We start from the raw sequence: 57671 nt of genomic DNA, 5'->3' as shown, positions 1-57671 counted from the left end.
GCCATGCGGGCGTAATATTTAAGATAAGACGGCTCCAATAAACTTCTGACATCCGTCCCTGCAAGGGTCGAACCGAGGTCGATGTCATCGTATATGGGAATGTCAGCCATAGCTTGATCATCATAACCTCGCGAGGCATTCCATAAGAGGAAGCCTGCCGTGAGCAGCGCGATCATCGCTATAGAAACTGCATACTTGCGTAGCAAACGTAACATGGCGAATGGCCCCCTATGTCATGCGGGATAGATACCTGAATCCTCATCCTGGGTTCAAGGTTCCATGCGGGCCGCAGCAGCTGCCGGCCATTCATGCGTGTTACAGCGCGTCTCATGAATGTCGACAGCCGGGCGCAACCGCATGAGGGAATGAACAGCAAACCGAAGAGACTGTCCTGCACAGCTGTAAGAAGAACTCAAGCATTTTAGGACACTCTCTTCGGAGAGATACGGTCGATCTAACGATCAGGAGTCTGCCGAATGATCAGTTGATCGTCAGTGTGCTCTAATGCTCAACTTATTGACTCAATTCATTGCGCAGTTTCTCGATCTCCGGTCCGAGTACCGTCATGATATCTTCTTCAATCTGCTGCAAAGCTGCCCGCGGTTCCGTATAGTTGTCAAAGGCGGTCAGGATGCCGGGCAGCCAGATGTCCGAATAGGCGATGCTGTCGAGGCGAGTCAGTCGTTTCGGGCGAATCGTATCCGCCAGCGTGGAATAGAACTCGATGTCGCGCTGACCGCCCAGGAAGCTGTTCGTGCTGTTGATGTACCAATCTTTCTCCCAGATATGCTTGTATCCGGACTGGATGGAATAACGCTCTGAGGAGAAGATCTTCCACGCTTCTTCGGACAAGTTCATCCACTCGATGAAGGCATAGGCCGCTTCCTTGTTCTTGCTCTGCGCCGGGATCACGAAGCTGGAACCGCCCATTCCGCCGTTGATGCCGAGCGGCATGCGCGTCACGCGCCACTTGCCTGCTTGCTCCGGCAGCCAGGTCGACAGTTCGCGCGCCCCGAAAGATCCGAGGACGATGATCGGCAGTTTGCCCTGTTCGAGATATTGCTGTCCCTCTTCAGAATAGATCGTAAGTTCAGCGGATAGTCCGAGCTGCTGTCCGCGCAAGGAAGTCTCCATCAGGCTGACCAGCTCGTCGTTGTTGCGCTGCCACTCCAGATTCGAATTGAAGTAGCCGTATTGGTTCGCTGCCCACTGCACCGGCAGGTCACGCCATTCAAGCAGGAAGCGTCCGTCGGCTTTCAGCGCTTCACCGAGCCGGATCCAGTTGTCACGATCTTGGATGTACTCGCCGAACTCCGCGGGTTCCGATGGGAAGCCCAGCTGTTCGATGATGTCATGGCGGTAATAGGTCACACCGGGCGTGATATCCCACGGCATGCCGTACAGATGCTTGCCGTCCACGGAATGCCAGCGCTCGAAGTTATAGTCCGGGATCAGTTCCTTGAGTCGTCCGGCATTATACGGTTCTTCCAGCAGGTCCACCAGCATGCCGCCATAGTTGTAGCGGCCGAATTGCCCTTCCTCCACCAGTGCGATATCCGGAGCACCCGTGCCTGCTGCCAGCGCATTCTGCAGCGTATCATGCATCTCACCAAATTCGATCTCGACGATGTTCACCTTGATGTTCGGATACACCTTGTTGAACTCCGGCAGCAGGTCATTGAAGACCGGGTTGCCGATCAAGAAGCTCCACATCGTGATCTCGCCGGAAGTATTCGTATCAATGGCAAATTCAAAGAGCGCTTCTTCCGCGGCATGCTGTCCGGAATCATTCTGCTGCGATTGTTCATTTTGCGGTTTTGTTTGATTCGATGAATCACCGCCGTTGTCAGCTTCGCCTCCTCCGCCCCCTGTGCAAGCAGCCAGCAAGGAAACGCTGAGGATCATCACCAGTAATACTCGCCAGATTTTCATCATGTTTATTACCCTCCCCTATGGTCTAAACAAAGGTTAATATTTAGGTTAAAATAACCTCATGTAAACGCTATCATACTTCTGTAAAAACACCCCCTGAAACCTATAACCAGCCGGTATTATTTTTTCTTTCCTGATATGCCCCTTCGATCTAACGTTTTTGGCAGGTTATATGATGTTAATATATTTATTAACTTATCACTATTTCTATTAATATATATAATATATACATCAATTCTATTCGTCAAGAAAAAAATCAACCTATTTTACCAGATCAAGAAGTTGGAGTAAGCAGAAGTAAAGAATCATTGTCATAAAAGGGGAAAGGATATGAGCAAGCGGCACAAAAAAAGCCTCGCACCCGGTTTAGCGGGCGGAGGCATCCGTTCGCAGCTGCTAACACTGGTTCGGACCTTCATCGCGGGCATGCAGGAAAGCTTGCAGCGCTTCATCGGCATCATCTTCTGAACGCTGCATCGACTGAGATCTTTCCGCGGGAGCTTGCTCGGCGCTCTGTTTCAGATCCCGCTTCTTAAGTTCATGCTCTTCTTGATTATTCATGGGAGTCATCATGTACACCATCCTAATCGCTTAGTCGGTTCCATCCATTATCATTACCGCATTAAGCAGTTCTATGCGAGAGGCTGGAAGAAGTTTCTATCGATCTCCGGATCAAGCCCAAAACCCCAAAACCGCACCCTCGATCAAGAGCTTGATCCTAAAAATCGCACAAAAATCCGAAATCATCAGTATTCTCGAAACGCCCTTTGCTTTGTGCAAGGTCTTATGTATAATGTGAGTATACTAAAGGGTGATATATATCACGGATTCATGACGATCCAGGCTAAGGAATTGGAGGTTATGGATGATGACACCGGTGTTCTGGCTTGTGATGTCGGTCATCGTGCTGCTCGTCGGCTCGATCCTAACGGGCGGCTTTAATGATGATCTGACCAAGGGGCTGTAAACTCGGAACACAGCTTCAGCGGAACAAACGAAGAACCTGTCCCTTCATCATCGGCATGATGAATCGGACAGGTTCTTTGATTTATAGGGCTATAGGGCGAGCTCCTAGATCAATTTAGCTAGTTCGTCAACGCAGCCCTTGCATATGTACCGCTCACGATACTCCGCAACTTGTTCTGTAGAACCGCAAAGCACGCAGTGCGGTCTGTAACGTTCTAGAATGATATGTTCACCTTGAACTAAGATTTCTACTGGATCCCCTTCATTCATATTGAAACGTTTCCTAAGCGATTTCGGCAATACAAGTCTTCCAAGCTGGTCCACTTTACGGACGACTCCGATCGGTCTCATGTTAGTTACCCTCCTGAAGCGTTGATTTTTGGTTGGTCTGTCTGATCAAGCGAACATGTTTCTTCCTGGCACCACAGGGATATACATATCGCTGCTAGATCTAACACGAACGACCTATTTTTTTGCAACCGATAGTATACTTTCGCTTTTTGTTCCGAAATTCCTTCTTTTTTCCCTGGTTTTTTTATTCAGTTCCATGATAATTTTTCATTTCAAACCGGGAAATGACGTTTGCCGTAAGGCCTCATACAGGATAATCGCCGCCGAGTTGGCAAGGTTGAGCGAGCGCACATCACTCGTCATCGGAAGCCGCATACATCGATCCCGATGTGCTGCGATGAGGGAGTCGGGCAATCCCTTGGTTTCCTTGCCAAATACGAAAAAATCCCCTTCTTGAAAGCGAAAATCCGTATACCGTTTCTCCGCCTTGGTCGTGGCAAAATAAAAGTTGGCGCCGGGATGCCGGTCCACGACTTCTTGAAAAGAATCATAATAGGTAATCTTCACGGCAAACCAATAATCAAGGCCTGCCCGCTTCAGCGTCCGATCATCGGTGCGGAAGCCGAGAGGCCGAACAAGATGCAGATGCGTCCCGGTAGCCGCACATGTGCGCGCGATATTCCCGGTGTTAGCTGGGATCTCCGGTTCGACTAACACGATGTGAAAAGGCATGATCCTCTACTCGTCCCCTTCTAACTTTAACAATCCGTTTACGCAATCTTAATATTCGTCTGATCCTGCATCGATATAATTAGTTCAAATCATGTGTCTTATAAAGCTCAAAAGGAGCAGTCCATCATGAATAAGAAAATCCTCATCGTGGACGATGAACCTTCCATCACCACATTGCTTGAGTCCAACCTTCGCCTGGCCGGATACGAGGTGCACAGCGTGCAAGACGGTGAAGCGGTATTCCGCGCGACCCAGGACTTTCGCCCCGATCTCATCATCCTTGATCTCATGCTGCCTAAGAAAAATGGTCTCGATGTGTGTCGCAAACTGCGAGCAGACGGCAATATGGTCCCGATCATCATGCTCACTGCTCTGCAAGACACAGCAGATGTCGTGACCGGGCTCGACAGCGGTGCTGACGATTATATGAGCAAACCCTTCAGTCCGCAGGAGTTGATCTCCCGCATTCAAGCCTTATTCCGCAGATTGCAGTTGCTGCCCGGCGTCGAAGAAGAGGAGCCGATCATCATCGGTGCTCTGGAGATCCGGCCGAGTGAGCGGGAAGCACGGCTCGCAGGCGAGCGCATCGATCTTACGCCGAAAGAATATGAACTGCTTCACTTCCTCTGCCGCCACAAGGGCAAAGCCTTAAGCCGCCGCCAGCTTCTCCACGGCATCTGGGACTATCACTTCGTCAGCGACACGCGGATCGTCGATGTGCACATCAGCCACCTTCGCGATAAGATCGAGCGCGGTCATGTCCCCCAATACATCGTCACCGTGCGAGGCGTCGGCTACAAGCTGGTCGAGCCGGCAGGAGAGCGCCATAATCCCGGTCAATAAAGAAGCACCACTGAAACAAGACCGTCAGGCAATTGCCTGGACGGTCTTGAGCTTAATCAGCCGATTATCCGTGGCGCTTCTGGAAGTCGAGCATGAATTGCTGCAGTGCTTGGCAGCTTTCGTAGGGAACAGCATTGTAAGTCGATGCCCGCAGACCGCCTACACTGCGATGTCCCTTCAAACCGACGAATCCTGCAGCTTGCGATTCTTCAACGAAGCGCTTCTCCAATTCCTCATTCGCCATGCGGAACGTGATGTTCATCGGCGAACGGTATTCCGGCTTAGCAACGCCGCGGTAGAACCCGCCGCTGCCATCGATCACATCATAGATCAACTTCGCCTTCTCTTCGTTGCGCTTCTCCATAGCAGCCAGACCGCCGTTCTCCTTGATCCATTGAAGCACGAGATTCATCATGTATATGGAGTACACCGGCGGCGTATTGTAGAGCGAGTTGTTGTCGGCATGGGTGCTGTAGCGCAGCATCGTCGGCAGATGCTCGGCCGGCTGGATCAGATCCTCACGGATGATAACCACCGTCACGCCGGAAGGCCCGAGATTCTTCTGTGCACCGGCATAGATCAGTCCGAAGCGGCTGACATCCAACGGCCGGGACAGGATATCGCTGGACATATCCGCGATAAGCGGTACATCGCCCGTGTCCGGGAAGGACTTATACTGAATTCCACCGATCGTCTCATTCGAGGTGATGTGCAGATAAGCCGTTTGTTCGGATAGTTCTAGAGAGCTTAGGTCGGGGATCGTCGTGTATTGATCATCCTTGGAACTGGCAACCACCTGCACTTCACCGAGCAGTTTCGCTTCTGCCAACGCCTTCTTCGCCCAGCTGCCCGTGTCCACATAGGCAGCAGTTGTGCCTGGACGCAAGAGATTCATCGGCACCATCGCGAACTGCATACTGGCTCCGCCTTGCAAGAACAGCACTTTATAGCCTTCCGGGATCTCCAGCAGTTCTCTAAACAGCTGCTGCGTTTCCTCGTTTACACGCTCGTACTCGCGGCTGCGGTGAGAGATCTCCATGATGGACATCCCGATTCCATTGTAATCCACCAATTCTTCCTGTGCGCGCTGCAGCACTTCCAAGGGGAGGGCCGCAGGACCTGCATTGAAATTGTAAGCTCTCGTCATATGGTCTCTACACCTTTCTCCATAACTAATATGGTAATCATACCAAGTTTCCAGTATGCGTTCAATAGCAAATGCCGCTTCCAAAGATACAGAAACGGGACTGATTCCGAGGAATAAGTCCCGTCTAATACATTCACCCGTTCATTGTCTATTAAATCTATATATCACATCGCTTAATATTTTTATATTGCTTGCTCTGCTGCTCAGCAATCGTAATAAAGCGCATATTCATAGGGATGAATCCGCGTCTGAACCGCTCTTGCCTCTTCCCGTTTGATCGCGATATAGTGCTCAAGGAAGGACTTGGAGAAGACGCCGCCGGCAAGCATGAATTCATGGTCCGCTTCCAACTGGTCCAGCGCCTCTTCCAAGGATGCAGGGATGCAGCAGATCTCCGCCTTTTCCTCTGGTGTCAGCTCATAGATGTTCTTATCTACAGGACCATAGCCGAGGGCCCGCGGGTCGATCTTGCGCTTGATCCCATCCAGGCCGGCCATCAGCATAGCTGCAAAAGCGAGATAAGGATTCGCTGCAGCATCCGGTGTGCGAAACTCGATTCGCGCTCCCTTCGGCGATACAGCCGCCAGCGGAATGCGCACGGCTGCAGAACGATTGCCCTTCGAGAAGACGAGGTTCACCGGCGCCTCATAGCCGGGTACCAGACGTTTGAAGGAGTTAGTGCTCGGATTGGTCAAGGCGGTCAGCGCCGGTGCATGGTACAAGATGCCCCCGATATAATACATCGCCAGTTCGCTCATATTGCCGTAACCGCCTTTCTGATAGAAGAGCGGCTGATCGCCGTTGAAGATCGATTGGTGGGTATGCATGCCGCTGCCGTTTTCACCATGGATCGGCTTCGGCATGAAGGTGGCTGTCTTGCCCCGGCGGCGGGCGGTATTGTGAACGATGTATTTGTACTTCATCAGATTATCCGCACTCTTCACCAAGGTGTCGTAACGGAAGTTGATCTCGCATTGACCAGCCGTTGCGACTTCATGATGATGCCGCTCGACCCTTAAGCCTGCGGCGATGAGCAGACGGCTGATCTCCGAGCGAAGATCATGCAGGCTGTCAACGGGCTGGACGGGGACATAACCGCCATTATGTTTTACTTTGAAGCCAAGGTTGCCGCCTTCCTCCTGACGGCCTGTATTCCAATGGCCTTCGATGGAATCAACGCGGGCCATATAAGAGTTTTGCGTATATTCATACCGTACATCGTCGAAGACGAAGAACTCCATCTCCGGCCCGAAGTAAGCCGCAGTGCCGATCCCGGTTGCCTGCAGATACTGCTCCGCCTTCTTAGCGATCGATCGGGGATCGCGGTCGAAAACCTCACCATCCGGTGTCAGAATATCACAGAGGATGATCAGCGTGGGATGTTCAGTAAAGGGATCGATGTATGCCGTCTCCGGATCGGGAAGCATCACCATGTCGGATTCTTCAATACTGCAAAAACCCGGCAGCGATGAACCGTCAAAGGCAATTCCTTGCGCGAAGGTTTCCTCATCGACCTCGTCAGCAGGGACGGTGATATGATGCGATCTGCCAAGCAGATCAGTGAAACGAAAATCGATCCACGCAATTGCTTCTCGGTCTATTAATTCCATCACATGTTGTACGGACATAAGCTGGTTTCCTCCCTAGAATCTGAACATTCCCTCTCTGCTGTCTCGCGAATGTTCCAAGTCTCGAATAAAATCATAGACGTAATTATAAAACCGCCCTCGGGAGGACGTCAATAGTTATGTCAGGTATTTTTGAGTTCGATGTCAGATAACTTAACATGAATTGTGATTGGATATGCACAGATTGTGATTAGATGTGCGTTATGTTTTAACGTGGATTGGACTTTAACGCGCGTTGCACTTGGACATGAATTGGGCTTTAACGTGAATTGGACTTCAGTATATGGCATGCTTGAACATGAACTGGACTTTCATGTGAATTGGGCTTAGGCAGGAATTGTACACTTTAATATGGATTGTACTTAAGCATGAGTTGTTTTTTGCTATTTGGGGGGATGACAGCCAGTTGAGCAACATCAAAACACAAAAAAGCTGTCCACCTAGTCAGCAAATACTGACCCGAAGGGGGACAGCCCTCGCACAATTTTTACGTTGATCCGTTCTCATATGCGCGCTCCCAAGACGACAGTATTTGTTGAATCTGGGTGCGCAAAGGTTGGAGCCGCTCATGAGACGACAGTATCTGTCGACTCACACGCCGAATCGTAACATCCGAACGGTAAAACGAACATTTCTGCCGTCTCACGAATCTTCCTACCGTCTCACCGTCTCTCACGCACCTTCCTGCTATCTCACTGCTGTCACACGCACCCCGAATCCGCTCAACTGCATGTTCGTCTAGCATGCTGATCTGCATGTTCGTCTAGCATACTCATACGCATACGAAAGGGGCTGCCCAGTACGCCAGTAACAATGACGGATGGACAGCCCTGTTGATCAAGCTTTAGGACAAGACAAAGGATGCATTCTTCTTCGTATCGAACTTCTTGCCGACGATCGGTGCCAGCTTCTCGAAGTCCTGCAGCAATCTTGCGAATTGATCCGGGAACAGGGATTGCACCCCGTCGCCGGTCATCGAGTTGTCCGGATCGGTATGCATCTCGATGATCAGCCCGTGGGCCCCTGCTGCTACGGAGGCCTTGCTCATCGTCTCGACAAGTTCACGGCGTCCCGTACCATGGCTCGGGTCCACGATCACCGGCAGATGGCTGAGCTGCTGCAAGACCGGCACCGCCGTCAGGTCCAAGGTGTTGCGCGTATATGTCTCGAAGGTGCGGATGCCGCGTTCGCAGAGCATCACATTCGGGTTGCCGCCGGCCAGGATGTATTCGGCCGCGTTCAACAGCTCATCGTAAGTTGCGCTGAAACCGCGCTTGAGCAGCACCGGCTTCTGCGTCGTACCCACCTTGCGGAGCAGATCGAAGTTCTGCATGTTCCGCGTCCCGATCTGTAAGATGTCCGCATATTCCGCGACGATATCGACGTATTCAGGCGTCATCACTTCCGTGATCGTCAGCAGTCCATGCTTCCTGCCTGCCTCGGCCATCATCTCCAGGCCTTCCACGCCGATGCCTTGGAAGCTGTATGGACCCGTACGCGGCTTGAAGGCACCGCCGCGCAGCACTTGCCCGCCGGCAGCCTTCACGAGGCGCGCGATTTCGTCGATCTGTTCCTTATTCTCCACGGCGCATGGACCGCCCATGACGATGAGTTCGTCCCCGCCGATCTTAATCCCCTTCACCTCGATGATCGTGTCATCGGGATGGAAGTCACGACTGGCCAGCTTATAGGACTTCGAGATGCGGACGACATCTTCGATTCCCTTCATCTGTCTCAGCTGCTCCGCCAGCGCGGGCTCAAACTGGCCGATGATGCCGATCACCGTGCGGTCCGTCCCCCTTGATACATGGGCTTGCAGACCATATTGCTCGATGTGATGAACAATCTCTTGAATCCGTTCTTCAGACACATTGTTCGATGTAATTGCGATCATCATGAATCTCTCCATTCTTCAACGCTTGTTCGCTTCAACGCTTATACGCTTCTAAGTGTTAAAGTAACTATAACGCATATTAATTCCTTCGTCAACTGTCTTCTGTACAAAAAATCGCGGAGCCATGCAGGCTCCGCGATTGGCTGCGATTCATCCCCGCGAGCCGGCATGCAGCCGGGTTAATTCGCAGACTTCGTCTTCAGCTTAGGAAGCAGACGATTCATATCCACCGTGCGTTTGATCGGCCATGTAGAAGGATCTTCTGGATCATACTGTTCCAGATAATCGATCACTTCCTTCGTCAGCGGCGTCGGCGTCGAAGCGCCGGAGGTCACACCGACGACCTCTGCCCCCTCCAGCCATTCGCGCTTGATCTCCGTGACATCAGCAACGCGATAGGCAGGCACGCCGGCAATCTCCCGGGCCACCTGCGCCAAGCGATTGGAGTTGTTGCTCCGCGGATCGCCAACGACGATCACGAGATCCGTCTCCTTCGCCTGCTCGGCCACCGCTTCTTGGCGCACCTGCGTGGCAAGGCAGATCTCATTGTGCACTTCGGCTTGCGGATACCTCTCGAGCAAGCGGTTGACGATATGCTTGATATCCCACTGGCTCATCGTCGTCTGGTTGGTGATGACGATCTTCTCCGCGTTGATATTCAGATCTTCGATCTCTTCTTCCCGCTCGATCAGGTGTACATGATCCGGCGCGATGCCCACTGCCCCTTCAGGCTCCGGGTGTCCTTTCTTGCCGATGTAGATGATCTCATACCCATCGGCAACCTTGTCGCGGATCAGATCATGGGTCCTCGTCACATCGGGACACGTCGCATCGACGACGGTAAGCCCCTTCTCCCGTGCCAACCTGCGCACCTCAGGGGATACGCCGTGGGCGGTGAAGATGACCGTGCCCTTGTCTACTTTCTTTAAGATCTCCAGCCGATTCTCCCCGTCGAGGGTGATGATGCCTTCCTTCTCGAAGGCTTCTGTCACATGCCGATTATGCACAATCATCCCCAGGATATATATCGGGCGCGGCAGATCGAAATTCCTCGCCGTCTGCATCGCCAGCATCATCGCGTCAACCACCCCGTAGCAGTAGCCGCGCGGAGTTATCTTAACAACTTTCATAGTCAGCTGCCTCCCTTCTTCTCTAGTTTACTCTTCTTCGGCGAGATTGTCTCGTCCTTTCCATATAGGAAGCCATATGATGAAGGTAGATCCCTGATCTTTGCGCGTATAGACCTCTACGGACCCTTCATGTTCATCGAGAATCCACTTCGCAATCGACAGTCCCAGTCCCGTTCCGCCCACCTTGCCGCGGGAAGGATCAGCCCGATAGAAACGCTCGAAGATCATTGGCACCTCTTCTTTATCCATGCCGATCCCGGTATCGCTGATGCGGATGCCCGCCTGTTCGTCGGTTTTTTGTACCTGCAGGACAACTTCACCCTTCTCGGTGTATTTGAAGGCATTTTCGATGAAGATAAAGAGCAGTTGCTGCAGATAATCCCGATTGCCGCATACGAATACATCATGGAACGGAGACAGATCCTCCGCCCGCCAGGCGACATCTGGACTGCGCGGCAGGAATTGCGCTCGCCGCACGACTTCTTCCACGATCGGCAGCAATGGCAGCGGCACGCGTTCGATCACCTTGCCCGCATCCGCCCTCGCCAGCGACAGCAGATCGTTCACCAGCCGGCTCATGCGTTCCGTCTCCGCAGAGATATCTTCGAAGGCTTCCCGGGAGAGCGTCATCACTTCCTCAGAGATCGGCTGCTCACCGTCCTCTTCGCGCTGCCACATCTTCTCGACGAGTTCGACATTGCCGCGAATCGTCGTCAGCGGCGTGCGCAGTTCATGGGAAGCATCGGAGACGAAGCGGCGCTGTCTGCGGTAGGCCTCTTCCATGCTCTGATAGACATGCTGAATCCGCTCCAGCATGCCGTTGATCGTCTGAATCAATCTCCCGATCTCATCCTGCGGCCCCTTGTAAGGGATGCGCTTGCTGAGGTCCTCGCCGCTCTCGATCTGATTCGCCGCATTGATCACCGCGTCGATCGGCCGCAGCGCCTTCCGTGACAGGAACCAGCCGAAGGAGGAAGAGGCGATGATGATCGCGATCGAGGAAAGGATCAGCACAAATCGCAGTTCTTCCAAGAGGCTGATCATATGTCCGGAGTAAGTCGCTCCCTGCAGCACACCGATCAGCTGATTGCTGTTGTTGTAGATCCCCCGGTTATAGACGATAAATGGAAGCCCGTTGATCTCGGCATTTGTATAGACATAAGGGGACTCGGTAAGCAGATGCTGCAGGATATTCTCCGTGATCACGGGGATCATGACGCCGTCCTCCACGGCATTGGTCGACATGCTGATCCTGCGGTTCGAGATGTTGATCAACTGCAAATAGATATTCTCCGTGAAGAACATATCCTGCGCATCCAGCCGCACATCGATATTCCAACCGCGCAGCGACAGTCTCACCGTATATTCCAAGCGATCATAGACCTTCTCCGTCTGTTCTTGCAAGCTGCTCCGATATTGATGTTGGATCGAGTTGTACATAAGGAAATACAACGTTCCGGAGAATACCGTCATGATCACAGCCAGAACGCCGCCGTACCACAGAGCGAGCTTTAGTCGAATCGGCATCAGTCATCCCCTCTGAGCACATAACCTGCACCGCGCACGGTATGGATCAGTCTTTTCGCTCCGTGTTCTTCTAATTTCTGACGGAGCATCGCGATATAGACTTCCAGCACATTGGATTCCCCGCTGTAATCGTAACCCCATATGCGCTCCATGATGATATCCTTGGCGAGTACCTTGCGCGGATTCATCATGAACAGATGCAGCAGATCGAACTCCCGCGTCGTCAAGTCGATCCTCTGCCCATTCCGGTAGACTTCCCGGGCATCCACATCCATGCGCAGATCATCAAAGGTCAGTTCATGTGATTCATCCGCCTCTTCATAGCGGCGCAGCAAAGCGCGCACCCGTGCCAGCAACTCTTCCAGAGCAAAGGGTTTGACCAGGTAATCATCGGCTCCGATATCCAGTCCCTTCACCCGATCCTTCACCTCATCCTTGGCAGTCAACATGAGGATGGGGACTTTGCAGCCCCCTTCGCGCAATCTGCGGCATACTTCCCAGCCGTCCAGATAGGGCATCATGACATCTAAGATGATCAGATGCGGCTCCCTCTCCATCAGCAGGCGCAGCGCATCCTGTCCATTGTTGGCAATCGTCACCTCGTACCCTTCGAATGTCAGGCTCCGCCGCAGCATCGAGGTGATCTTCTCATCGTCATCGACCACTAAGATATGCTGTCTCATCTTCTTCCCTCCAGTCCGGATCCCCAGTACAGTTCAACAATTGATTCTTCTGACCAGATTCCAAGGCCGGCTCAGCATTTGTTCCATCTGACCAGATCCCAAGCCCGGCTCAGCATTTGTTCCATCTAACCAGAACCCAGTCCAGTTCAGCCATTCATTCGTCTTGTTCGCCGTTTACGTCCTATTATGATCTGTTATGATCATTGTACCTAATCCGTTCTTACACTTAAAGCTCTGCTCTTCTCAGCCCTTCCCTGCACCTGTTCCGCAGATTAGGCAAGTTCAAGTTCCCATGAGAAGCAACCCGCCAAAAAAACACAAGAAGCAGGCGCCTTCCGGCCTGCCTGCTCCTCATCTGAGTCATGGATTGTTCCGGTCACCGATGATCACGCCGAGCTGAATCTCCTTGCCGTCGCGGATCACGGTGATCGTCGTCCTGGCTCCGACGCCGAGCTCAAGGATGTATTCCTTCACCTGCTCGTAGTTCGTTACCTTCTTATCGTCGATCTTGATGATCACGTCCCAGGTCCGGATACCTGCCCGCTCCGCAGGGCTGCCCACTTCCACCTGGGTTACCAAGGCGCCCTCGGTGCTCTCCAGCTTAAGATCCTCAAGCCAGCTCTCCTCGATGTTGGAGATGCCGACGCCGATATACGGTTTCGGGATCGATTGATTGTTCTTGAGCAGATCGATCACGGGCACGAAAGTGCTGGACGGAATCGCAAAGCCGATCCCCTGCGCATCCGTGCTGACCGCCGTGTTGATTCCGACGACTTCACCCTTCAGGTTCAGCAGCGGACCGCCGGAGTTGCCGGAGTTGATCGAGGCATCCGTCTGCAGCAGATCTTCATAGTAACGGACCTGATTGCCTTCAGGGATGCGGATCTGACGGCCTTTGGCGCTGAGCACGCCGACGCTTACCGTATGATCATAGCCCAGCGGGTTGCCGATCGCTGTCACCCATTCCCCGACCCTCAGCTCTGTCGAGTCGCCGATTGGCAGCGTTGGAAAATCCTTCGTTCCTTTGATCTTCAGAACAGCCAGGTCGAGATCAAAGTCCGAACCGAGCAGCTGCGCCTCGAACGGCTCTGTATACCCTTGAACGGTCACATAGATCTTATCCGCACCGCTGACCACGTGTTCATTGGTCAGGATGTAGCCGTCCTTATCGAAGATGAATCCTGTGCCCAAACCGGAGTTGATCATATTATCGCTGTTGTCGGGCTGGATCTGGATGCGGTCTCGGAAGAAATATTCGAAGAAGTCCATATTGCTGCGAATCCGATAGCTGCGGTTCGCATTGACATAGGTCTCGATCAAGACCACCGCCGGACTGGCCTGTTCCACGATATCCGGTATCGACCCCGGCAGTGCCGCCGACGCCGTCGAGTCCGTACGATCCATCGAAACGGTCTGCCCGGTAGGCACATTGTCGCCGCTTGAGCCGTTTGGACCCGATGCGTTGACCTCGCTGCCGGTGAACCAATTATTCACATCCGATGCATAGACCAGTCCCGTCATGATCAAGGCACATGCAACAAAAGCTGCTAAGAAGCCCGTCCACCAGCCCCGGCGGCGCGGCGGCTGTACCTGCCATACTTGATCACGCGGAGCATGGGAAGCGGTGATGCCGCCTGCTGTGACGCGCGGCCCATAGTCATGGGCTGCCGGGGAGATCGCCTCTATAGACTTAGGTTCTGCATATGTGCTGTTCTCTTGACTGCTCACTTGCTCATTGCTTCTCGTTTCCGCCGGCCGATAAGGCCCATAGGCATAGTAATAGGACTGCGGCTGTTCGTGAACCTTCGCTTCCTGTGTGTGCTGGACTTGGTCCTCTGTTCTATCATGATCCTTCTCTTCAGAAGTGCGGAAGAAGTCATCATAGTCTCGATTGCGGCTGCCGTCCATCAAAGATCCCTCCTTAAGATCGGTTCTAGTTATCATCTTAGTCCTTATCATGAATGATTAACCTTAAACCTACCTTAAAACGAGTTAAAAGAGGGCTAAAAAGTGGTATCGCATCCTGTCACCATTCAACTCTAGTCAATCTCTCTACATAGAACGGCGAAAAATAGTAAGATGCCAGAGCTGATGCAGTTGAGACGCTTCAGGCCCAGGCCCATCAGATGCGCTCGATCCGGAAATCGCCGATGAACAGATTCACGGTGAGCTGAATCTTCTTGGGTGCATAATGATAATCCGGGGATTCCTCGCGGTAATTTTTGAGCATGCCGCCTTCCCGCCTGCCGAATACGTTGAACTCCCCGAGGAAAGCGGTCATCACAACACTGGCTTCGACTTCGGGATCTTTGGGCAGCATGACCTTCACATCGCCGATCATCGAGCTCACGGTGATCTTCGTGATGCCGTCGGGAATCTGTGCCCGCGTGAGGTCGATGACGGTATCGCCGATGAAATGATGAACATTCAGCGGCTTCAGCTGCCAGTTTGCTGAACCGATATGGATGTCGCCGAGGAAACTGAAATGGCTCTCCGGCGCTTCCTGTTTGCTGAAGCTGCCTGTGGTTTCCCCGCCCGTATACCCAGCGCCGGCATACCCCGCATCTGCGCCGCGCTCCTCATCCCCCGTCCGCCAATTCTCCTCGGGGATAAAGCTGTGCGGAGCTGCTCCATCACGGCTGCTTTCCTTAGATTCATGCGGTCCGTCGCACTCGCTCAGATCGAAATCGAGAGCATCTTCCGGTTCCGTCTGATCAGACTTCCTGCGGCTCGGCCGCAGAATGATAATCAGACCGATTAAGATCAGCAGGAACGGGATGACATATTGGAAGAAATCAACCACCGACATCTCGATATAATCGATGTTGCGCCCTAAGAAATAGACACCGAGCACCGTCATGATGAGCGGATAGAGATAGCCAAAACCGATGCCCTGTCCCCAGCGATGCTGGAAGATAAGTCCCCTCAGTCCGAAGTAGATGAGGACTAGCGGCCAGTATGTAGCGATGATCTCCCCCAAGTCGAAGATGACAATCCCCTGTTGATTCAAGATAAAGAGCACACCGAGGCCGATTAAGACGAAGCCCCAGAAGATCCGGTTATACACATGAATCCCTCCGACAAGCTGCTAACAGCTGAATATGTACGTTATGCTACTAGTGTATCGGAAGATTGCCGGGATGAACAGAGGAAGGGATGAATTTTGCAGAACCATTCGTAGATACACAAAAGAAGAGGGGCATCGATGCTCCCTCTTCTTGTAGGCCCATCATGCTGACGGCCGCAGGTATTCGGAATCGCGGCCCCATGCATGGCTTTCGGACTGAATTACTTATTGTTCTGCTGCTTCTGACGCGCAGCCGCTTTTGCGTTGGCACCATTTGCTGTTGCATTCGCAGTACCTGCTGTTTCTTCTGCGAACTCAGCGTTGAATTGTTGGTTCGCTTGTTGTTCAGACTGCATATTATTATTTTTGTTGTTCTTAGCCATGTTCGTCTTTCACCTCCCGTCTCGGTTACTCGCATAGTATGAGCGGGAGCGGCTTCTTTTATGCCCTCCGGACCCGCAGCATGCTGTTTCATCACAGAGCTGACGGCGGATCTGATGTTCCGAGCATCGCCTCCAGCCGACGCAGCTTTTCTTCATCCAGATGCCCGTCGCCTTCTTCGATGACGGTCACCTGAACCACCCTTTTACCCCATAATCGATAGATCTCTTCTTTGGTGGGGAAGTACAGATCGATGATATTGCCTTTCACCGCACTGCCGATATCAGCAACCACGCCGTATCCGTAATCCGGGATATAGAGTACAGTGCCGATCGGAAAGAGATTCAGATCCGCTGCGATCGTCGACAGCGTTCCTCTCCTAGCTTTAACTCCTGAGTACGTAATTCCGTATTCAGGATGACCGGGTGATTTGCCCGTCGATTCAACGCCGGCATAATATCCGGTGGCGATCACCTCATATACTGCAGGGGATTGAACAGTGAATGGCTGTTCTTCAGGAGATCTCCCTTCATCAGCAGCCCCCTGTTCCTCTTCGATCTCAGGATTCATCCCCAACTGAAGCTCGGCATCCATCTTACGCTCCATCATATCTTCATGATCTGGATCTAATGAGGATTTTGTCGACGCTTCCAATTGATTCTCAATATTCGTCATGCGGGCCGCCTTCGACCCAACCTCCTCCAGGTTTACGCTGAGCTGTACAGGGTCCTTTCCGGCAAGCAGCAAGAACAGCAGCAAACCTGAGCTTAACCAGGACAATCTTAGGCATGCCCGGAACATTGGTCTTAACATGGGTTTGGATCCCTCCTAAACTCATGCTAAGGGTATCCTATCTTGCCGCTCTTTATTCTGTTCGAAGTGTCTGTTCGACCCGCTCGGACCGCTTTTCCAACTCGTACTATGCCCCTTTACACCGTTCACGCAATAAAACGTCACCACAATAGACAATAATTCCTTGCATGCCACTTATCAGCCCGTTATAATAAAAAATGGAGCCGACAACAGTCGACTCCACTCGGCACAATGGATCGTCTACACAGGCGGCCGGCTTGGTGCTATAGACCGCGCTCCCTTCACCGACGCGGTCTATTTCTTTTGGTTTAACGCTACGGTTATCGCGACAGCCAACGTCAGCAACGCCACGACCAGCGAACCAAAATCGACCATCAAAGCCAAAGCTTCATGAACGCCCATGTTCAGGCCCCCCTTCAAATAATCAGGTAGGCCGAACCGCCGCATGTATGGTCATGTGCCTGTATCAAGATTATACCATGTGCTAAGTTATGGAAAAAGTGTAATATTCCATTTTTATCTCCTATGATCTAGAAAAATAGCCCTGCAGGCATTCTTCGTCTCCTGCAGGGCGTTTCATCTTCCATTTATCGCGTTATTCGATCACTTTGTTATCGATATCCGAGCGAATCTGTGCGATCACTTCATCCAGCGGCTTCGCGCCGAGGTCGCCTTGCCCGCGCTTGCGAACAGATGCCGTGCCGGCCTGACGCTCCTGTTCGCCGACGACCAGCATATACGGGATGCGCTGCATCTGCGCTTCGCGAATCTTATAGCCCAGCTTCTCGTTGCGCAGGTCGGTTTCCGCGCGGATCCCCGCTGCGGCCAGACGATCATGCACCTGCTTCGCATAATCATCGAACTGATTCGAGACCGGGATCACCTTCGCTTGCACCGGCGACAGCCATACCGGCAGAGCTCCTGCGAAGTTCTCCAGCAGGAACGCCGTCATGCGCTCCATCGTGCTGATGATGCCGCGGTGGATGACGACAGGACGATGCTTCTGTCCGTCCTCCCCGACATACTCCAGCCCAAACCGCTCCGGCAGCAGGAAATCAAGCTGCGCCGTGGACAGCGTCTCTTCTTTGCCCAGGGCGGTCTTAATCTGCACGTCCAGCTTCGGTCCGTAGAAGGCCGCCTCTCCCTCTGCTTCGAAGTATGGCAGCCCCATCTCTTCCACCACTTCACGCAGGATGCGCTGCGACATCTCCCACATCTCATCATCCGGATAATATTTCTCCGTATCCTGCGGATCGCGGTAAGACAGGCGGAAACGATAATCCTTGATGCCGAAGTCCTCATAGACCTTCTGGATCAATTCCACAACGCGGGCGAACTCCTCTTTGATCTGATCCGGACGGCAGAAGATATGCGCATCGTTGAGCGTCATCGCCCGCACGCGATGCAGCCCCGTGAGCGCACCGGACATCTCGTAGCGGTGCATCGTTCCCAACTCGGCGATCCGCACCGGCAAGTCGCGGTAGCTGTGCATACGGCTCTTGTAGATCATCATATGGTGCGGGCAGTTCATCGGTCGCAGCACAAGCTCTTCATTGTCCATCTGCATCGTCGGGAACATGTCCTCTTGATAATGATCCCAGTGGCCGGAGATCTTGTACAGCTCCACATTGGCCAGAACCGGGGTATACACGTGCTGATAACCTAAGCGCTCTTCCAGATCGACGATATACCGCTCCAGCGTGCGGCGCAGCTTCGCTCCATTCGGAAGCCAAAGCGGCAGGCCCTGTCCCACCTCTTGCGAGAAGGTGAAGATCTCATGTTCGCGCCCCAGCTTGCGGTGATCGCGCTTCTTCGCTTCCTCCAGCATATGCAGATGCTCATCCAGCTGGGCTTTCTTCGGGAACGCCGTGCCGTAGATACGCTGCAACATCTTGTTCTTCGAATCGCCCCTCCAGTAAGCGCCGGCGACACTAAGCAGTTTGAAGGCCTTGATCTTCCCTGTCGAAGGCACATGGGGTCCGCGGCAGAGATCGAAGAATTCCCCCTGCTCATAGATCGTGATCACCGCATCTTCCGGCAGATCATGGATCAGCTCCAGCTTCAGGTGATCGCCGATATCCTCATAGACACGAATCGCTTCCTCGCGGCTGACGACCTGCCGGCGGATCGGCAGGTTCTCCTGAACGATGCGTTCCATCTCCTTCTCGATGCGCGCCAGATCATCGGGAGTGAGCGAATGATCCATGTCGATGTCATAGTAGAAGCCATCCTCGATGACCGGACCGATGCCCAGTTTGACATTCTTGTCGTGGTACAAGCGTTTGATCGCCTGCGCCATCAGATGCGCGGTGCTGTGCCGCATGATCTCCAAGCCTTCTTGCGTATCATACGTGACGATCTCGATCGCGGCATCGTCTTCCAGCGGCGTATAGAGATCAACTAACTCACCGTTGATCTTGCCTGCCAGCGCATTTTTCTTCAGGCCGGGGCTGATGGAGGCTGTGATCTCCTCGATCGTAACCCCCTTCTCATACTCCCTTACGGCTCCATCGGGAAATGTGATTTTCACCATGTTCCTTCTCCACCTTTATCCTCATGATCATATTATAATAACAAAAAAACGCCAGTCCCAAGGGACGAGCGTTCTCGTGGTTCCACCCTATTTCTAGACACGGTACGGCCCTGCGCCCGCACACCATGTCTACTCTATCATCCATTAACGCGGATGAATCGGTGAACGTTTCTCCTGATCGCAGCCGATCAGCGTCCCCGTTCACAGCTGGGAAGTGGTAAACGTGCCGTGCTAACCGGAGGAAATCTCAGCCGGCGTTTCCTCTCTCTGTTCGGTGCATTCGATCACGTTCATGTCTTCCGTCATCGCTTTATGCGTATGAGCCCTATCGAAATAATCTGTTCATATTATAGATCCGACTCGTCCCGCGGTCAAGGGCGCTTATCCCGGACCAGAGAATTATCGATAAGAATGGTCCTGCCTCTTATAGTCGCCGAGCAAGGGCCGGCACTGCGGACAAGACGTGCATACAGCCGCCCGGTCTTCGAAGATCTGCTGGATCGTGCGGATCACTTGCATATCCGGATTGCGGGTATGGATGTAGACATGCTGCGGGGATACGGTGATCAGTGTGCTGACGATCATATCTTCATAATTGATCTCCTTATCGATCATTTCCACAACGAATTGATCCAGCTGTTTCGTCTCGATCGGTTCCATCTTCTCATTCAAGAGGTCGAATTCATGGGCACCCTTGTGGATCAGATGCGCAGCAGGTATCTTCGCCTCCTGGATATATACGAAATACTTAAGCAAAGAAATAAATTCCTCGTATTGTTTGTCCGCGGTGTATTCATCAATCGCATATTCGACGATTCCCCGCAGATGCTCCGTGTAGCGAAGCAGCCGAAAGCGCACCAGACCTTCCACATTCAACAAATGATTCGCATCCAAATACTCGGCTACTTCTTCAGCGATCTGCTGCTTCCTTCTCTCCAGATCCGCGCTTTGATCCGCTTCCTGCAGCGGATCCGAATTGTGCCAGCAGTACGCCTCGATCTCTGCCAGTTCTTCCGGCTCATCATATCCGTATTCATCCGCAATTAAACTGCGGATCACATCGTGTTCATGGAATTCGGTCACGTACTGGGCGACGGCCTGCGCCACCGCCTTCACGAGCTGTTCGCGGTCCGCCGCTCCAACCCTGATCTCCTGCAGCTGACCGACGGACTTCATGTCCATATCCACAGCAATTTGCTTATGTAACCATCGCTTAAGCTGATCTTGCAGCAGATGTTCGAAGCGGTCTGCAGCCGGCGGCTCCCCGCTGACCTGCACTCGTATATGCTCCATACCCGCCTTCACTTCCCTTCCATATTGATCACTAAGCAATAACATCATCAGACTTGACTTTGATCCAAGGTTTAAACTCGCTTCTAAAATTATATGGCGGGTACAAGGGAGATATACGACGAAACATATGGAAAGGAAGGGATAAGGCTGTGCGATAAGGCGGGCGGCAATACGGCGCCGATCACGTTTTCTCTTCGTAGCTGTTAAGATGCACGAGCCATTCGTCCGCATCATCGCGGATTACCGGCTCGTTATCCCGGAAGGAGCCGTCGATATAGCGGTTTTGGACGATGTTGATCGAACCTTCATTGGCAGCTGCTCTGCCAGCCCCTTTGGAGGCTTTGTTCTTCTTAGCACTCAAGATGACCCCTCCGTTTCATCGCACATGTTTGTCATAGGATGGGGCATCAAGCGTGAAGATTATACGCAGAATATACGCCTTAAAGCTTAAGAAAGCCGCGCAGGACATCATCAGCTTGCTCATGCCTTCCAGATACAGCACCACGACGCCGCAGGTGTCACCGCGCTTGCGCGCCAGATCCAGCAGCGACATAGCGGGATTGCGCAATTGAAAAGCAGGAGGGAAGTACTTTAACAGACGATTCGGTTTAAAAATCTGGACTGCTTGATGCCAAGCATGTCTTGCTTGTCTCATTCCTCGTCCTTTACCGACGCCGAACATGTCACCCCTCCTGCACTGTATGTAATTCATGATATCTTCAGAACCGTACCTGCAACGGAAATCTTAAAATAATCCTTCTGATCGTTTCACATACGGATCGCACATCTGCGCAATACGTGCACTATGTAATCTCCGCATATGCCCGGTCAAAGGCCTGCGCCAAATCCGCGATCAGATCATCGGGATGTTCGATGCCGACCGAGTAACGCAGCAAACGGTCATCGACACCAAGTTTCCTGCGAATCTCTTCAGGAATATCCGCATGGGTCTGGACCGCCGGGTAGGTGAGCAAGGATTCCACACCGCCCAGGCTCTCTGCAAAGGCGATTAGATCCAGATGGCGAAGGAAGGGCTCCACCAGCCGCGCATCCTTCACCCGGAAGGAGAAGATGCCGGTGTTGCCGGAAGACTGAGCGTTATGCACGTCATAGCCGGGATGATCAGGCAGTGCGGGATAGTACACTTCTTCCACCAGCGGGTGTTCCGCCAGCCAAGCGCAGATCGCTTTCGCATTGCTCTGATGCCTCTCCATCCTGAGGGCGAGGGTTTTCATCCCGCGCATGAGCAGCCATGAATCCTGCGGACCGAGTACGGCGCCGATCGCATTGTGCAGCATCGCCATCTCCTCGGACAACTCCTTGCCCTTAGTGACGATGAGTCCGGCCAGCACATCATTGTGACCAGCCAGATACTTGGTTGCACTGTGAACCACGATATCCGCTCCAAGTTCGATGGGACGCTGGAAGTAAGGAGTAAGCAGCGTGTTATCCACGATCGTCAGCAGCCCTTTATCCCGAGCCCATGCGCTGACCTTACGGATATCCGTAATCATCATCAGCGGATTCGTTGGCGTCTCGATGAGCACCGCCTTTGTATTCGACTGATACGCCTCTTCCAGCTGCTGAAGGTCATTGGTGTCCACATACGAGGTCGTAATGCCGAATTTCGCCATGATGCGTTCCAGCAGACGGTATGTTCCACCGTACAGATCAACGGAGACGATCAGATGATCTCCCTGTTGGAACAGCGAGAAGACCGTCTGCAGCGCCGCCATGCCCGAGCTGCAAGCGAAGCCCGCATCACCGGATTCCAACTCAGCGACGGCCTCTTCCAACACCGCTCTGGTCGGGCTCTTCGTACGCGCATAGTCGAAGCCGGTGCTTTGTCCCAGCCGGGGATGGCGGAAGGCAGTGGATTGATATATCGGATAGCTCACAGCTCCCGTTTCCGGATCGGACTTTGAACCGATCTGCGCAAGACGTGTGTCGATCTTCATTCTCCTGACTCCTCTCCCAACGTCCACTCATAGGGCGTTTCTTGATATACGTAATAGTTCAGCCAGTTAGAAAACAACAGATTCGCATGGGCACGCCAGATCGATCTGGGCGGAAGTTCGGGATTGTTGTCCGGGAAATAATTCACCGGCATATCGATATCCATCCCCTTCTTCAGATCACGCTCATACTCCAAGCGCAGCGTCTCCGGATCGTACTCCGAATGACCCGTCACGAAGATCTGCCTGCCGTCCTTGCTGGCGACGATGTACACGCCGGCCTCTTCCGATTCGGAGAGAATCTCCAGTTCCGGCACGCGCTCGATGTCCTCCCGCCGTACTTCCGTATGACGCGATTGCGGCACATAGAAGATATCATCGAAACCGCGCAGGAGTTTCACGTTCAGTTTGCTCACCGTATGGGCATAGACGCCGAAGATCTTCTTGTCGAGCTTATATTTGGGTATGTTATAGTGATAGTATAATCCTGCTTGCGCGGCCCAACATATATGGAAAGTCGACGTCACATGGTCGACGCTCCAGGCCATGATCTGTTTCAGTTCTTCCCAGTAGTCCACTTCATCGAACTCCAGATGTTCTACTGGAGCCCCGGTGATGATCATCCCGTCGAACCTGCGGTTCTTGATATCATCGAAGGTCTTGTAGAATGTCTCCAGATGTTCAACGGGTGTATTCTTCGAACGATGCGTCTTCGGGTGCAGCAGCACGCACTCAACCTGCAGTGGAGTATTCCCGATCAGCCTCATCAGCTGGGTTTCGGTTGTGATCTTCGTGGGCATGAGGTTCAGGATGACGATGTTGAGCGGACGGATATCCTGATGATAGGCTCTCGTCTCATCCATCACGAAGATATTCTCACTTTGCAGGATTTCTTTGGCGGGCAGTTGATCAGGAATCTTGATAGGCATGATACTCCACTCCTTTAACGATGGTGTTGACTTAATGGTAAACATACAGCACATCCAGCGAACCGCTGCAACGGCGCCAAACCGCTGTATGCGATGCAGCGCACTGGCAGTGCGGCGCTGATGCATAACAACGATGCAGTAAAGAGCTGCGATGTAAACGATGGCTTGAAACCAGCACGTCCATGATGCCGCCGGGACTTTGCGCTGACTGATGCACCGCATGGTGCTCACGTGATTCTGCAGAGCACGCCTGCGCATAACACTGACGATGCACCGCATGATGCTCGCGTGATTCTGCAGCGCGTTGCACTAACGGAACTGGAGTTCGTTATTATATGTAGAACCACCCAATCCCAAATTGTAACGGAACAGTGATCCGTTATTTCGCAGAAAATCAAGCGAAACTGCGATTGCCCGAAGGAATAGCGCACCAACGTTCCGTTAGACTGCGGAAATCGGGCATAATGGGCCAAATAACGTACTGTAGTTCCGTTAATCTCACAAACCTCTTCACATGAAGCGTCACATTAAGCGGCTGAAGTGCTGAAAGTGCTGGAAGCGCCGGTTTCTATAACTTCTTCTATCGCTCGTCAGGATCTGATCCATCAGCATCTAGGATCTTCTCCATCAGCACTGCTGAACGTATGCGTTCAGAGTATATATGAAAAACGCCTTTCTGCGTGAGAAAGGCGTCTGTATCATACATCCTCTCTCATCTCTCAGAAGCCGCAGCTCCTGCAAGAATTAGCACCGTGCATACTGCCGGTTGCCGGGTTTCATCGGGCTCGTCCCTCCACCTGCTCTTGATAAGAGTTTCTAAAACGATATTCAGTTATTTCAAGACGAAGATCATCTCGCGTGTTGCGTGACCGAAATCATCATTGGTGATTAATACTTTAACTGATATACGGGCCCTAGTCAAGCATTAGTCAAGCATGGTTTATGGGCTTGTAAAAAGTTATGCCGAGGGTTTATACTTAACCCACGTCAGCTGTTGTTGTTAGCATAGTATATGCTTAAGTATATGCATAGCTGCAACAGGTGATGACTTTTCACTGGAACAGGAGGTGGCGTTCTTGGACGGGGATCGACCCAAACCCCAATCACGCCTCATAAGCAGCATCCATCGCGTCGGGCCAGGTTCGGTACCCGCAAGACGCCTGTAGACCGTCTGCACAACGTACCGAACGATGCAGCCCGACAGTATCAACATGTGGAAAGGAGTGCATCATCATGAAGGTACGTTTGGTGCAACAAGGCGTCTTCACCTTGCTCGAGGAAGATTTCTCCCTCTTGCAGCAAGCGCCGGAAGACGGATTCTACTGGATCGACGCCTCCGTCGATGAGCTGACATCCTTGCAGCCATGGTTCAATCTTCATGAATTAGCCATCGAGGACTGCTTGCATGATGAAGAGCAGCGTCCCAAACTGGAAGTATACAGCGATCATTATTTCATCGTGATCAACAGCATCCGGTTCGACGACGAGGAGATCTTCCTGCGGCCGCTCAATATCTTCTTAGGCAAACACTGGATCATCACGGCCACGAAGCAGAAGATCAACGAGATCAGGTTGTTCAAACCGAAGCTCCTCGTCGAACAGGTCAACACTCCCGATCGGCTCTTATACCATCTCATCGATACGGTCATCAACAATTACTTCCCGGTAGCAGACCGCATCGAACTGATGATCGAGCAATTGGAAGAGGACATCCTCATCCGCACCCAGAAATCCCACCTGAATGAGATCATCGGACTGCGCGGCGAGATCCTCTGGCTGAAGAAAGCTCTTGGTCCGCAGAAGGAACTGATCGCCACCTTGAAGAACCGCCGCGATCTCGATCTGATCAATTCTGAACTGCAGCAATACTTCGGTGATATCTACGAGAATGCTGTGAAGATCGCTGAGTCCTTCGAGACCTTCAGAGACCTCATGAGCAACCTGCGGGAGGCTTATCAATCCAGTCTGTCCAACCGAGCGAACGAGATCATGCGTGTGTTCACGGCGATGACGGTGATCATGATGCCGCTCACCGTGATCACCGGCATCTACGGGATGAACTTCACCCATATGCCCGAATTGGATTGGAAGTACGGCTACTATGTCGTACTCGCTGTCATGGTTCTGATCGGCACGGGAATCTTCTTCTTCTTCCGTAAGAAAGACTGGCTCTAATCCTCCATATGAAAGTGCACAGAATAGGATATATCCTGCTTATCTTACTGAGCACACAATGAGATATACCGGCTTATAGCATAGAGCGGCATCGCATGCTGCGGGCACTCTGCCTGCACTGCGATGCCGTTCTTCATCATTATGATACGGCTGCGGAAGCTTCTTGCACGCGGCGGTAATAGATTCTTAACAACCGCAGCCACGCGTACAGTCTGCTTAGATCCGCTCCTTCCGGCAAGTTCTCTCCGTACACCTCAGTCAAGATCGGCTTCAGGTAACGGTCGCCTATTGTCCCGAAGGCATAGAGCGCCCGCTCCCGCAGCTCATCGGGCATATTCCCCATCTCCCTTTCGATGAGTCCTTCTATCTCATAGCCCTCTGCATCCAAGATCTCGATCCACTGAATCGCCTCGCGTATCGGCAGCTCCAGTTCCGAACAGATCTGATCCAGCGCCGCGCCCTTCGCGATTCGCTCCAGCAGCACTTTCTTCAAGCGATGCTCATCCCGCTCTTTGCGCAGCTGCAGCTGCTTCTGCTGATAGTACCACAGTGTAAACTGCTTGCGATCCAGCTTCTCAGGCACCCAGTTGAGCGGGAATTCCGTCTCCCGATCGTACTTGTTCGTGATCTGAAGCACCGCCTCTGCATAATGCTCCATCCGATATGCTCCGAATCCGGGCACCTGCTTGAGCTCGTCCTTCGTCTTGGGAATATAAGCGCTGATCAGACCGAGCAAACGGTTAGAAGCGATGAAGTACGCCGCCTTATTCTCCTTCATCGCTGTATTCCGGCGCCAGTCGCGCAGTTCTTCATACAGCTCATCATTGCGGTTCAAGTCGCTGTAACACAGGATCATCTGCTGGATCTCCTCTCTGCCCTTCGGCATCGTGAATTGATCAGTGATCCCGTCGAGCACGGGCAGGAATCCCTCACCGAGCTTCTCGGAGATGCGATAGCGAAACACCCGCATCATCTCCTCCCAGCCGGTTCCGTCGTACCAATCCTCCTGAATAACCTTGCCCGCAGCATCCTGTTCACTCCAAGTCACTTGCCACTTGCCATGCTGTTCACAGATCGTAATCTGACCGTTCAACACCTGTTCGCCGGTAACCTTCTCCATACTGTTCATGAATACCAGATTCAATCGATGCACCTCCTAATGAATATAAAAAAACACCTCTCCTACATCTGTAAGAGAGGTGCTTCCTCCGCGCGAAGTACCTACATTATACTATAATCTTACATATAGAGCAACATCTAGAATCGGGATTTCCAGCCGACGCCCCGGTTTTCATGGTGAGGGATCATGGTGCCGGGCTTGCATCGCGCGATATTTCGCCGGTGTGATGCCGTACTCCCTTTTGAATACACGCACGAAATAGTTCAGCTCCATCCCCACCATCTCCGCGATCTCACCGACGGTTCGCTCGAATTCCTGTTCCAGCAGCTGGGCTCCTTTGAGCAGGCGGAGACGCAGCAGATATTGGCTCGGATTCATGCCGTACATCTCTTTGAACCTTCTCTGAAAATGCTGCTGCGAATAGCCGATGGTATAGGCGATATTCGCCACGCTGATCTCTTCCATGTAGTGCTGCTCCATATAATGCACTGCTGCACGGAGCAGCTTCTCCGCTTCCGCATTGCTGCGATACAGCTGCTTGGGCTCCTCATGGTATGTCATCGCAGCGATGCAAGTTAGGAGCTCGTAGATCCTCACTGATGCGATTCGATCGGGCTCTCCCTCCACATGTTCGGGAATATGCCACAGTTCACGCAGCTCATTTTCCAGCCGCTCCAGATCATGTTCATTTACTGCTATCGGCTGTAAGATCGGCAGACGCAGCGCATGGAGCACGGATTCCGCATCCCGTCCCTCGAAAATCGCCGTCGAGTGCGGCATCATCGCCCCGATCTATACAGTAACGGGTTGGAATGCCGCTGCAGGAGCGAAGATCCCGGTGGATGAAGTAGTGCCTGTCTTCGGCGGATACTGCGATGCCCCGTGGAATCCGCACTTGGAGCCGCTTCCGCCTTCCCCGCATACGGAGAGATCCTGGCGCCGATGATTCGCGTGGAAGCCGAGCATACGGTGAAGCGTGACGATACGACTTCTCTGCGCTATGTGATGCGGACAGATGGGAAGAGCGGGTTTGTCTTCATCAACCATTACCAGCGGCGTGCAATCCTTGCCGATCTTCACGGCGTCGTCATCGACACAGGCACCGTCACCTTCCCAGCCATCGATGTCTGCGGGGACATCAGTTTCTTCATGCCCTTCCATATGGATCTGTCGGGGCAGCAGCTTAAGTACGCCACAGCACAGCCCTTGTGCAAACAGGACGATGTTTATCTCTTCGTACAGATTCCCGGTATTCCGGCGGAATACGGCTTGGCTGACGGCCGCGTCTTCCGGCCGAAGGCCGGTCTCGACTCCATGCTGAGGATTGACGATATCACCATCGTCACCCTTACCTGGGAACAAGCCCTGTATCTGCGCAGACTGGACGGCAAGCTGTACTTGAGCGAAGGATGCGATCTGTACACGGCTGACGGCACCCTCCGCTCTGTACAGGACGGCGAATACCGATATTGGTTGTGGAATGGCGAGCGCTTCATGGAAGGAACGATTCAGCAGCCTTACACCGCGCCCAGCGTCTCCTTCGAACCTGTAGATCAGCCGCCTTTCCAGCCCAGATATATCGACCATCTCCATCTGGGCGGGAAGCGCAAGATCACCTGGCAGAAGATCAACGTGCAAGGATCGCAAGGATTCATCGAGATCGATGATCTCGGCGATGCTGCACAGATCTACGCTGACGGAGAGTTAGCCGCCGACAGCTTCTATTACGGCGATGTCTGGAGAGTGCCCGCGCAGCTGCTCGATGGGAAGGAATGCTATCTGGCGGTTTCGGAATTGCGCGATGATTTCTATAGAGAGTTCTAAACAACAAACTGCTGTCTCCGCAGAGATTTCTAAGCCGCTCATCCAGCTTATCAGCCAACCAGCTCCCTTGCAGCAATACTAGGGGCTGGTTTCTCTTATTTCTCTTGTTTCTCTTATTGTATAGTTGTATAGTTGTGCAGAACTTGAAAGTGTGTATAATACGAGTAACAAGGGAGATGATATGATGAGCCATGTTGAGTTTGATTTCCTATCGGACAGCACCGAGCAAACCTCTACAAGATACATCACCTTCATCGGTCCGAGCATGCATCGCTTCGATCTGGCGATCACAACGACGAATCGCTTCTACGGCAAGAAGCTCGTCACCGACATGCAGACCGGTGTTACCGCGATTATCGGCCCCGATGATCTCGAAGAAGAAGGCTATCTCGAATATACTTTCAAGCTCGACGAAGAAGCCGGGGAGGAGCTGCGCGCGTTCCTGCAGCAAGTCGTCGGACCGCTGAACATCACGGACCATTGATGCAGGATACAAGCAAGGGGATAGGGATGGACTTTGTTACTCACTGGTTCCATTCCCTATCCCCTGTTTCTTTCCTGTCGTCCTTATTCACGCTCCCTAGCCTGCGACGAGGCTGCGGATGATCGTGCGGAACTCAAACTCCTCCAATACAGACAGGAGCTTCTCCCGGTTCCACTCATAACGGCACCGCTCCGGCGGGCAATCGATCTGAAGATCCGTCCGGATCCTCGCTAGATCTCGGGACAAGTAGATCTGCTCCTTATAGGTTTCCAGCCGCTCGCGCAGCTTGCCCTTGATCTCATCGATACGGGCATAGATCCCGTCCACATCCCCATATTCGGCGATCAACCGCTGAGCGGTCTTCGGCCCGACATTCGGGCATCCCGGGATGTTATCCGACGCATCCCCCATCAGCGCCTTCATCTCAACGATCTGATGCGGGTGCTCCACGCCGGCGATCACCGGCAGATTCTCGAGATGAACGACATCGTAGTTGCCGAACCCTTTGCGAAGCATGACCACTTCGATATGCTCGTCGATCAGTTGATAGGTGTCCCCGTCCCCCGTTAAGATCCGAACCTTCGATCCCTTCGCCGCATATTGCTTGGCCAAAGAACCGATGATGTCGTCCGCCTCATATCCTTCGATTCCTAAGCAGGGAATGTCGAAAGCATCGACTAGATCGCGAAGTTTGTCGAATTGCGGAATGAGTTCGAGCGGCGGCTCATCACGGTTCGCCTTATAATCAGTATACAACTCGTGGCGAAAGGTCGCCTTCCCCATATCAAAGGCGCAGGCAACATGGGTGGGTGTAAATCGCCTAACGGCATCCAACATGTAGCGGGTAAATTGATAGATGCCGTTGGTATACCAACCCTTCGAATTCCGCATATAATTCCCATGCACAGCCGTCGCATAGAACCCGCGGAACAACAGTGCGAAGCTGTCCACGATCAGCAGTGAAGGGACGGTTTGTTCGTCTTGATTCATGATAGTAAACTCCTTTACCTATGTTCAGCCCGCATATTTCCCGGGAAATTTGTCGAGATAGAAAACAACTTAAACTTGCATTCAGCTATGGCAGAAACCGGGGGCCCCCAATTCCCAGACTCCCCCGAAACCCGGCGCCTCATCAGACCCTAATACCCTTCATGCTTCCTTTCGGAAAAACATCCAGCCCCGCTTCCTGGTCAAAAGGACGAGCCGCTTCCCCAGACGCGCTGGAATTCCTCTTCCTTAAAGCCGACAGTGACACGTTCACCATCGGTGACGATCGGCCGCTTGAGCAGCATGCCGTTGGAAGCCAAAAGCGCGATTTTCTCCTCATCCTTCATCTCCGGCAGTTTATCCTTCAGGCCGAGTTCTCGATACACACTGCCGGATACATTGAACCATTTCTTGATCTCAAGTCCGCTCTTCGCGATCAGGTCCTTCAATTCCGGTGCACTCGGCGGCTGTTCTCTGATGGGAATCTCCTCGATCGTATGGCCGTGTTCGCGCAGCCATTTGAGCGCATTGCGGCAAGTGCTGCATCCGGAATATGCATATACGGTCAGTTTCATCAGGATCTGCTCCCTTCCTAACAAGATTTTCACAGCCGTTCCCGCTGCGAAGCTCCAGCAGAGTGGTTAGACTTGCATGATAAACATCATATCAGACATTAGATCAATACAGCTCGGCAGATTCATCTTCCTGAATCAGCTCCCTGTTCCAACATGGACTGCAAACGCAGCAGTTCCGCGGGAAGCGGCGCTTCGATCTGGATATCCTCATCATGGATCGGATGACGCAAGACGATCTTCTGTGCATGCAAAGCTTGTCCCGGCAGCAAAGCGCGGTACGGTTCATCATCATACTCGGGCAGCGCATACATGCGGTCACCGATCAGCGGATGACCGAGCCAGCGCATATGCACGCGGATCTGATGAGTGCGGCCGGTCTTCAAGGAGAGGCGCACTTGGCTTGCATGCGCAAAGGTGCGCAGCACCTCATAAGCTGTCACCGCTGGATAGCCGCTCTCCGTAACGATACGGATATGCGGATTCTCCGGATCGCGGTCGATCGGTGCAGAGATAACATCGGAAGATCGCTCCAGGATTCCGTGGACGTAGGCGATATAGATCTTCTGCACGGTATGTTCCTGCAGCTGCTGCGAGATCCGCTCATGCACATAGGCGTTCTTAGCGATCACCACAACGCCGCTGGTCTCTTCGTCCAAGCGATGCACCGGGCGGAAGCGGTAGGATTCGCCCCGCTGCTGCCAGTAATACATCACGCCATTGGCCAGCGTATCCCGATCATGCCCCAGGGTCGGATGAACGATGATCCCCGCCGGCTTATTCACCGCCAGCAGATAATCATCCTCATACAGGATATCAAGTTCCATCGGCTGCGGCTCGATCGTCTCCGAGGTTTCCACTGGAAGTCTCAATTCCACAACATCTCCCGGCTTGAGCTTCGCATCCATATAGAGACGCGCGCCGTTCACCGTAATCCCGCCTTCGATGAACTTCAACTTCGTCATCAGCCTGCGCGATACTTGAAGCCGCTGGCGCAGGATCGTCCGCAGTTTCACATCTTCATCCTCAGGACCTGCTATATAGCGCAAAGTATGCTGCTTACTCGTATCCCATTTTCTAGTCCCGTTCATTCGTCCTTACCACCATCATTCATCTCTTGTTCGATCATCGGTTTCGACCTCTATCTATCTTAACATATCGACAACGATGGGCGAAAAGAGACGGCTCATTCTCACACAAGCACACAAACAGGCACACAAAAACTGCCCCTACACCCAAGTGACGATCTTCGACAACTCAAGTATAGAGGCAGAGATTGATCACGGATCGAAGCTTAACCTTCCTCATCACCTGCGACCTGGAACCGATCCTGCGAGAATCGGCAACGGGTAAGGGCGATCACGACGCTTAGTCCAAATCAGACTTATATGAGCTGTGTCTTCTGCCATGATTCAGCTTCATATATTCATAGATCTTCTTATCCAGCAAACTGCTGATATGAACAACCATCTCAGATGTGAAGGATTGTTCGCTCTCGGCTGTCTTCTCCATAAGAGTACGAAGTATGTAAATTTCCTCTTCCAACATATCCACTTTATTCATTCTCTTCCTTATATGGTAGGGTGAACTTGACGTGTGTTCAGGTTCGCGAATGATCGGTTGTTGATGAAACTGCATCATCTGCCGGTAGTCTAACGCCACGATCAACCCCCCTTAGTAAAAAGAAATTCCAGCATTGCATGTCAACCATACCGCACTCTCATTATAACAAAATTTTCAACATCTGAGCAATTATATAATTATCGAAAATTCGCAGTCTAATTCGCTATTTTTCGACAAGAATCATTTTAGATTTTCTGAATAAATGAGCCGATCCGCTCAATCGCTTCCAGCAACTGATTGACGGAAGTTGCATAGGAACAGCGAATAAACCCTTCTCCGCCCAGACCAAATACATGCCCCGGCACGACCGCAACTTTGGCCTCACGCAGCAATCGCTGGGCAAATTCTTCCGAAGTCAAACCCGTCCCCCGAATATCGGGAAAAGCATAAAAAGCCCCCTGCGGCTCGTGGCAAGGCAAACCGATCTGCCGGAAACCCTCCACGACGAGACGCCGTCTTCGGTTATAGGATTCCACCATCTTCTCCATCTCTTCGATGCCGTTGCGCAGCGCCTCCAGGGCAGCGATCTGTCCCATAATCGGTGCGCACATCACCGTGTACTGGTGGATCTTGAGCATAGCGCTGATCAAGTCTGGATGACCGCAGACATAGCCCATGCGCCATCCTGTCATCGCGAAGGCCTTCGAGAAGCCGCTGACGACGATCGTGCGTTCTTTCATATTAGGCAGCGAAGCAAAGCTGACATGCCGTCCTTCATAGGTCAGCTCCGCATAGATCTCATCGGAGATGACGATGAGATCATGCTCTTCGACGATCTTCGCAATCGGCAGCCAATCCTCATAGCTCATGATCCCGCCCGTCGGGTTGCTGGGATAACAGAGGATGAGCACCTTCGAGCGCGGCGTCAACTTCGCCATAAGATCCTCCGCCTGCAGCTTGAATTGATGCTCCGGCTTCGTCTCCACAGGCACGGCAACGCCGCCGTTTAACATGGACAACGGGGAGTAAGGCAGATAGGTCGGCTCAGGGATCAAGACCTCATCCCCCGGTCCAACCAGTGCACGCAGCGCCAGATCGATCGCTTCGCTGCCGCCGATGGTGACGATGACCTCATGCTCAGGATCATATTCCAATTGAAAGCGAGTATACAAGTACTCGGTGATCGCCTCACGAAGCTCGATCATGCCCGCATTCGCCGTATAGCTCGTCCTGCCCCTCTCCAATCCATACACAGCCGCATCACGGACATGCCAAGGCGTCACAAAATCCGGCTCGCCTACACCCAGGGTGATGACATCCTTGTCCTTGCTGGCATTGGCCATATCGAAGAAACGGCGGATTCCCGACGGCGGGATGGCACGCACCATGGGATTCAGATAGTCGGACATCGGTTTGGAGGTTTGCACTTGTACTTGTACTTGTACTTGTACTTGCTCTTGTTCCTTCATCCTTCTCGCTTCCTTCTTCACGGACTGATCATCAGGCGATGATCATCCTCATGATCCTCGAAGATGACCCCGTCCTGTTTGTATTTTTTGAGGATAAAATGGGTCTTCGTCGACAATACCGATTCGATCGGCGATAGTTTATTGGAGACGAAAGCAGCTACTTCCATCAGGGATTTGCCCTCTACTTCGACGAGAAGATCATAGCCGCCGGACATCAGATACACCGACTTGACTTCCGGATAGAGATAGATTCGCTCGGCGATCGCATCAAAACCGCGCCCGCGTTCCGGAGTGATCTGCACTTCGATCAATGCCGTCACCTTGTTCTCATCGACTTTGTCCCAGTTGACAACTGCCGAATATTTGACGATCACATGATCGTCCTCCAGATCCTTAATCGCTTGCTTGACCGCCTCTTCCTCGGCGCCGAGCATCGTCGCGATCACCGCCGGGGAGCGGCGGGAGTCTTCCCGCAGCAGTTCTAATATATTCGTATGAAATTGATCCATCCTGCCTTTAGACCTCCTGTTCACTGTATGATGCCTAACTTCGCATACTCTTCAGTATTCTTCCATCTTACAATGGAGACAAGGGAGCTGTAAAGATATGCAAAACCATTCTGCGAGCAAACAAACGACATGTTAGATATTGGCGTTGATTTATTGTATGATAGGTCGTAGTTTTTGGCGGAAAGGAAGTAAACCCCATGATCGTTCACCGTAAACGACTCATCCAGCGCTTATCACCGACCCAGTTCATCATCCTGGGCTATTTGGCGGTCATCTTGATCGCCAGCGTCCTGTTATATATGCCTTTCAGCGTGAAGGAGTCGGCTGAGCTCAGCTGGTTCGAGGCACTGTTCACTTCGACGAGTGCCGTCAGCGTCACCGGATTGACGGTGGTCAACACCTATGAGACCTTCACGCCCATCGGCAATCTGATCCTGCTCATCCTCTTCCAGATCGGCGGGATCGGCATCATGACCTTGGGCACCTTCGTCTGGATTCTGTTCGGGCGCAGCGTCACGCTGACCCATCGCCGCTGGATCATGATCGATCAGAATCGCAGTTCGCTGGCCGGGCTCGTACGGCTGCTGCGGCATGTGTTCTTCTTGGCCTTCGCCATCGAACTGATCGGTGCGGTGATCTTCAGCGTCTATTTCTACGCGGCTGGATACGTTTCAACTTGGTCCCGCGCGGTATATGAAGGATTCTATCACAGCATTGCATCCTTCACGAACTCCGGTTTCGATATCTTCCCAGGCTCGATGACGCAGTTCGCAGACGATTATTTCGTGCAGATCGTCACCGCACTCTTGATCATCCTCGGGGCGATCGGCTTCCCTGTGCTCATTGAGGTTAGGGAGTATCTCTTCGGGAAGCATGAACATTTTCACTTCTCTTTGTTTACCAAGTTAACGGCGCTCACCTATCTGCTCTTATTCATCTTAGGAGCCCTGAGCTTGTGGCTCATCGAACGGGACCTGTACTTCGCGGATATGGCTTGGCATGAGAAATGGTTCCATGCGTTCTTCCACTCGGTCACCACGCGCAGTGCAGGCTTTGCCGTGCTGGATGTGAACGAGCTGAGCGCGGCTTCGCATTTCCTGATGTCGATCCTGATGTTCATCGGAGCAAGCCCCTCCAGCGCCGGCGGAGGGATTCGCACGACGACTTTCATCGTGATCATCCTGACGCTTGGCGCGTATCTTCTTGGACGCCGAGAAGTCCGCATATTCCGCCGCTCGATCAAGCAGGAGGATATCATCAAGAGCTTCGTCGTCTTCACCGCTGCGACGATGCTGCTGGTGCTGAGCATCGTCTTCATCGACAGCACCGAGAATTCCCGCTTCTCCCTCCATCAGGTGATCTTCGAAGTATGTTCCGCCTTCGGAACAACGGGGCTGTCCAGCGGACTCGCCAGCCGGCTTCTGCCGATCAGTCAAGGAGTGCTCATGATCTTGATGTTCCTGGGACGCATCGGTTTGTTGTCGATTCTCTTCCATTTCATGCCGTTGCGGCGCAGAGAAGCCTTCCATTATCCGAAGGAAGACATCATCATCGGCTGAGGAACTGCAGAGCTGCCGGCCGCAGTCTCGACCGCTTCATCCCAGCGCTCAGCGGATGCGGTCGCATGGCCGTGTGTGCACTAACATATCATTTCAGCACGGCACGCATGAAAAACCACGAGACGATCGGCGCACTGCCGATGAATAGCAGGAAGAGATTCAGCACGCGGGGGTCTTTGCTGAGAGAGATCACCAGGATGAACAGGATCGTGCCCGCCATCCGTCCCGCATTCAGCGCCAGTTCCCGAAGCACGACATATTCCACGCGCTGAGCAGCCGATTCTTCATCCCGCCCGATAAAGTCAAATACCGTGGAGGTCATAGGGATGATGTACAGGGGATGGAAGAGGGAGACGCCGATGCCGAAGATCAGCAGAGTAGTGTAATTGACTTCCCAGAAAAAGGGTGTGATCGCCAAGGTAATCAGGATGGCGCCGAGCAGCATGGCAGGTATGCGCCGTTTGGGGCGAAGCCATCTGCCCGCAAGATAGAAGGCGAACAATGACACCGCCGAGGTGATCAAGGAATAGTTGCCCAGCTTCATCTCATTGCCCGTAGAGATGAAGACGAGCAGCGTGATGACGAAGATGAACACCCCTTCCCGCATCCCCTGCATGGCCAGAGCCGGGACGATGCGGCGCCAGGGTGACCCGGGCTCGCGCAAACAGCGGATCCCGTGCAGCCATTCATATGATCCGTCCACCCGTCGTTTCTTCAGGAAGAGACTGAAGACGACGCCCACCAGGAATACGCCCAAGGACAGCGAGAAGATCAACATATACCCCTTCGTTTCCGCCATCCTGCTGATCAGATAGCCGGACAGCCAGGGAGCGGCCATGCCCGCACCGGCGCCCAGCAGCCCCGCCCAGCCGTTGAAGCGATCGCGGTTGTGCGGTTCCGTAATCTCGAAATAGACGACATTGTAAGCAAGCCAGAACAGACCCGCGGCGATCCCCTGCACGATGCCCAGCCCGTATACATAGTGTGGCGCCTTAGGACCGAGGAACAACACGAGCAAATAAAAAATGGCGGATACCAACATACCCAGCCGCAAGCTGTGCATCTTATTATGTTCTTTGACCCATCTGCCCGCCAGCCAGAACGTCAGCCCCAGCGCAGCTTGATGACATAGAGCAAACCAGCCGATCAAGGCCAGATTCCGGCTCATCTTCCAGAGATAGACGTTCACGAAGGTTCCGGACAGCGCATTCGCAACAACGAACAGGCCTTGCACCGTTAAAAGCAGGATCGACTGGCGATCCAGCTGTCCGGTTCCCCGCTTACGCCTTGGATTTGGATGGGAAGGGATCGCATCCCCCGGATTCCCCGGGAAGCCTGCCTGATATACGGGAACAGAGAAACGCTTGTGCTTCGTATGCTGCATATGCTCACCTAAGATTGGGAGGTTGTATGAATCACAATCTTAGGTTAACCTTCCCCAAAATCCTTTCCTTATAACTGCCTAAAACTGAATACATCATGCCTGGATGATCTTCGCGGATCATCTGCAGGTCATCCGTACAAGATCAGGAAGATGATCCCCCCCGCGAAGAATAGCACCGCTAAGATCAACAAAACGATCCATAATAGCCTCATGTGATACTAGCTCCTATCACATACGATAATGATACCGATACAATCATCGACAGAAGCCCCACCGCTCGGTTGTCGCTGCGAAGCTCATCGTCGATCTTGAACACCGGTGTCAGGAATTCAAAGGCATAGTAAGCAACCAACAACAGGGCATATCCATAGCTGCACCAGATGATTGCATCGTACAAGGATTCAAAATTCGGGATGATGAAGCGGAAGATATTGCAGATCCCGAAGATCTTCCCGCCCGTTGCCATAGCGACGGCGACGTTGCCGCGCTTGATCTCATGCCAATCCTTATACTTGGTCACCATTTCGAAGATCGCTAAGAAGATGATCAAGAGCAGCACCGCTACGGAGAAATAAGCAGCGGTGGAGATGAATGGGTTCTGCAGCCATTCATCCAGGTGTTCCCACATAGGTCCTCCCCCTTACTTCAATTCAGCAATCGTGATGCCGCTTCCGCCTTCACCGTATTCCCCCAGCCGGAAGGACTTCACATGCCTGTGTTTTCGAAGGAATTCATGGATCCCGCTGCGAAGTACACCGGTACCTTTGCCGTGAATGATAGACACCTGGCCGAGATTGTTAATCAGCGCTTCATCCAGGAAGCGGTCCACCTCGATCAACGCCTCATCCAGCGTGCTGCCTCGAAGGTCAAGCTCTGTGCGCACAGGTGCATTCCGTGCCCGCTTCACGTTCGCACCTGCCTGCAAGGTCTGCTGGCTCTTCTGCGGACGGATGCGCTCTAGATCGCGCGCGCTCACCTTCATCTTCAGGATGCCGATCTGAACCAGGAATTCATCGTTACCGGCCGCTTCGATCACATGGCCCTTCTGTCCGACAGTGGTTACCATCACTTCATCACCTGGCTCGATCTTCTCCTTCGCACGTTCCCTGTTCGCAGCCTGATCCCGTACAGCCGGCTGCAGGTTCGGCATCGCTTCTTCTAAGCGTTTCTTCGCGGCGATGAATTTGTGCTCCTTCAAAGATGCCCGCTCTTCCATCGCCATGCGGCGCAGCTCGGCGATGATCTCCTCCGCTTCTTGGCGGGCTTTGTGCACCGCTTCGGCCGCTTCCTTCTCCGCTCTTGCCAGCAGCCGGTCGCGCTGCTGCGCGAACTTCCGCCGCTCTTCCTCCAACTGCTGCTGCAACTGCTTCACTTGCCGGTGCAGTTTCTCCGCCTCAAGACGCTCCGCCTCTGCTGTCAGGCGGTTCTCCTCAAGGGAAGCGATCATCGACTGCACCTGCTGTTCTTCGCTGGACATCTGAACCCGCGACGCTTCGATGATCGACTTGTCCAGCCCCAGCCGCTCCGCGATGGCCAGCGCATTGCTTCGGCCGGGCACGCCCAGCACCAAGCGGTAGGTCGGACGCAGCGTCTTGATGTCAAACTCCATGCTGGCATTCATGATCCCCGGCGTGTTGTAGGCATAGGCCTTCAACTCGCTGTAGTGCGTTGTGGCCACCGTACGCGCACCGCGTTTATGAATATGGTCCAGGATCGCGATCGCCAAGGCTGAACCTTCTGCAGGGTCTGTACCGGCACCAAGTTCATCGAGCAGGATCAGGCTTCTCTCCGTCATCCTCTCAAGGATCCTGATGATATTGGTCATGTGGCTGGAGAAGGTACTGAGGTTCTGTTCGATGCTCTGCTCATCGCCGATATCCGCATAGACCGAATCGAAGGCGGCAAGCTCCGCTCCCTCTTCTGCCGGAACGAACAATCCAGAAGCCGCCATTAAGCTAAGCAATCCGATCGTCTTCAGCGTGACCGTCTTCCCCCCCCGTGTTCGGACCGGTGATGATGATCGTCGTATATTCGCGTCCGAGCTCAACATCGATGGGCACCACTTGCTGCGGATCGATGAGCGGATGGCGGCCTTTGCGGAAGCGAATATAGCCCTCCTCATTCATCTTCGGCAGCGTCGCCTTCATCTCCCGGGCTAAGAGCGCCTTGGCGAAGATGAAGTCGAGTCTGGCAATCGCCTGGGTGTTCGCGGTTAACGACTCGGTATGCTCGGCCACCCCAGCGCTGAGCCGCTGCAGGATCTTCTCTACTTCCCGCTCCTCCTTGAACCGCAAAGTGCGAAGCTCGTTATTCAGCTGCACGACGACCTCCGGTTCGATAAACAAGGTCGCTCCGGAGGCGGATTGGTCATGGACGATTCCGCCAAAGTGAGCACGGTATTCCTGCTTCACCGGGATGACGAAGCGGTCGCCCCGGATCGTGACGATCGGGTCCTGCAGCTTCTTCTGGATCGATGGGTTCTTCACCATCTGATCCAGCTTCTCGCGAACGCGGGCTTCCAGCGTGCGGATGCTGCTGCGGATGCTTGCCAATTCCGGGCTTGCCGCATCCGCCACTTCGCCGTTCTCGCCTATGCAGCGCATGATTTCCTCCTCAAGCCCGCGCAGATCCTCGATCTGCTCTGCGTAACCGGTGATGATCGGAAACTTCTCCGCTGCATCGTCCAAATTTATAATAAACCGCTTCAACCTCCGGCCGCCGCCGATCGTCGTCGCGATCTCCAGCAGTTCCGATGCGGAGAGTACGCCGCCGATGCGCGCCCTGGTCAGCGAGGCTTGGATATTGCGTATGCCTCCGAAGGGCGGCACAGACTTAATCCGATCGATATGCACGGCCTCATCCGTCTCTTCCAGCAGATGGAGGATCCGGCCGAGGTCTTGCTGCGGCTTAAGTTCCTCGACTAGATCGTGACTTAAGCTGGTTTGGGTATGAGCAAGCAGTCTCTGTATGATCTTATCATATTCCAACGTGTGCAAAGATTTCGTATCCATTATATATCGCGACACCCCTTCTCCCCCTATTATAACCAAATGCATGACAGCACGCGACTGCCTGCAACTACCTGTCATATCACGATGTCCCCATGTCCACAATAAGCGTGCAATCCATAATAGGAGGTGGCATGTTTACATGAATTGGCTCGGAACGATCGTGCGTTTTATCGTATCTGCCATAGTATTGATGCTGGTTGGTTTTATCGTCCCTGCATTCGAGGTGGGCGGCTTCTGGAGTGCACTGTTCTTGGCTCTGGTGATCGCAATCGTGGGATGGATCATCGAGGGGATCTTCGGCCGCAGGGTGACTCCCTTCGGACGCGGGATCGTCGGCTTCTTAGCAAGTGCAGCGATTATCTGGCTGTCCCAATTCATCGTCGGCGGAGTGGATGTTTCCATCATCGGCGCCTTGCTGGCTGCCCTGGTGATCGGGATCATCGACCTGTTCATCCCAGTGGCCACACCCTTCGATCTGGCAAATGAGAACTCCCGCCGCAGAAGCTGAACCTTGGCTGTATAGATGAAATACGAATCGATCATGCTTGAATCCTACCGTACGGACACAGAGAATGACCGGAGCCGGCTGTTCCATCCGCTGTGTCCGTTTTTCGGTATCATGCATCTTTTTTTGTTCTTACGCTTGCGATTCTGCCAAGTTTTCTTTTTTCAGCGATAAGTTTTACTTTTGTAGATTAGTTCTTCAAAACCTTCGCGAATTCTGACATAATGGTCATAACAGCTGGAGGTAGATAGAGCATGCATGGATTACATAATCTGAGACACTTGCGGCGGTTCTTCGTGCTGGCGGCGCTGATCGGCATGCTGATGTTGACGGCATGCAGCGGCGCCGATGGCCGCACGATCGGACAAGCCCCCTCGCACGGGACCGAACTGACGCCGTCTCAGCAAGCTGACGCCGATGAGATGGACAACCCCGCACAGGATGCCGGCGAGCATGCTCAAGATCCTGAGCAGCCGACGACCGAAGCCGGTCAGGATGAACATGAAGGCACTCCGCCGGAGGAGCCGAATCCGCAAGAAGATGAGCATATGGACAGGGAGGCCGATGCACTCGAGGCGATCCGTACCCGTTACGACATCACTGACCCTGCATCGATCGCCGTTCTCGTGAACAAGACCTACGGTTTGCCGGAAGATTACGAACCCGACGACTTAGTGAAGGTGGACATCCCCTTCGTCTATCAGGATGATTCGGTCCATTCCCTGCGCCAAGTGGCAGCCGACGCTCTGGTCGAGATGTTCGCAGCGGCCAAGGAAGACGGGATTGAACTGGCAGGCGTATCCGGTTATCGTTCCTATGCCATTCAGAAGATGCTCTACGAGAAATACGCGGCGCGCGACGGTCAGGAGGCAGCTGATAAGTACAGCGCAAGACCCGGTCACAGCGAGCACATGACGGGACTGGCGATGGATGTCGCCGAGCTTTCCGGCAGATGTGCCGCGAGGAATTGTTTCGCTGATACGGAAGAAGCGAAGTGGCTGGCCGAACATGCGCATGAATTTGGCTTTATCATCCGTTATCCCCTCGGCAAGGAAGAGATCACCGGCTACCAATATGAACCTTGGCATCTGCGCTATGTCGGCGTCGAACTGGCACAGATCCTGTACGAGAACGACTGGACGATGGAGGAGTTCTTCCTGCCGGAAAGCGTGAACGCGGTGAACATGAACGGGTGACCCGGGGAAGGATTGTTTGATCATACATCATCCGGCTTGATCGGAGACATCGGATCAAACACAAGCGGGATACGTGTGGGACCAAGGTCGGGTTAAGGATCATGCGGAAATTTATACGAAAAATTGGACAAAACATATGGGACTGGCAGGACGTTTGACGTTTTTGTCCTAAAGTTAGGACAAAAAAAGTGCAGTCAGGCTGCGGTTCGCCGGTTTTGTCCCAAATTTCGGATAAAACGGGTGAGAAGCAGGTCCAGCCAGTGTTTTTATCCTAAAAATCAGACAAAATCCACTCAGAGGCGGCAGTTTAACAGCTGCTTTCATGTCTAAATGTTTGGAAGAATTGGGCGGGAGTGAAGGTTATGGGGAAGCGTATCATCACCGTCTTCGCCGCTGTCATGCTCAGCCTGGCTTTGGCTGCGTGCAGCTCTGAAGATGTTTCAGGCTCTGCAGCCGAGCGGGTGGAAGCTGCCGGCGATGAACGGGAGGTCCTCATCCAAGGCGGGAATTTCTATTTTGATTCCGAAGAATATCATGTATCCGTCGATGAGGCCGTCAAGATCATCTATCAAGACATCGAGGGTGCTCACGGCATCCATATCGCCAATACGAATATTCGACTGCGGAATAACGAGTCCGTCGTTGTCAAATTCCGCGAACCGGGACGTTATAAGATTACTTGCAGCTTATACTGCGGCGTCGGTCATACGAGTATGACCGCCTATCTGGTCGTTGAATAAGCACAAAAAACAGCTCCTGCTTACCTATAGGTCAGCGGGAGCTGCTTTTCTAGTTACGCAGCTCTTCTTCTGTCAGTTCAATCCATTCGTTGAACTCATTTTGCAGTTTGGTATACTCTTGTTTTAATTTCTCATACTGTTCGTAGATCGACATCTCGCCGGAATCCCGCACACCTTCTCTGCCCGGCGCCGCTTCCGCAGAAGCCTTCTGCAGTTTAACAGCGGCGAGCTGCTGTTTCAGCGCCTCATGTTCGCTTCTTAAGGCCTTCAGATCCTGTTCGGCCTTCTCGTTTTGGCGGCGGGCAGCCGCCAGCTCTTCTTCCATGCGCTTATGCTTCTTGAACAGCTCGTCCCGTTCCTGTACGGCTGCTTGATGCTTAGCGCGAAGCTGGTTCAGTTCCTTGAGCTTCGCTTCGTGCTGTTCACGGAGTGCAGTCAGTTCCTTCATCGTATCTGCGTGCTTCACATTCAGCTCGTTGAGCTGTTCCTTTGCTTCATTATATTTCCCTTGAATCTCGTCGATCTTGCCTCTAATCTCATTGATTTCCTGGTTCTTCTTCTCGATCGCAACAGCATTAGCTCGTTCGAATTGTTCCTTCGTTTTCAACAATTCATCCGCTGTATTGATGGCAGCCAACACAGCAAGTCTAGCCAAGTCCAATTGCGGATGCTGCTCAGCGATCTTGTGCATCTGCTCGTCAACATGAGCTGCGACCATCGTTACATAGCTTGCGGACGATGCTGAGTCGGCAAGCAGTTTATATTTTGTGCCGTAGATCTCCACTGGGACACTTGTTTTATTTTCCTTCATGCTGGGCACCTCCTGCTTGCGCTGACCGAAGTTGTGCGTCGAAATCATTGAATCATGTGATGGGAGAGTTCTGCAGAGCAGAGACTCCCCCATCTTAATACGTTCGCTGTTCGAAGCGATTATTCCTGCTTGATTTTCTAATCTTGCCGATTTAATTCCTCAATTGTGCTCCATAGATGGTCTCCAGCTGCTGGATGACGTATTGATTGCGTTCATTCACTTCCTCATCCGTCAGCGTTCGTTCATCATCCCGGTATACGAGGGAGAGCGCGACGCTCTTCTTATCGCTGCCAAGGCGCTCACCGACATAGATGTCGAACACCTCCACCGATCTAAGCCATGCTCCGCCCGCTTCACGAACCGTGGACTTCAGTTCTTCCACAGGCAGCTCCCGATCGACGACGACGGCGATATCCCGTGCGATGGACGGATATCTCGGCAGTGCCTCATAGGTCAGCGAGAGATCGGCATGCTCGATCAACGCATCGAGTTCCACCTCGAAGATGTACGTATCATCAAGGTCATAGCGGCGTTCCAGATCCGGATGCAGCTGACCGATCACACCGATCCGCTGCTCACCGATATACAGTTCAGCCGCGCGGCCCGGATGCAGTCCTTCCACAGCATGGGCGCGGAATGCCACATGCGGCAGGGCCAGATGGGCGAACAGCCCTTCGAGCACACCCTTTAGATCGAAGAAGTCGACCTTGCGGGATTTGCCGCTCCAGTGATCTGCCTGTTGATTGCCGGTCCACAGGGCGCTCACGAGGAACTTCTCCTCTGGCTGCTTCCTTAGGTGTTCCTCTTCGGTCAGGAATACTGCACCGATCTCGAAGACCGCCACATCATCGATATTCCGATTGCGGTTATAGACCGCCGTATCGATCAGATGCGGGATCAAACTCGTACGCAGCACGCTGCGCTCCGTGCTCATCGGCATCGACAGTTTGATGGGCTTCACATGCGGATACAAGCCGCGGTATTCTGCGATGCGGTCGGGATGCGTGAACGAATACAGAATCGCCTCATGCAGCCCGGCTGCATTCAGATATCGGCTGATCTCCATGCGGATGCGCTGGCTGCGCGTACGCGAACCCGGGGTCGTCACGCCTCTGATCGGCGTCGCCGGGATGTTGTCGTAGCCATAGAGTCTCGCTACCTCTTCGATCAGATCCACATCCCGGGTAATATCTCCGCGGCGCAAAGGGACGCGCACGGCCAGCTGGCCGCCTTGCTCCTCATAGGTGAAACGAAGCCGGTCGAAGATCTGCTTCATATCGGACAGGGCAAGCTCCGTGCCCAGATATTGATTCACGCGCTCCGCACCAATCGAGATCACCGGCTCGGTGAACTCCTGCGTCACCGCTGAAGCGATCCCCGCCGCCGCTTGTCCGCCTGCCGTCTCCAGGATCAGCTCCGCAGCGCGATTCAATGCTGCCACGACAGCCTCCGGGTTCACTTCCTTCTCGAAGCGCAGACTCGATTCCGAACGCAGGCCAAGCTCTCTGGAAGTCTTGCGTACCTTACCGCCGTCGAACTTCGCCGATTCCAGCAAGATGCGGGTCGTCTGCGGCGTCACCTCGGAGTTCGCTCCGCCCATCACCCCTGCAAGCGCTACGGGCTTCTCCGTATCGGCGATCACAAGCATCCACGGCTCCAGCTTCCGCTCCACATCATCGAGGGTGGTGATCGTCTCCTCCGGACGAGCATAACGCACATGGATGCGGCCGCCGGCTAAGCGGTCAGCGTCAAAGGCGTGCAGGGGCTGACCATACTCCAGCATCACGTAGTTCGTGACATCGACGACGTTGTTAATCGGCCGTATGCCCGCTGCCATCAAGCGGTTCTGCAGCCACAGCGGGGACGGTGCGATCGTCACGCCCTCGATGAGGCGCGCCGTATACATGCTGCACGCATCCTCCGCGTCAATGGAGATCTGGAAAGCCTCCTCCGTCCGCTTCGCATCCGACTCCTGAACTTGGGGCTCCGGCAGTTTCAGCTCGCAGCCCAGGACAGCCGCCATCTCATAGGCCACCCCGATCATGCTGAGGCAGTCGGAGCGGTTCGGCGTCAGATCCAGTTCCAATACTTCATCGTTCAGGCCGAGCAGTTCCGTCACATCGCTGCCGATCTCCGCATGTTCCGGGAGCACCAAGATCCCTTCTTGGATCTCCTTCGGCAGCAGCTTATCGTTCATACCGAGCTCCTTGGCCGAACAGATCATGCCATGCGATTCTACGCCGCGCAGTTTTGCTTTCTTAATCTTAAAATTATCCGGCAACACCGCACCGACCAGCGCCACCGGCACCTTCTGGCCTGCCGCCACATTCGGCGCACCACAGACGATCTGCAGCAGCTCCTCGCCGCCGACATCGACGGTGCACACGCTCAGCTTATCGGCATTGGGATGCTTCTCCTTAGTCTGCACATAGCCGACGACAACACCGCTGACGCCTTTGTTGCGCTTCTCTACCACATCGACTTCAATCCCGCTTCGCGTCAGCTTCTCCGCCAGCTGCTCTCCTGTATATCCCGTTAAGTCCACGTATTGGGACAACCATTGCATCGATACTTTCATCTAAGGGTCACCTCTCCTTTCACTCATACACGTGCAAATTGCCGCAAGAACCGCAGATCATTCATATAGAAATGACGAATATCATCGATGCCGTACTTCAGCATCGCGATCCGTTCTACGCCCATCCCGAAGGCGAAGCCGCTGTACTTAGCGGGGTCATAACCGGCCATCTCCAGCACGCGGGGATGCACCATGCCGGATCCGAGGATCTCCAGCCAACCCGTTTGCTTGCACACCCGGCAGCCGTCGCCGCCGCACATCACGCAGCTCACATCGACCTCTGCACTCGGCTCGGTGAACGGGAAGAAACTCGGACGCATGCGAATCTTCGTCTCCTTGCCGAACATCTCCTGTGCGAACTGCAAGAGGGTCCCCTTCAAGTCGCTCATCCGGATGTGCTCATCGATGACGAGCCCTTCGATCTGCGTGAACACATGGGAATGGGTGGCATCGTCATCATCGCGGCGGTAGACGCGTCCCGGGCAGATGATCTTCACCGGAACATCGCCCTTCATGCGTTCCATCGTCCGCACCTGCACAGGCGACGTATGCGTGCGCATGAGCAGATCCTCCGTGATATAGAAGGAATCCTGCATATCGCGAGCCGGGTGATTCCTCGGGATATTGAGCGCTTCGAAGTTGTAATAATCCTGCTCCAGCTCCGGTCCTTCTGCGATCGCGTATCCCATGCCGAGGAAGATATCCTCGATCTCGCGGATCACCTTATTCAGCGGATGCACCGCTCCTTGTGCAGGTTTACGGCCCGGCAGCGTCACGTCGATCTTCTCAGCAGCAAGGCGCCGCTCGGTCTCCTGACGCTCCAGCTCAGCCGCCTTCTCCTCCAGCACCTGTTCGATCGCACCTCTTACTTCATTCGCCAGCTGACCGATCACCGGTCTCTCCTCGGGAGACAGGGCCCCCATGCCGCGCAGCACTTCGGTTAATGCGCCTTTTTTGCCCATGTATTTGACCCTGATCTCATTCAACGCCTGCTGCGAGTTCGCCTCGGCAAGCGCCGCCAGCGCTTCGGCCTGTAACGCCTCCAATTTCTCTCTCATCTTCCTAATGAACCTCCTTTAGAACATTGCGCAGCCAGCAGCCCGGCTTACAGCTGCCTCTAGAGCTGCGTGTTGCATACTGTATCGTGAACGACTCGGCATCCTCACATCCGGCATCGACCCAGCGCCGCTTGCCGTCCGCTTTCATCGCCTGAATCACTAGTGAAGGTGCCCGGCACCCCTTCAAACCCAACAAAAAAACTCCTCCGCCTCCATAAGGGACGAAAGAGTTCCGTGGTACCACCCTTGTTACAGCCGCGGTCATCCATACCCGGATCAGACGATCTCAAAGATCTGTCATTCTTAATCAGACGTTCTCCAGACCGCAGTCTGAATCCTGATCCAGTGCGCAGACCTACCTGCAGCTGTCACTCTTGCGGAAGGTAACGGTTCCAGCCGGTACCTCCTACTTGCAGTGAACGGCGATCTCTCCGCCGAATCGATGATACCCGCGTTCAGAGGACTGCTCCGGAGCGAACTTCAGCTGTCTCCAACCCCAGAGGCGCTCTCAATCCGCGGCGCCCCCTCCCTGTCGGGTGAGCATCAGCCTACTCTTCTCCTTCACAGCATGTCACAATTTAGATGGTAGGTTAATCGTACTATAACATGTTCAATCTGGATTTGCAACGTGTTGCAAAGTGGCTTCGCAGGTCAAGTAACCACGCTGACTTAAGCACTCACAAAAATAACAGAAACGAAATTTACATTATTCGCCGAAAGATCCCGTTTTCCGAGAAATAGTGTAAGTCAAATTTCCTTTAATGTTGGAATCACAGCCTAAATTTAAGGTTTTCGTCCTCAAGACAAAGAATAAGAGAAGTTTGACTTGCCTTATTTCCGCTTTTTCTCCGTTCTAAGCGAGATAACGGAAGTTCTGCTTCCCTTATTCCCGAGTCCCTAACATTTTAGACGTATCCCAGAAACAAAATGTTACCATAAAATGAAAAAATCACCTTCCGGGCAGTAACACGCTGCGCCGAGAGGTGATCGATTTCGTTATATTAGCAACACGCCTAATTCAGGCGAATTAGCAGCTTGCCCTCATGATTGCGCCCGAGCAGCGTTCCGCACTTCGGGCAATTGCCCGGCTCTTTGGGCACGGAGATCGTCTGGTAACAGCTCGGACAGCGTTCAACGGTGCGATTGCCGCGGAAGGTCGTGCCGCCGAACATCGGCCCCGCACTGCCTCCAGTTCCGAAGGGCGAACCCGGTCCTTTTCTGCCAAATAATTTGTTGAAGATCCCCATGACGAATAAGAACAGGATGATGAAGAAGACCAATACCAAGAAGCCAAACATTTTTAACAATGCAAAGATCATAGGCTTAGGCCGCTCCTCAACTTTTTTCTATCAGTATAGACGTTCTGAAGTTTCCGAGTCAAACCTTTTCCGGGGTCAGGCGGCATCCTTCCCGACCGTCCAGCCAGGCCTGGGCGAGCGCACATCATCCCGCAGCATGACAAGCGTCCATACCAGAACGGAACACCTGCATATGATGAACTATCCTCGTTGGGAAGGAGTGGATGTCCATGAGCGCAGCGAAGTACGGAGGCTTTACTTCTACTGGTGCGATCTTGGTACTCTTTATCTTATTGGTGATCATCTCCTGCGCTTTCGTGTACTAACATCCAAAACGGAGACTTGTATCCAGCGTGGTGCGGATCAAGTCTCCGGCGGATCAATCGGAAATCGAACATGTTGCCATAGACAACAGGTGCAGAGCTGAACCGCTGAGCTCTGCACCTGTTTGAGTTATATTGAGGTATTGATCACACCGCAAACCAGCCGGCCCCCTGCGTCGCCCGCGGGGTCCGTCCGATAATCATCCGGTCCCTCATGGATCATCAGCGCAGTGCCGCCCTTCTTCAGCAAGGAATTGGGCTTGCCGGGATGGAGCGTTACCTGATCGGTGAATACTTCCACGCGCACCTGTCCTTGTTCGTTGACATAGATATTCGGCAGATCGCCGGCATGGTAGCCCATGCGGTTGTTATAACCATGCTTGCGGTTTGTCGGGTTATAATGTCCGCCGGCGGACTCGAACTTCGGCGCTTCACAAGCGCCGTATTCGTGGATATGGAGGGCATGCCAACCCGGAGGCAATCCTTCCGCTTCGACATGGATCAGGACACCGCGGGCCGCCTGCATGAGCACCGCCTGTCCGATCTTCTTCCCTTCTCCATTGATCAGCGGCACCTGGAACTTCATCTCATCGCTGGCAGCCTGCATCACCCGCAGCTCCTCACCGCTGCGATAACTATCGAGTCCGACCCCGATCACGAGCAGCGCCGTCAAGGCTAAAACGAATCTCATCGATTAAGAAACTCCTTTCGGTATCCTTGTAATTCATCGCAGGATGTTTGATAATCAGTATTTGTGCTTGGCAAGGAATCTATACTTCATATACGAATAGAAGAATCGGGTCATAAGTTGTAACCTGGACACATGATGATCCGTATAACTACGTATAACTAGATAAGTGCATCTGTGAACATCCTGTTATGAATACACACGAAACTAACTGCCGAAAGGAATCTGGAAGATGAACCATAACCCAATCGATCAATTCCATGAACTGAAGAACAGATTGACCCGCTTCATGATGATGTACAAATTCGCGCTGGATGAGATGGAGACGAAGGTCGAAATCCTAAAGGAAGAATTCCAGCTCCTGCACGACTACAATCCCATCGAACATACAAAATCCCGCATCAAATCCTTCGAAAGCATCTTTCGCAAAGTCATGCGCAAAGGCTGCGGCACGTCTCTGGAAGACATCCGTGAAGGAGTAAGGGATATCGCTGGTTTGCGCATTACCTGTTCATTCATATCCGATATCTACTCGATCAGCGAGATGCTGCAGAGACAAGCTGATCTTAAGATTATCTCGATCAAAGACTACATCAAGAACCCCAAGCCCAACGGCTATCAAAGCCTCCACATGCTCGTGCAGGTCCCCGTCTACATGTCGGATCGCTGCGAGATGGTCTATGTGGAGGTCCAGATCCGAACGATCGCGATGGACTTCTGGGCCAGCCTGGAGCACAAGATTTTCTACAAATATGATGAATCCGTTCCTGTCCAGCTCCTGCAGGAGCTTAAAGAAGCGGCGGATACGGCGGCGGAACTGGATCGGAAGATGCAGCGTCTGCATGAAGAGATCAAAGCCATCAAATCCCCCCAATCCTCCGATTCTTCGAAGTTCATCATCGGCGATCAGAAATTCGAACTGCCGGTTGGACTCCTGGAGTTCATCCGCACCGAATCAGATCCCCAATGAGCCGCATCCCCGTACGATCGATCAGAGGTTTGATAACGCTGTGTCCACACACCATCCTTAGGGTGACAAGACAACAAAACGACCCCCAGCAAGTTACTCTTGCCGCAGGGGCCGTTTTGCTTCGTTATGTTGTGATTCGCTCACGGAACAGAAACGAAATTCCGTATAGACCGGCTAGGCCGACTAGGCCGTATATAATTCTGCTGAACAGGGAGGAATCCCGGTAGACTTCACCGCCGAAAATGGCCGTTACCAGATCCCATTCGAACAGTCCAACCAATAACCAATTCAGCGAGCCGATAATCATCAGCAGCAGCGCCAGTCTTGCCATACTTATCACCTGACCTTCACTTGTGGCATGATGAGATACCGATAGGTTTATTGTGTTCTGTGAAGGTCATAATATGCATGGATCATTGCAAATTTATGAAAAATTCGTTCCTTTCCGCATCGCGCCTGCGCTGGAATTACGGACGGAAAGGCGCGAGCTGTTCACTGAGCGATTTGGTGTTCGTGTAGACCTGCTTGTAGATCTCGAACAGCTTCTTATACTGCTCTACGCGTTCTGGATTCGGCTTGTAGGTCTTCTCGTAGCGGATAAACTTCGCTGCACATGCCTCCAGAGAATCGAACCAGCCGCAGCCCAGAGCTGCCAGCATCGCAGCGCCCATGCCGGGACCTTGTTCGTTGGCCAGCTGCACGATCTCTGCATTGAAGATGTCCGCCTGCATATGCAGCCAGTCTTCATTCTTCGCACCGCCGCCGATCGCCACGATGCGATTCACCTGAATGCCGGCTTGACGGAACAGCTCGATGGATTCATTCAGCGAGAAGGTGATGCCCTCCATCACGGCGCGCGCCATATCATCCAGCGTATGGGAGCCATCCAGGCCGATGAAGCTTGCACGGATCATCGCGTCCGCATGGGGCGTGCGTTCACCGACGAGATAAGGAGTAAAGAGAAGACCGTTCGAGCCGACGGGCACTTCGCTGACGCGTCCCAGCAGCTCATCATAGCTCTTATCCTTAGCGAAGGTATTCTTAAACCAGCTCATGCTGTAACCAGCGCCAAGGGTTACGCCCATCGCATAGAAGGCATCTTGCTTCCCATGGTTGAAGAAATGCACCTTTCCTCCGAAGTCCTGATCCTTGTTGTCTTCATAGGACAGCACAACACCGGAGGTGCCGATGCTCGCCATTGTCAAACCTTTCTGCAGGATGCCGGAACCGATCGCCCCGCATGCGTTGTCCGCTCCGCCTGCGAAGACGCGGGTGGACTCGCTGAGGCCGGTCTCTCTGGCTGCTTCCGGCAGCAGGTTGCCGACATAGCCGTGGGATTCCACGAGCGGCGGGCAGAAGGACGCTTCCAGACCAAAGGCTTCGAGCACACGGCTGCTCCATTTCTTGTTCGCTACATCCAGAAGCAGCGTACCCGCAGCATCGGAATAGTCCATATGGATCTGACCGGTTAAGCGATAGCGCAGGTAATCCTTAGGCAGGAGGAACACCTTCGCCTTCGCGAACACGTCTGGTTCATGCTCCTTCACCCACAGGATCTTCGGCAGCGTGAAGCCTTCGAGGGCCGGGTTCTTCGTGATGCGCAGCAGATCTTCCCCGAGTACTTGCTCGATCTTGCGGCACTCTTCCGTCGTCCGCGTATCGTTCCACAGAATGGCATTGCGCAGCGGACGATGGTTCTCATCCAGCAGCACGAGACCGTGCATCTGTCCGGAGAAGCTGATCCCTTCAATTGCCTGCGGATCGACACCGGATTCCTTGACGACTCGCGACAACGCGGCGAGCGTTCCCCGTACCCAATCTTCTGGATCTTGCTCACTATAACCGGATCGCGGCTGATGCAGCGGATAAGCTTCGGACGCTTCTGCTGTCACTTCTCCTTCGCTGTTGACGAGCAGCACCTTGACCGCACTCGTACCCAGGTCAACACCGATGACATATTTCATCTTGCAAGCACAACTCCTTTCACTTGATATCCCTTATACACCATATAACCCTCATATATCGCAAGAGGATATCGCATCCACCCTGCGGATGAATGGATATCCTCAACTGTTTGCGGATTATTCTACGCTAAGCAGGTACTGGTTCAGGATGTTGCGGATGTTCTCGATCCGGCCGGACTTCAGCTCGATCTTGTTGTTCTTCAGCGCGTACTCTTCGAGCGTCTTGAAGTTCGCCTTGCCAGCTACGATATCCGCACCGATGCCTGTCTTGAAGGTAGCATAGCGCTCTTCAAGGATGTTATCGATGACTTTGTCTTCGATCAGCTTAGCAGCTACCTTCAGACCGATCGCAAAGCTGTCCATACCTGCGATGTGAGCATAGAACAGATCTTCCGGCTCGAAGGAAGTACGACGAACCTTCGCGTCGAAGTTTACGCCGCCAGGCGCCAGACCGCCGTTCTCGAGGATCTCATACATAGCCAGGGTAACGCTGTACAGATCCGTTGGGAACTCGTCGGTATCCCATCCGAGCAGCAGATCGCCTTGGTTCGCGTCGATCGAACCGAGCATGCCGTTGATGCGAGCGATGCGCAGTTCATGCTCGAAGGTATGACCAGCCAGCGTTGCGTGGTTCGCTTCGAGGTTCAGTTTGAAGTGATCTTGCAGACCATACTTCTGCAGGAATTGGATCGTCGTAGCTGCGTCGAAGTCGTATTGGTGCTTAGTAGGCTCCTTCGGTTTCGGCTCGATCAGGAATTGACCCTTGAAACCGATCTCCTTCGCATAGTCAACAGCCATGTGATAGAAGCGCGCGAGGTTATCCAGTTCGAATGCTACGTCTGTATTGAGCAGCGATTCGTAACCTTCGCGGCCGCCCCAGAATACATAGTTCTCAGCACCAAGCTCTACAGCGTGCTCCAGCGCCTTCTTCACTTGTGCAGCGGCATAGGCGTATACGTCAGCATTGGACGTTGTTGCTGCACCGAACATAAAGCGCGGGTTGGTGAACATGTTAGCGGTATTCCACAGAAGCTTAACATCGCTTGTCTTCATGTATTCCTTGATCATCGCAACGATCTCGTCAAGATTCTTGTTCGTCTCTTGCAGCGTTTCGCCTTCCGGTGCGATGTCGCGGTCATGGAAGCAGAAGTAAGGTGCTCCGAGCTTCTCGAAGAATTCAAAGGATGCTTCCACACGAGCCTTTGCCAGATCCATGCCGGTGTAGCGGTCCCAAGGACGAAGCATCGTGCCGGCACCGAACGGATCCGTACCGTCTCCGGTGAATGTGTGCCAGTAAGATACGGCGAAGCGAAGATGATCTTTCATCGTCTTGCCAAGCACAACTTGATCTGGATTGTAGTGTTTGAACGCTAGCGGGTTCTTGCTGTCTCGGCCTTCGAATTGGATTTTGCTGATGTTCGGAAAATATGCCATTGTTCATATCCCTCCTGTTAATATCATGATTTACACCTGTGGTACGTATACAAAATAATATTACCACTCTTGACTTAGTTTGTCGATACGATAAACTAAGTTACATATATAAATTTTTAAAGATTTTACGATGACAGCATATGGTATGATTTTGAACCAATGCGTTGTTATAAATATGATGTACAATATCTTCACAGTCAGCAGATCTGGATGAGGTGTACAAGTGAAAGTAACCGGAGACTTGCATCTGATGAAAAAATTGAATAAATCGATCATTCTCGAGACGATCATCGCCGACTCACCGATCTCGCGAACGGCCATCTCTGAGAAGACCGGGCTGAACAAAGCGACGGTGTCGAACCTCGTCAATGAACTGATCGCCAGCCAGCTGGTCTGCGAGACCGGTCCAGGGGAGTCCAGCGGCGGGCGCAAACCCGTCATGCTGCTCTTCAATCGGGAAGCAGGCTATGCGGTCGGCGTGGATCTCGGCGTTAACTATATCCTGACCGTGCTCACGGATCTTCAAGGCCGCATCATCAAGGAGCGGCGGGTCTCCCTGCATGAGAACGGATTCGACTATGTACTCGAGCAGCTGCACGACTCGATCCGCTGGGCCCTGGCGAAGGCCCCCGACAGCCCTTACGGCGTCATCGGCATCGGCATCGGCGTGCCCGGGCTCGTAAGGCCCGACGGCATGATCATGACCGCACCTAATCTTCGCTGGAATAAGATCGACCTGAAGTCCCAGATCGAGGAGACCTTCCAGCTGCCGGTCACCATCGATAACGAGGCCAACGCCGGGGCGCTCGGCGAGAAATCCTACGGCGACTACCAGACGGCGAAGGATATGATCTATGTCAGCGCCGGCATCGGGATCGGTGTCGGGATCATCCTGAACAACCATCTATACCGCGGTTTCTCCGGCTTCTCCGGCGAGATGGGGCATATGACGATCAACCTGGACGGGCGGCCGTGTTCCTGCGGGAACCGGGGATGCTGGGAATTGTATGCATCGGAGAACGCGCTGTTAGAAGAGGCAGCGAAGGTGCTGGGCGAAGAGCAGACCGCCGATGAGATGACCTTGGATTACCTCGTGCACCTGGCGGAGAAAGGCCGGAAGGAAGTGATCGAGCTGTTCCGCAGCGTCGGTTACTATCTCGGGGTGGGCATCGCCAACGTCATCAATACCTTCAATCCCGAGCTCGTCATCATCGGCAACCGCCTTTCCCTGATTAAGAGTTGGATCGAGGAATCACTGCAAGCGTGCGTTGAAGAGCGCAGCCTGCAATATCATCACAAGCGGGTGCAGATCGAGTTTTCCAAACTCGCCATGAAATCGGCTGCTGTCGGCGCGGCAACCTTGGCCATTCAAGCCTTCTTCGCCCAGTCCAAAGCGACGGTGGAAGAAGGCTGAAAAGGGATTGAACTTACACCGGCGTGTATGCCAGCGGTGAACGTTCGATCCCTTTTTGATTGAGTGATGGGCAGCATTTTCGCATACGATTCGATCCATTTGCATACGCACCTCTGAATCAACAGAATCTGTCGATTCACACACCAGCACCGCCACTGCGCTCGCTGAGTCAACAGTTTCTGTTGTCTCAGCACCAACCTTGCCTGCATCACGCCTGAGTCCACACTTTCTGTCGTTTCACACGCCGTTAACCCCGCCGCACATACTGAATCCACACTTTTTGTCGTCTCAGCACCAACCTTGCCTGCATCACACCTAAGTCCACACTTTCTGTCGTCTCAGCACCAACCTTGCCCGCATCACGCCTGAACCCACACTTTTTGTCGTCTCAGCACCAACCTTGCCTGCACCACGCCTAAGTCCACACTTTCTGTCGTCTCAAGCACCAGTCCAGCCTCCATGCACTCTGAATCAACAATATTTGTTGGCTCACGCACCGAATCAATCGAATCGGATCATTCACACGCGAAAACGACCAATTCTGTTGTCTCACACGCCCCCGCTCAGTTCATGTACTTCTTGCTCACCAGATCCTTAAGCTCCCCGACCCAGCCAGGGATTCGACTTCTTCGGCAGACGCCATCTTGCGCCGAATACCCGCTCCCCACAAACCGCCATCATAAGCACCAACACTGCGCCGATCGTCAGCGTGACACCGTATACCTGTGCTTCCTTCGACCAATTGGCTAACCAATCGAAGACCACTCCGCCGAGGGTCGAGCCGATGAAGGACATCAAGCCCGTGAGCGCCATGAACACGCCGATATACACCGGGCGGTCTGCTTTTGGCGTATCCCCGATGACGAAGGTGAAGTTAAGCAGATTATATCCGCCAAGTCCGATGCCAAGCAGGATATGGATGAAGATGAGCACCGGAACCGCAGGCAAGAGACCGATCAACCCCCAGGCCAAGCAGGAGAGTCCGATGATCGGCAGCGACCACATGAGCAGTTGACGGGTGGAGAAGCGTGCATTTAACTTACCCCAGTAATAATAGGCCAGAATCATCGTGATATAGTGAATGATCGTAATGATCGACACCCAGGAATAGCTGATCTCAAGGACGTCTAACATGAGATAGTTGAAGAAAGGCACGACGATTCCATAGAAAAACAAAAAAGCCGAGATAAACAGCGCCGGCTTGATAAAGGCCCAATCACGAAAAGGCAAGAGAAATCGCTTGCCGATATCCGTCTCTTGGGACTTCTCAAATTCGACGTTCGGATAGGCGAAGAACAAGATGATATTCAAGACCACTGCGATCGCACACACGATATAGATAAAAGCAAATCCAATATCCTCTCCATAATGATCCAACACCATGCCGCATACGAACAGCGACACGCTGCCCGCAGCGTTGATGACCGCATTGCGCAGGCCAAAATACTTTCCTCTGAGTCTGGACGGAACCATATCAGCGATCAAGGATGTCCAGGCTACGCTGCTGACAGCATTGCCGGCGAAGGCGATGAACATCATGATGAGATAGATGATCACCCACAGCGATTCTGGGAATAGGAAGGGGATGAGTCCTGTCAGCACCCAGACAACTCGATGAATCGAAGCAAATATGATAATCGCCAGCCGACGGTTGTTGATGTACTGCATCCCGAGCGCTGCCAAGATCTGCAAAACGTTCGTCAATGCCGGGATCGCCGCGGCAATCCCCACTTGTACAGAAGAAGCCCCCAGATACAACAAATAACCCGTGAGATAAGGTCCCCCTAAGGTCATGTAGATCACGGTGGCGGGGATACCTTCCAGCAATCCAACTTGCATATTGCGGCGATAATTGGATGATTTCTTCTTCAATTCGTGCTGCACTCTCCTCTTAGAAGTAATCATTTATGGGCATGGGATGACAAGAGATGTGATGATGTTTGTGATCAGCATTGCTGTGTCTTTGTCCGATCTTGCCGGTCATCGCCATGGCGCACCGGATCTTGCAAACGACCTGCGATTTGCAACAGCAGTGGATCAATTATAGCGCGGCGCTGACCTAGCGGCAATAATCAAAATTGTCAACAAAATAGCATGTCAATTGGCTGCCTAATGATCCCGCAAAATTGACATGGCAAATTGACACGCCGTATGGCCATTTCGACATGCCAAAAAGGAGCGGCTGAACAGCCGCTCCTGTACGGGGATTCTCAGTTAAGCATTGCCCGGATCACCACCAGCCGCGAACAGGGCCGGGACCGCGGTTCGGCCCGCGGGTTGGGCCGCGGCGG

General features: G+C 53.1%; 52 protein-coding genes, 1 pseudogene, 1 riboswitch and 1 other annotated feature (1 of these 55 running past the window's edge). Of the genes and pseudogenes, 11 read left to right on the top strand and 42 right to left on the bottom strand.

Features of this window, described 5'->3' with window-relative positions; all coding sequences use genetic code 11:
* The 5 genes from PRECH8_RS09400 to trmL form a co-directional block, all read right to left on the bottom strand.
* Positions 1 to 215: the start of an extracellular solute-binding protein gene (locus PRECH8_RS09400; protein ID WP_200966847.1), read on the bottom strand. 2779 nt of this gene lie to the left of the window's left edge; only the first 215 of its 2994 coding nucleotides appear in the window; its start codon is at positions 213 to 215; the stop codon falls past the left edge of the window.
* A 298-nt stretch (positions 216 to 513) separates the two neighbouring features.
* A complete protein-coding gene (locus PRECH8_RS09395; RefSeq protein ID WP_200966846.1) occupies positions 514 to 1935 on the bottom strand; it encodes an ABC transporter substrate-binding protein in 1422 nt (473 codons plus the stop codon).
* A 393-nt stretch (positions 1936 to 2328) separates the two neighbouring features.
* Positions 2329 to 2502 (bottom strand): hypothetical protein, encoded by a 174-nt coding sequence (locus PRECH8_RS09390; protein ID WP_200966845.1) that lies wholly within the window; start codon positions 2500 to 2502, stop codon positions 2329 to 2331.
* A gap of 501 nt (positions 2503 to 3003) precedes the next feature.
* Positions 3004 to 3249: an AbrB/MazE/SpoVT family DNA-binding domain-containing protein gene (locus PRECH8_RS09385; RefSeq protein ID WP_200966844.1), complete on the bottom strand. Its 246-nt coding sequence runs from the start codon at positions 3247 to 3249 to the stop codon at positions 3004 to 3006.
* A 207-nt stretch (positions 3250 to 3456) separates the two neighbouring features.
* Complete coding sequence (gene trmL / locus PRECH8_RS09380) at positions 3457 to 3921, bottom strand: tRNA (uridine(34)/cytosine(34)/5-carboxymethylaminomethyluridine(34)-2'-O)-methyltransferase TrmL (RefSeq protein WP_200966843.1); 465 nt, start codon at positions 3919 to 3921, stop codon at positions 3457 to 3459.
* Positions 3922 to 4047: 126 nt separating this feature from the next.
* Here trmL and PRECH8_RS09375 point away from each other — a divergent pair, with 126 nt between their 5' ends.
* Positions 4048 to 4764, top strand: coding sequence for a response regulator (locus PRECH8_RS09375; protein WP_200966842.1), 717 nt, complete (start codon positions 4048 to 4050; stop codon positions 4762 to 4764).
* A 64-nt stretch (positions 4765 to 4828) separates the two neighbouring features.
* Here the strand turns inward: PRECH8_RS09375 and serC are convergent, their stop codons facing one another.
* From serC to metA, 17 genes are all read right to left on the bottom strand, one after another.
* A complete protein-coding gene (serC, locus tag PRECH8_RS09370) occupies positions 4829 to 5911 on the bottom strand; it encodes a 3-phosphoserine/phosphohydroxythreonine transaminase (RefSeq protein ID WP_200966841.1) in 1083 nt (360 codons plus the stop codon).
* 203 nt (positions 5912 to 6114) lie between these two features.
* Positions 6115 to 7539 (bottom strand): type I glutamate--ammonia ligase, encoded by a 1425-nt coding sequence (glnA, locus tag PRECH8_RS09365; protein ID WP_200966840.1) that lies wholly within the window; start codon positions 7537 to 7539, stop codon positions 6115 to 6117.
* An 844-nt stretch (positions 7540 to 8383) separates the two neighbouring features.
* A complete protein-coding gene (aroF, locus tag PRECH8_RS09360) occupies positions 8384 to 9433 on the bottom strand; it encodes a 3-deoxy-7-phosphoheptulonate synthase (protein ID WP_200966839.1) in 1050 nt (349 codons plus the stop codon).
* A gap of 179 nt (positions 9434 to 9612) precedes the next feature.
* Positions 9613 to 10563, bottom strand: a complete 951-nt coding sequence (locus PRECH8_RS09355) for a 4-hydroxy-3-methylbut-2-enyl diphosphate reductase (RefSeq protein ID WP_200966838.1) — start codon at positions 10561 to 10563, stop codon at positions 9613 to 9615.
* Between the two features lie 27 nt (positions 10564 to 10590).
* Positions 10591 to 12090, bottom strand: a complete 1500-nt coding sequence (locus PRECH8_RS09350) for a sensor histidine kinase (protein ID WP_200966837.1) — start codon at positions 12088 to 12090, stop codon at positions 10591 to 10593.
* Positions 12090 to 12773 carry a response regulator transcription factor gene (locus PRECH8_RS09345; RefSeq protein ID WP_200966836.1) on the bottom strand — a complete coding sequence of 228 codons (684 nt, stop codon included), beginning with the start codon at positions 12771 to 12773 and terminating at the stop codon, positions 12090 to 12092. Before PRECH8_RS09345 ends, PRECH8_RS09350 begins: the two co-directional genes overlap by 1 nt.
* A 360-nt stretch (positions 12774 to 13133) precedes the next feature.
* On the bottom strand, positions 13134 to 14681 hold the full coding sequence (locus PRECH8_RS09340; protein WP_200966835.1) for a S1C family serine protease: 1548 nt from the start codon (positions 14679 to 14681) through the stop codon (positions 13134 to 13136).
* A gap of 214 nt (positions 14682 to 14895) precedes the next feature.
* Positions 14896 to 15840: a cell wall-active antibiotics response protein LiaF gene (gene liaF, locus PRECH8_RS09335; RefSeq protein ID WP_200966834.1), complete on the bottom strand. Its 945-nt coding sequence runs from the start codon at positions 15838 to 15840 to the stop codon at positions 14896 to 14898.
* Positions 15841 to 16061: 221 nt separating this feature from the next.
* Positions 16062 to 16223 (bottom strand): hypothetical protein, encoded by a 162-nt coding sequence (locus PRECH8_RS09330; protein WP_200966833.1) that lies wholly within the window; start codon positions 16221 to 16223, stop codon positions 16062 to 16064.
* Positions 16224 to 16314: 91 nt separating this feature from the next.
* Positions 16315 to 17034, bottom strand: coding sequence for a 3D domain-containing protein (locus tag PRECH8_RS09325; RefSeq protein WP_242457515.1), 720 nt, complete (start codon positions 17032 to 17034; stop codon positions 16315 to 16317).
* Positions 17035 to 17328: 294 nt separating this feature from the next.
* Entirely contained in the window at positions 17329 to 17436 is a 108-nt protein-coding gene (locus tag PRECH8_RS14525; protein ID WP_242457514.1) for a putative holin-like toxin, read from the bottom strand.
* A 193-nt stretch (positions 17437 to 17629) separates the two neighbouring features.
* The gene (gene thrS, locus PRECH8_RS09320) at positions 17630 to 19567 is read right to left on the bottom strand and encodes a threonine--tRNA ligase (protein ID WP_200966832.1); all 1938 of its coding nucleotides are present in this window, start codon (positions 19565 to 19567) and stop codon (positions 17630 to 17632) included.
* 399 nt (positions 19568 to 19966) lie between these two features.
* Entirely contained in the window at positions 19967 to 20908 is a 942-nt protein-coding gene (ytxC, locus tag PRECH8_RS09315) for a putative sporulation protein YtxC (RefSeq protein WP_207161788.1), read from the bottom strand.
* 133 nt (positions 20909 to 21041) lie between these two features.
* On the bottom strand, positions 21042 to 21221 hold the full coding sequence (locus PRECH8_RS09310) for a hypothetical protein (protein ID WP_200966830.1): 180 nt from the start codon (positions 21219 to 21221) through the stop codon (positions 21042 to 21044).
* A 15-nt stretch (positions 21222 to 21236) separates the two neighbouring features.
* Positions 21237 to 21542, bottom strand: coding sequence for a hypothetical protein (locus PRECH8_RS09305; protein ID WP_200966829.1), 306 nt, complete (start codon positions 21540 to 21542; stop codon positions 21237 to 21239).
* A gap of 121 nt (positions 21543 to 21663) precedes the next feature.
* Positions 21664 to 22818, bottom strand: coding sequence for an aminotransferase class I/II-fold pyridoxal phosphate-dependent enzyme (locus PRECH8_RS09300; RefSeq protein ID WP_200966828.1), 1155 nt, complete (start codon positions 22816 to 22818; stop codon positions 21664 to 21666).
* Complete coding sequence (gene metA / locus PRECH8_RS09295; protein WP_200966827.1) at positions 22815 to 23744, bottom strand: homoserine O-acetyltransferase MetA; 930 nt, start codon at positions 23742 to 23744, stop codon at positions 22815 to 22817. The genes PRECH8_RS09300 and metA overlap by 4 nt, the downstream gene beginning before the upstream one ends.
* A gap of 709 nt (positions 23745 to 24453) precedes the next feature.
* Positions 24454 to 24557, bottom strand: a riboswitch (SAM riboswitch).
* Positions 24558 to 24977: 420 nt separating this feature from the next.
* On the opposite strand from metA, the gene corA reads away from it, so the two are divergent.
* Positions 24978 to 25919: a magnesium/cobalt transporter CorA gene (gene corA / locus PRECH8_RS09290; RefSeq protein ID WP_200966826.1), complete on the top strand. Its 942-nt coding sequence runs from the start codon at positions 24978 to 24980 to the stop codon at positions 25917 to 25919.
* Between the two features lie 139 nt (positions 25920 to 26058).
* Here corA and PRECH8_RS09285 read toward each other — a convergent pair whose 3' ends face one another.
* Together PRECH8_RS09285 and PRECH8_RS09280 are read right to left on the bottom strand one after the other, a co-directional pair.
* On the bottom strand, positions 26059 to 27063 hold the full coding sequence (locus tag PRECH8_RS09285) for an HRDC domain-containing protein (protein WP_200966825.1): 1005 nt from the start codon (positions 27061 to 27063) through the stop codon (positions 26059 to 26061).
* A 147-nt stretch (positions 27064 to 27210) separates the two neighbouring features.
* Positions 27211 to 27819 (bottom strand): AraC family transcriptional regulator, encoded by a 609-nt coding sequence (locus PRECH8_RS09280; RefSeq protein ID WP_207161787.1) that lies wholly within the window; start codon positions 27817 to 27819, stop codon positions 27211 to 27213.
* A 102-nt stretch (positions 27820 to 27921) separates the two neighbouring features.
* Here PRECH8_RS09280 and PRECH8_RS09275 point away from each other — a divergent pair, with 102 nt between their 5' ends.
* Together PRECH8_RS09275 and PRECH8_RS09270 are read left to right on the top strand one after the other, a co-directional pair.
* Positions 27922 to 28863, top strand: coding sequence for a hypothetical protein (locus PRECH8_RS09275; protein ID WP_200966823.1), 942 nt, complete (start codon positions 27922 to 27924; stop codon positions 28861 to 28863).
* Positions 28864 to 29047: 184 nt separating this feature from the next.
* Complete coding sequence (locus PRECH8_RS09270) at positions 29048 to 29347, top strand: DUF3055 domain-containing protein (protein ID WP_200966822.1); 300 nt, start codon at positions 29048 to 29050, stop codon at positions 29345 to 29347.
* A 96-nt stretch (positions 29348 to 29443) separates the two neighbouring features.
* Here PRECH8_RS09270 and PRECH8_RS09265 read toward each other — a convergent pair whose 3' ends face one another.
* The 6 genes from PRECH8_RS09265 to PRECH8_RS09240 form a co-directional block, all read right to left on the bottom strand.
* On the bottom strand, positions 29444 to 30337 hold the full coding sequence (locus PRECH8_RS09265; protein ID WP_200966821.1) for a 5'-3' exonuclease: 894 nt from the start codon (positions 30335 to 30337) through the stop codon (positions 29444 to 29446).
* A gap of 200 nt (positions 30338 to 30537) precedes the next feature.
* A complete protein-coding gene (locus PRECH8_RS09260) occupies positions 30538 to 30912 on the bottom strand; it encodes an arsenate reductase family protein (RefSeq protein WP_200966900.1) in 375 nt (124 codons plus the stop codon).
* Between the two features lie 119 nt (positions 30913 to 31031).
* Positions 31032 to 31997 carry an RluA family pseudouridine synthase gene (locus tag PRECH8_RS09255; protein ID WP_200966820.1) on the bottom strand — a complete coding sequence of 322 codons (966 nt, stop codon included), beginning with the start codon at positions 31995 to 31997 and terminating at the stop codon, positions 31032 to 31034.
* Positions 31998 to 32274: 277 nt separating this feature from the next.
* A complete protein-coding gene (locus tag PRECH8_RS09250; RefSeq protein ID WP_242457513.1) occupies positions 32275 to 32568 on the bottom strand; it encodes an aspartyl-phosphate phosphatase Spo0E family protein in 294 nt (97 codons plus the stop codon).
* A gap of 146 nt (positions 32569 to 32714) precedes the next feature.
* A complete protein-coding gene (locus tag PRECH8_RS09245; RefSeq protein WP_200966898.1) occupies positions 32715 to 33878 on the bottom strand; it encodes an aminotransferase class I/II-fold pyridoxal phosphate-dependent enzyme in 1164 nt (387 codons plus the stop codon).
* A 77-nt stretch (positions 33879 to 33955) separates the two neighbouring features.
* A complete protein-coding gene (locus tag PRECH8_RS09240) occupies positions 33956 to 34447 on the bottom strand; it encodes an Lrp/AsnC family transcriptional regulator (protein ID WP_200966819.1) in 492 nt (163 codons plus the stop codon).
* Positions 34448 to 34644: 197 nt separating this feature from the next.
* On the opposite strand from PRECH8_RS09240, the gene PRECH8_RS09235 reads away from it, so the two are divergent.
* Complete coding sequence (locus PRECH8_RS09235) at positions 34645 to 36006, top strand: TrkH family potassium uptake protein (protein WP_200966818.1); 1362 nt, start codon at positions 34645 to 34647, stop codon at positions 36004 to 36006.
* An 88-nt stretch (positions 36007 to 36094) separates the two neighbouring features.
* On the opposite strand, the gene PRECH8_RS09230 is transcribed toward PRECH8_RS09235, so the two are convergent.
* The 3 genes and pseudogenes from PRECH8_RS09230 to PRECH8_RS09220 all read right to left on the bottom strand — a co-directional run bounded on the left by PRECH8_RS09230 (position 36095) and on the right by PRECH8_RS09220 (position 40401).
* Positions 36095 to 37390 (bottom strand): MFS transporter, encoded by a 1296-nt coding sequence (locus PRECH8_RS09230; RefSeq protein WP_200966817.1) that lies wholly within the window; start codon positions 37388 to 37390, stop codon positions 36095 to 36097.
* 208 nt (positions 37391 to 37598) lie between these two features.
* Complete coding sequence (locus tag PRECH8_RS09225) at positions 37599 to 38018, bottom strand: DUF350 domain-containing protein (RefSeq protein ID WP_200966816.1); 420 nt, start codon at positions 38016 to 38018, stop codon at positions 37599 to 37601.
* 12 nt (positions 38019 to 38030) lie between these two features.
* Positions 38031 to 40401, bottom strand: a pseudogene (locus PRECH8_RS09220) (endonuclease MutS2).
* A 139-nt stretch (positions 40402 to 40540) separates the two neighbouring features.
* On the opposite strand from PRECH8_RS09220, the gene PRECH8_RS09215 reads away from it, so the two are divergent.
* The 3 genes from PRECH8_RS09215 to PRECH8_RS09205 all read left to right on the top strand — a co-directional run bounded on the left by PRECH8_RS09215 (position 40541) and on the right by PRECH8_RS09205 (position 42842).
* Positions 40541 to 40909 (top strand): phage holin family protein, encoded by a 369-nt coding sequence (locus tag PRECH8_RS09215; protein ID WP_200966815.1) that lies wholly within the window; start codon positions 40541 to 40543, stop codon positions 40907 to 40909.
* A 251-nt stretch (positions 40910 to 41160) separates the two neighbouring features.
* Positions 41161 to 42102, top strand: coding sequence for a M15 family metallopeptidase (locus PRECH8_RS09210; protein ID WP_242457512.1), 942 nt, complete (start codon positions 41161 to 41163; stop codon positions 42100 to 42102).
* Between the two features lie 362 nt (positions 42103 to 42464).
* Positions 42465 to 42842, top strand: coding sequence for a cupredoxin domain-containing protein (locus PRECH8_RS09205; RefSeq protein WP_200966814.1), 378 nt, complete (start codon positions 42465 to 42467; stop codon positions 42840 to 42842).
* A gap of 49 nt (positions 42843 to 42891) precedes the next feature.
* Here the strand turns inward: PRECH8_RS09205 and zapA are convergent, their stop codons facing one another.
* The 4 genes from zapA to PRECH8_RS09185 form a co-directional block, all read right to left on the bottom strand.
* Positions 42892 to 43653 carry a cell division protein ZapA gene (gene zapA, locus PRECH8_RS09200; protein WP_200966813.1) on the bottom strand — a complete coding sequence of 254 codons (762 nt, stop codon included), beginning with the start codon at positions 43651 to 43653 and terminating at the stop codon, positions 42892 to 42894.
* A gap of 151 nt (positions 43654 to 43804) precedes the next feature.
* The gene (gene pheT / locus PRECH8_RS09195; protein ID WP_200966812.1) at positions 43805 to 46231 is read right to left on the bottom strand and encodes a phenylalanine--tRNA ligase subunit beta; all 2427 of its coding nucleotides are present in this window, start codon (positions 46229 to 46231) and stop codon (positions 43805 to 43807) included.
* A gap of 23 nt (positions 46232 to 46254) precedes the next feature.
* Complete coding sequence (gene pheS / locus PRECH8_RS09190; protein WP_200966811.1) at positions 46255 to 47289, bottom strand: phenylalanine--tRNA ligase subunit alpha; 1035 nt, start codon at positions 47287 to 47289, stop codon at positions 46255 to 46257.
* A gap of 214 nt (positions 47290 to 47503) precedes the next feature.
* Positions 47504 to 47863: a binding site (T-box leader), on the bottom strand.
* 439 nt (positions 47864 to 48302) lie between these two features.
* On the bottom strand, positions 48303 to 48608 hold the full coding sequence (locus PRECH8_RS09185; RefSeq protein ID WP_200966810.1) for a hypothetical protein: 306 nt from the start codon (positions 48606 to 48608) through the stop codon (positions 48303 to 48305).
* Positions 48609 to 48811: 203 nt separating this feature from the next.
* Between PRECH8_RS09185 and PRECH8_RS14385 the strand changes: the two genes are divergently transcribed.
* Positions 48812 to 48913, top strand: coding sequence for a YjcZ family sporulation protein (locus tag PRECH8_RS14385; RefSeq protein ID WP_207161786.1), 102 nt, complete (start codon positions 48812 to 48814; stop codon positions 48911 to 48913).
* Between the two features lie 127 nt (positions 48914 to 49040).
* Here PRECH8_RS14385 and PRECH8_RS09180 read toward each other — a convergent pair whose 3' ends face one another.
* On the bottom strand, positions 49041 to 49601 hold the full coding sequence (locus tag PRECH8_RS09180) for a superoxide dismutase family protein (RefSeq protein ID WP_200966809.1): 561 nt from the start codon (positions 49599 to 49601) through the stop codon (positions 49041 to 49043).
* A 229-nt stretch (positions 49602 to 49830) separates the two neighbouring features.
* Here PRECH8_RS09180 and PRECH8_RS09175 point away from each other — a divergent pair, with 229 nt between their 5' ends.
* Positions 49831 to 50568 carry a GTP pyrophosphokinase gene (locus PRECH8_RS09175; RefSeq protein WP_200966808.1) on the top strand — a complete coding sequence of 246 codons (738 nt, stop codon included), beginning with the start codon at positions 49831 to 49833 and terminating at the stop codon, positions 50566 to 50568.
* A gap of 124 nt (positions 50569 to 50692) precedes the next feature.
* Here the strand turns inward: PRECH8_RS09175 and PRECH8_RS09170 are convergent, their stop codons facing one another.
* The 3 genes from PRECH8_RS09170 to xylA form a co-directional block, all read right to left on the bottom strand.
* Positions 50693 to 50899: a DUF378 domain-containing protein gene (locus PRECH8_RS09170; protein ID WP_200966807.1), complete on the bottom strand. Its 207-nt coding sequence runs from the start codon at positions 50897 to 50899 to the stop codon at positions 50693 to 50695.
* A gap of 136 nt (positions 50900 to 51035) precedes the next feature.
* A complete protein-coding gene (xylB, locus tag PRECH8_RS09165; protein WP_200966806.1) occupies positions 51036 to 52532 on the bottom strand; it encodes a xylulokinase in 1497 nt (498 codons plus the stop codon).
* 117 nt (positions 52533 to 52649) lie between these two features.
* Complete coding sequence (gene xylA, locus PRECH8_RS09160) at positions 52650 to 53966, bottom strand: xylose isomerase (protein WP_200966805.1); 1317 nt, start codon at positions 53964 to 53966, stop codon at positions 52650 to 52652.
* Between the two features lie 250 nt (positions 53967 to 54216).
* On the opposite strand from xylA, the gene PRECH8_RS09155 reads away from it, so the two are divergent.
* Complete coding sequence (locus PRECH8_RS09155) at positions 54217 to 55380, top strand: ROK family transcriptional regulator (protein WP_200966804.1); 1164 nt, start codon at positions 54217 to 54219, stop codon at positions 55378 to 55380.
* Positions 55381 to 55974: 594 nt separating this feature from the next.
* Here the strand turns inward: PRECH8_RS09155 and PRECH8_RS09150 are convergent.
* Positions 55975 to 57285, bottom strand: coding sequence for an MFS transporter (locus tag PRECH8_RS09150; RefSeq protein ID WP_200966803.1), 1311 nt, complete (start codon positions 57283 to 57285; stop codon positions 55975 to 55977).
* Positions 57286 to 57671: the final 386 nt, after the last annotated feature.

The sequence above is a fragment of the Insulibacter thermoxylanivorax genome (assembly GCF_015472005.1).
In the GTDB taxonomy this organism is placed as follows: domain Bacteria; phylum Bacillota; class Bacilli; order Paenibacillales; family DA-C8; genus Insulibacter; species Insulibacter thermoxylanivorax.
The sequence above is the reverse complement of the archived record's forward strand: the minus strand, read 5'-3'. Positions and strand labels throughout refer to the sequence as shown.

What these genes read in the sequence shown, in the direction of transcription:
- thrS (WP_200966832.1), bottom strand. Translation starts at nt 19,567, where the DNA reads ATGGTGAAAATCACATTTCCCGATGGAGCCGTAAGGGAGTATGAGAAG.
- PRECH8_RS09345 (WP_200966836.1), bottom strand. Translation starts at nt 12,773, where the DNA reads ATGAGACAGCATATCTTAGTGGTCGATGACGATGAGAAGATCACCTCG.
- PRECH8_RS09265 (WP_200966821.1), bottom strand. Translation starts at nt 30,337, where the DNA reads ATGAATCAAGACGAACAAACCGTCCCTTCACTGCTGATCGTGGACAGC.
- PRECH8_RS09385 (WP_200966844.1), bottom strand. Translation starts at nt 3,249, where the DNA reads ATGAGACCGATCGGAGTCGTCCGTAAAGTGGACCAGCTTGGAAGACTT.
- PRECH8_RS09175 (WP_200966808.1), top strand. Translation starts at nt 49,831, where the DNA reads ATGAACCATAACCCAATCGATCAATTCCATGAACTGAAGAACAGATTG.
- PRECH8_RS09270 (WP_200966822.1), top strand. Translation starts at nt 29,048, where the DNA reads ATGAGCCATGTTGAGTTTGATTTCCTATCGGACAGCACCGAGCAAACC.
- PRECH8_RS09350 (WP_200966837.1), bottom strand. Translation starts at nt 12,090, where the DNA reads ATGCCGATTCGACTAAAGCTCGCTCTGTGGTACGGCGGCGTTCTGGCT.
- PRECH8_RS09230 (WP_200966817.1), bottom strand. Translation starts at nt 37,390, where the DNA reads ATGCAGCATACGAAGCACAAGCGTTTCTCTGTTCCCGTATATCAGGCA.
- PRECH8_RS09390 (WP_200966845.1), bottom strand. Translation starts at nt 2,502, where the DNA reads ATGACTCCCATGAATAATCAAGAAGAGCATGAACTTAAGAAGCGGGAT.
- PRECH8_RS09300 (WP_200966828.1), bottom strand. Translation starts at nt 22,818, where the DNA reads ATGAAGATCGACACACGTCTTGCGCAGATCGGTTCAAAGTCCGATCCG.
- PRECH8_RS09280 (WP_207161787.1), bottom strand. Translation starts at nt 27,819, where the DNA reads ATGCCGCACTCGACGGCGATTTTCGAGGGACGGGATGCGGAATCCGTG.
- trmL (WP_200966843.1), bottom strand. Translation starts at nt 3,921, where the DNA reads ATGCCTTTTCACATCGTGTTAGTCGAACCGGAGATCCCAGCTAACACC.
- PRECH8_RS09170 (WP_200966807.1), bottom strand. Translation starts at nt 50,899, where the DNA reads ATGGCAAGACTGGCGCTGCTGCTGATGATTATCGGCTCGCTGAATTGG.
- PRECH8_RS09305 (WP_200966829.1), bottom strand. Translation starts at nt 21,542, where the DNA reads ATGTTCGGCGTCGGTAAAGGACGAGGAATGAGACAAGCAAGACATGCT.
- PRECH8_RS09375 (WP_200966842.1), top strand. Translation starts at nt 4,048, where the DNA reads ATGAATAAGAAAATCCTCATCGTGGACGATGAACCTTCCATCACCACA.
- PRECH8_RS09180 (WP_200966809.1), bottom strand. Translation starts at nt 49,601, where the DNA reads ATGAGATTCGTTTTAGCCTTGACGGCGCTGCTCGTGATCGGGGTCGGA.
- PRECH8_RS09215 (WP_200966815.1), top strand. Translation starts at nt 40,541, where the DNA reads ATGAATTGGCTCGGAACGATCGTGCGTTTTATCGTATCTGCCATAGTA.
- serC (WP_200966841.1), bottom strand. Translation starts at nt 5,911, where the DNA reads ATGACGAGAGCTTACAATTTCAATGCAGGTCCTGCGGCCCTCCCCTTG.
- PRECH8_RS09210 (WP_242457512.1), top strand. Translation starts at nt 41,161, where the DNA reads ATGCATGGATTACATAATCTGAGACACTTGCGGCGGTTCTTCGTGCTG.
- xylB (WP_200966806.1), bottom strand. Translation starts at nt 52,532, where the DNA reads ATGAAATATGTCATCGGTGTTGACCTGGGTACGAGTGCGGTCAAGGTG.
- aroF (WP_200966839.1), bottom strand. Translation starts at nt 9,433, where the DNA reads ATGATCGCAATTACATCGAACAATGTGTCTGAAGAACGGATTCAAGAG.
- PRECH8_RS09330 (WP_200966833.1), bottom strand. Translation starts at nt 16,223, where the DNA reads ATGGCTAAGAACAACAAAAATAATAATATGCAGTCTGAACAACAAGCG.
- pheT (WP_200966812.1), bottom strand. Translation starts at nt 46,231, where the DNA reads ATGAAAGTATCGATGCAATGGTTGTCCCAATACGTGGACTTAACGGGA.
- glnA (WP_200966840.1), bottom strand. Translation starts at nt 7,539, where the DNA reads ATGTCCGTACAACATGTGATGGAATTAATAGACCGAGAAGCAATTGCG.
- corA (WP_200966826.1), top strand. Translation starts at nt 24,978, where the DNA reads ATGAAGGTACGTTTGGTGCAACAAGGCGTCTTCACCTTGCTCGAGGAA.
- PRECH8_RS09205 (WP_200966814.1), top strand. Translation starts at nt 42,465, where the DNA reads ATGGGGAAGCGTATCATCACCGTCTTCGCCGCTGTCATGCTCAGCCTG.
- PRECH8_RS09395 (WP_200966846.1), bottom strand. Translation starts at nt 1,935, where the DNA reads ATGATGAAAATCTGGCGAGTATTACTGGTGATGATCCTCAGCGTTTCC.
- PRECH8_RS09240 (WP_200966819.1), bottom strand. Translation starts at nt 34,447, where the DNA reads ATGGATCAATTTCATACGAATATATTAGAACTGCTGCGGGAAGACTCC.
- PRECH8_RS14385 (WP_207161786.1), top strand. Translation starts at nt 48,812, where the DNA reads ATGTCCATGAGCGCAGCGAAGTACGGAGGCTTTACTTCTACTGGTGCG.
- pheS (WP_200966811.1), bottom strand. Translation starts at nt 47,289, where the DNA reads ATGAGAGAGAAATTGGAGGCGTTACAGGCCGAAGCGCTGGCGGCGCTT.
- PRECH8_RS09355 (WP_200966838.1), bottom strand. Translation starts at nt 10,563, where the DNA reads ATGAAAGTTGTTAAGATAACTCCGCGCGGCTACTGCTACGGGGTGGTT.
- PRECH8_RS09150 (WP_200966803.1), bottom strand. Translation starts at nt 57,285, where the DNA reads ATGATTACTTCTAAGAGGAGAGTGCAGCACGAATTGAAGAAGAAATCA.
- ytxC (WP_207161788.1), bottom strand. Translation starts at nt 20,908, where the DNA reads ATGATGTTATTGCTTAGTGATCAATATGGAAGGGAAGTGAAGGCGGGT.
- xylA (WP_200966805.1), bottom strand. Translation starts at nt 53,966, where the DNA reads ATGGCATATTTTCCGAACATCAGCAAAATCCAATTCGAAGGCCGAGAC.
- PRECH8_RS09255 (WP_200966820.1), bottom strand. Translation starts at nt 31,997, where the DNA reads ATGAACGGGACTAGAAAATGGGATACGAGTAAGCAGCATACTTTGCGC.
- PRECH8_RS09340 (WP_200966835.1), bottom strand. Translation starts at nt 14,681, where the DNA reads ATGGACGGCAGCCGCAATCGAGACTATGATGACTTCTTCCGCACTTCT.
- PRECH8_RS09155 (WP_200966804.1), top strand. Translation starts at nt 54,217, where the DNA reads ATGAAAAAATTGAATAAATCGATCATTCTCGAGACGATCATCGCCGAC.
- zapA (WP_200966813.1), bottom strand. Translation starts at nt 43,653, where the DNA reads ATGAAGGAAAATAAAACAAGTGTCCCAGTGGAGATCTACGGCACAAAA.
- PRECH8_RS09185 (WP_200966810.1), bottom strand. Translation starts at nt 48,608, where the DNA reads ATGATCTTTGCATTGTTAAAAATGTTTGGCTTCTTGGTATTGGTCTTC.
- PRECH8_RS14525 (WP_242457514.1), bottom strand. Translation starts at nt 17,436, where the DNA reads ATGGGCGTTCATGAAGCTTTGGCTTTGATGGTCGATTTTGGTTCGCTG.
- PRECH8_RS09245 (WP_200966898.1), bottom strand. Translation starts at nt 33,878, where the DNA reads ATGTCCGACTATCTGAATCCCATGGTGCGTGCCATCCCGCCGTCGGGA.
- PRECH8_RS09225 (WP_200966816.1), bottom strand. Translation starts at nt 38,018, where the DNA reads ATGTGGGAACACCTGGATGAATGGCTGCAGAACCCATTCATCTCCACC.
- metA (WP_200966827.1), bottom strand. Translation starts at nt 23,744, where the DNA reads ATGCCTATCAAGATTCCTGATCAACTGCCCGCCAAAGAAATCCTGCAA.
- PRECH8_RS09325 (WP_242457515.1), bottom strand. Translation starts at nt 17,034, where the DNA reads ATGTTAAGACCAATGTTCCGGGCATGCCTAAGATTGTCCTGGTTAAGC.
- PRECH8_RS09235 (WP_200966818.1), top strand. Translation starts at nt 34,645, where the DNA reads ATGATCGTTCACCGTAAACGACTCATCCAGCGCTTATCACCGACCCAG.